This is a genomic window from Bacillus sp. FG16, assembly GCF_057809515.1.
Genome location: NZ_JBMDKC010000050.1, coordinates 1 through 42,364, shown reverse-complemented (window position 1 = coordinate 42,364; position 42,364 = coordinate 1). Strand labels below are relative to the sequence as shown.

The window sequence follows — 42,364 nt, the reverse complement described above, 5'->3', positions numbered from 1 at the left end:
CGGGAGCAACAGGAACAACAGGAGCAACAGGAGCAACGGGAGCAACAGGAACAACAGGAGCAACAGGAGCAACGGGAGCAACAGGAACAACAGGAACAACAGGAACAACGGGAGCAACAGGAACAACAGGAGCAACAGGAGCAACGGGAGCAACAGGAACAACGGGAGCAACAAGAGCAACGGGAGCAACAGGAGCAACGGGAGCAACAGGAGCAACGGGTGTAACGGGAATAACAGGAATAACAGGAATAACAGGAGCAACGGGTGTAACAGGAGCGACAGGAGCAACGGGAGCAACAGGAGCAACAGGAGCAACAGGAGCAACGGGGACAACAGGAATAACAGGAGCAACAGGAACAACGGGAGTAACGGGAGCAACAGGAGCAACGGGAGTAACAGGAGCGACAGGAACAATGGGAGCAACAGGAGCAACAGGAACAACAGGAACAACGGGAGCAACAGGAGCAACAGGAATAACAGGAGCAACGGGAGCAACAGGAGCGACAGGAGCAACGGGGACAACAGGAATAACAGGAGCAACGGGAGCAACAGGTCCTACTGGGGGGATTGGCCCTATAACAACAACTAATTTGTTATATTACACTTTTTCAGATGGAGAGAAACTCATATACACAGATGCAGACGGCATAGCTCAATATGGTACAACGAATATACTATCACCTAGTGAGGTCTCATATATAAATTTGTTTATCAATGGAATTTTGCAACCACAACCATTCTATGAAGTTAGTACTGGTAAACTAACTTTATTGGATAACCAACCACCATCGCAAGGTTCTTCAATTATTTTACAATTTATTATTATTAATTAAAAAAGACAGATTCTTAATGAAAAGGAATCTGTCTTTTTTGTTCTGAATTACATTCGTTAACATTAAGTGACGATAAATTCAATTGTAATTGGAATTCCGCCGTCTAATGCATCCCCACCAGGAATTGTAATAGCACCAGTAGGACCAGTAGTAACACTGGAGTTCACGCTTGGTTGAAGAATACCGTGTACATATAAGTTGTAATACGTGAAAGTCGGAAAAGCAGTTGCAGTAGTACCCGCATCGTTTAAACAGGCTGTGGCAGCAATTGCAAAAGCTGCACCTGTACCTGTGCCGACTCCTAGTGTAGATGTAAATCTTCTCGATGCCATAAATGGTTGAATGATAGGCAATTAATTTTCACTCCTTACAATATTTTATTAGAACGAAGTATAAAATAACTTGTCCACTATATAGTATGAGAGTTTTTTATAATAGAAACGGCTTTACCTTTATAGGGTGAGCCCAATTTTAGTAAAGAAATGTTCTTTACTTATATGAAAAAAATGATGTTGTTACTTGCGGAATATTTGTTAATCGTAAATTCGGTTTTTGTATTCCAATTAAAATGTGTATTTGAACCTAAGAGATAAACGTGGAAAAATAAAATAAACTCTTAAGTTTAGGTATTTAATCTAAGCAGTCAATTATTAAAAACATATAATTAATATGTGAGTCATGAACATAATTAAATAGTGTTTTCAAGTTTAATTATATTTCATGTTTCCTATTTTAAGTCAATATATAACACATACTCTTTCACAACTTTTTGATCCTTATAATAGGAAAAACTCAAATATAAAACAAGTAAGGAGGACATAAATGACAAATAATAATTGTTTTGGTCATAACCACTGCAATAATCCGATTGTTTTCACTCCAGAATGTTGTAACAATCCACAAACAGTTCCAATTACTAGTGAGCAATTAGGTAGATTAATTACTTTACTAAACTCTTTAATAGCGGCTATTGCAGCGTTTTTTGCAAATCCAAGTGATGCAAACAGATTAGCTTTACTCAATTTGTTTACTCAACTATTGAACTTACTAAATGAATTAGCACCTTCTCCAGAAGGGAATTATTTAAAACAATTAATTCAAAGTATTATCAACGTACTACAGTCTCCTAACCCAGATTTAAGCAAATTACTTTCCTTATTGCAACAATTCTACAGTGCTCTTGCACCATTCTTCTTCTCTTTAATTATTGACCCTGCAAGTTTACAACTTTTATTAAACTTATTAACTCAATTAATTGGTGCTACTCCAGGAGGCGGCCCAACAGGCCCAACAGGTCCAACAGGAGCGACTGGTGGCGGAGCAACGGGAGCAACGGGAGCAACGGGGGCAACAGGAGCAACGGGAGCAACGGGGGCAACAGGAGCAACAGGAGCAACAGGAGCAACAGGAGCAACAGGAGCGACAGGAGCAACAGGTCCAACTGGTGCAGGAGTAACAGGCCCAACAGGCCAAACTGGTGCAACTGGAGGAACAGGTCCAACAGGAGTATCAGGAGCAACAGGAGCAACAGGTCCAACTGGTGCAACAGGCCCAACTGGTGCAACAGGCCCAACTGGTGCAACGGGCTTAACAGGAGCAACTGGTGCAACTGGTGGCGGAGCTATCATTCCGTTTGCTTCCGGTACAACACCATCTGCGTTAGTTAATGCGTTAATAGCTAATACAGGAACTCTTCTTGGATTTGGATTTAGTCAGCCTGGTGTAGCTTTAACTGGTGGAACAAGTATCACATTAGCATTAGGTATAGGTGATTATGCATTTGTAGCACCGCGCGCAGGAACTATTACGTCATTAGCAGGTTTCTTTAGTGCAACAGCTGCATTAGCTCCATTATCACCTGTTCAAGTGCAGATACAAATATTAACTGCACCTGCAGCAAGTAATACGTTTACAGTACAAGGCGCACCTCTATTATTAACACCAGCATTTGCCGTAATAGCGATTGGTGCTACATCATCAGGGATCATAGCTGAAGCTATTCCAGTAGCAGCTGGGGATAAAGTATTATTATACGTTTCATTAACAGCAGCAAGTCCGATAGCTGCAGTTGCTGGATTTGTAAGTGCAGGTATTAACATCGTTTAATTTGTTACAATGTTTAGTAGGAAATTAAATAGGGGTTTGTATATAGTCCTTCCTAATAAATTTAGGAAGGACTATATTTTTTAGGGAAATAAGTAATAAATCAATTGAATAATTACTCTTTATTAAGTTCGTATAAAAAAGTATAATTTACCCTTTCTCATTTAAGGCATAAGTTATGTAACTTTAAAAATTTCCGATCAGCAAAAAAAGATGAATTCTTTTAAAAAAGAATTCATCCATAAAATAAACTATTTATTTTTATTACAGTTACATCCTTTTTTCTTTACATAGCCTTGTTCGGCTAAGTCTCTTTGTGATTGGGAATTGGAAGATTGAGAATTGGAAGATTGAGAGGATGCTGAAGAGCTACTATTTTTATTATAAGAGTAGTTTTTTCGATAGTTATAATTACTCATAGTACTATCACCTCCAATTTAATATATAAATATTATATGTATGTACACTATCAATTGTTACTATTATTAATAGAAAGAGAAGATACAATAAAAAAATCTCCTCGGTATTTTCCCAGGAGATAAATGATGATTATTTTGAAAATTCGCAAATTAATAACCCCAGTAAAGAGGGAAGTAATAAGAATCTTGGCAATACGGATTATGTTGTTGAGCGAGGGGCTGGGTTGGATAATTTTTCATTTCACGGTTTTGATTGCAGTTTGCCGGAGGACCAATTACAGTAGTTGATTGAATAGGGGAAACCGCTTGTTTCCATTGTTGTTCATTGAGGCAGTAAGTATGTGCCATCATATGAGCCGGAGTTAATCTTAAAATGTCAGAACCGAAAATAACTTCTGGCGCTGGAGCGTTGAAAATAGCTAATAAATGAGTATTATCTGCTGTAGCAATTTCATAGTGCCACCACGCTTGTGGAATATTGGCAACTTGCCCGGGTTTTATCGGTAAGTTTAATATTTGATTCGTAAATGGATTAAGTAAAGAAACAACAGCAGACCCTGAAATACAATAAACAAGTTCAGCTGCATTTTGATGAATATGTGGTTCTACAACATTTCCTGTACTTAAATAAATATCTAATAATGAAGTATTTTCTAAAGTATTTAATTGTTTAATACCAAGTACATTTATATAATTTTGGGCATCTTTCCGAAAAAAATTACTTTTATTTACATCATAAGTAAAATTGGTTGAGGGGGAGGTATAGTCTATGTTGGAAGTCAATTGTATTACCCGCCTTTCTATAGGTAAGTTAGGTTACAAAATTAGGATATGTGTCTAGTCTTTGTTTTGTGCTGTTGTCAGTAGATTAATAAATTCACTTATTCCATAAAGGATAAGGTGTTAATACCAAACTATATTCGTATTCCCATTCATACTTTGGATTGATGGAAAAAAGTAATGAAAATGTTAATTTAAAAGTACATCAATCATTTATAAGGAGTGAATGTTCATGTCATATAGTGAAATGATTAGAAATGAAGTGCTCAGCTGGGCGGGTGTTTCTGAAAAACCGCATCGATTTGGTGGTATTGAAATAAATTATGGCAAGAAAGAACTTGGCCATCTGCATGGTGATAAATTAGCTGATTTACCATTTCCGAAGTTAAAGCGAGATGAATTAGTGAACCGAGGATTGGTAAAACCACATCATATATTACCTGAATCAGGATGGATCAGTTATTATATAAAGAGTGAAGAGGATATTCCATTTGCAATTGAGTTATTTCGTATGCAATATGACCGAATTAAAAAGTAATGAAATATAGTAGGGTAATAAAAATTTATTTTTATGTCACATCCCTCCTTAATCGTTCGTCTTGTATGTAGAACGATGAGGAGGGATTTTATTATGAAGAAATTTGATGTAGCAATTGTTGGCGGTGGGCTTGCTGGATTAACAGCATCTATATATTTAGCGAAAGCTGGAAGGAAAGTGATTGTATTAGAAAAGTCCAGTCACTTCGGTGGCCGAGGGATGACTATAAATAAAAATGGAATCTGCATGAATCTTGGTGCACATGCTTTATATAGAGGCGGGGCAGCGTTTATAACTTTTAATGAGCTCGGTTTGAATCTTCCAGGTGGAATACCATCTACAAAAGCACATGGAATATGGAAAGGGGATATATTCACCATCCCAACAGATTTTCGCTCAATTTTATCAACACCACTACTTTCGTGGTCTGCAAAAGTACAATTCTCACGTCTTATGATTCGTTTAGGAAATTTAGATATAGGAGAAGTTCCGAAAATGAGTCTAACTACATGGGCAGAAAATGAAATAAAAGATCCAATGGTTCGCAATATATTTTATGCGTTATGTCGGACAACAACATATACGTTTGCTCCTACAATACAATTAGCATCATCTGTACTAAAGCAAATACAGCTTTCTATAAAAGAAGGAGTGCTTTATGTAGATGGGGGTTGGGAGACGATAATAACAAAATTAAGAGCTATAGCGAATGATGTCGGGGTGCAATTTTTGGCTAAAAAGCATGTTTTGGAAATAGAGCATTACGAAGATAAACAAAGAATACATTGTGTTGATGATGAGGCTTTTGAAGTAGGTACAGTCATCGTGACGACTCCGCCGAAAGAAGCTTGTAAAATAATAAAAGGTGCAGAAGGAACAAATTTGCATAGATGGAGTGAACAATCGGTACCGGTTACTGTTGCTGCATTAGATATTGGCTTGAGACAATTACCCAATCCTACACATCAATTTGTATTAGGATTAGATCAACCTATATTTTTCACAAATCAATCGAGAGCAGCTAAATTAAGTGAAGATGGATCAATTGCAGTGAGTCTAATTAAGTACCATAATCCTGTGCTAGAGATGAATCATATTCATGAAGATAAAGAACAGTTGGAAAGTACGATGGAGTTGTTACATCCAACTTGGAAAAGAGAAGTTGTTGCACAGCAATATTTACCGAAAATAACAGTAGTACATGATTTTCCTCATATTGACCGTGTTGAAAAACCGGGCCCTAATATACCTGAAATGCCAGGTGTTTATGTTGCAGGAGATTGGGCAGGGCATGATGAAATATTAGCTGATGCTGCGGTAGCAAGCGGGAAACGTGCAGCGTTACACATTTTAAAGCAATATGAAAGTGAGGGTGTTCATCATGGAAACGGAGCAGTTATATGAAGCGTATCAACCATTATTATTTTCGTTAGCATACAGAATTCTTGGGAGCGTTATGGATGCTGAGGATATCGTTCAGGATGTATTTATCTCGCTAAATAATATAGAAGATCCCCAATCTATAGAAAATATGAAAGCATATCTATGTAAGATGGCGACAAATCGTTCAATTGATAAATTACGATCGGCAGCGCATAAACGTAACGTGTATGTAGGGATGTGGTTACCAGAGCCACTTGTAGAAGAGAGTGATGAGCCATCAAATTCATTTGTAATGAAAGAATCCCTTTCCACCGCATATTTATTACTTTTACAACAACTATCTGAGGTAGAAAGGATTGTTTTCATATTAAGAGAGGTTTTCAGTTATGAATACGAAGAAATAGCTTCAATTGTTGATAAGAGTAGTGTGAACTGCAGGAAGATCTTTCAACGTGCACGAAAAAGCATTTTGGAGAAACCGAAGCAATCAAAATTAAGCACGGAGAAAATGGCTTCTTATGTTGAAAAGTTTGTATCATCATTACAGTGTGGGGATGCGGAAGGTATGTTAGAAGTATTAAAAACAGATGCTATACTCAAAGCTGATGGTGGTGGTAAAGTTACGACTGCGATTAATCCGATTTATTCTGCGGATCGAATTATACGTTTGTTCTTTGGGATTGCACAACGATTGACAGAAGAGTACACTGTTGATTTCAAAATGGTAAATGGTATACCAGGAGTTATAGTTACAATAAATAATAAAGTAACGTATGTTCTTTCGTTTGCATTTGAGGATGAGAAAATTTCAAATATTTATATGATGGTTAATCCTGAAAAACTTATGCATTTAAATGTAAAAATATAAAAAAGCGCATTTCTTCAGAAATGCGTTTTTTATTATTTTTCTAACATTTCAAGAGGTACATCTTTTTCGCCCGCTACCTCAAATTTAATTTCCCCGTCTTCTTCATAAATACGTGTAATAATCGGTATAGTAATCATTAATTTTTTATGCTGCTTTCGTTTTCGAGCAGCATCTAAGCTAATCACGTTCATTTGTAAGCATCCTTTCTTCTGGAAATATATAAACAAAGAAAATGCGTCCGAAAAGGGCGCTTAATTGAATTTGAAATACCGATTCATTTAAATGGGGTTTATATAATTTAATAACTGCAATTTTAATATGAAATAATATGAATGGAATAATTGCACGTAGAAATTAACTTTACCAAAAAACGAAACAATATGCTATAAAAAATTATAAATCTTTGTCATATAACAGGAAAAAGGTTTTTGTTTCGCATATAATAAAAAGTAGACGGGCAGCAAGAGCTTTTTCATCATATTGCTTGGAAAGGCGATGAAAAGAATGGATACAGTAGATTCATTATTATTGCAACTTGAACAATATGGAGAAGAGCATGATCGAAATAAAAAAACAAGGGAAGAAAAATTACGGAATGTTTCTCGTGAGATGGGGCAATTTTTATCAATTTTAGTAAAAGGGTGTAATGCAAAAAATATCTTGGAAATTGGAACTTCTAATGGTTATTCTACATTGTGGTTAGCTAATGCGGTAGAAGAAACAAATGGAAATGTAACAACTGTAGAGCTTTCTTCAGAACGAGTTGGAGAGGCACTTGTCAATTTTGAAAAGGCAAACCTGTTACAAAGAATCGATATTCATAATCAAGAAGCCGGGGCATTTTTAGATTCGCAATTAGATCATTCATTTGATTTTATTTTCCTAGATTCAGAGCGCACGCAATACATGTGGTGGTTTGAGCATATAAAACGTATGTTACAACCAAAAGGTTTTCTTGTTGTTGATAATGCAACTTCTCATGCGAGTGAATTAGATGAGTTTATAAAAATGATTGAAGAAGATGATACGTTTGAAACGGTGTTATTAGCGTTTCAAAAGGGAGCATTTGTAGCTCGCAAAAATAAATAGAAGTGAGTGTAATAGAATTATCACATTGAAAACAGGTGAATGTCAAAAGATTGAGTGTAGCACGATTGAAAGAACGTAAATTATTTAGGAAATATATGAAGAATCCGCCTTCAGCATGTTGTTCTCTAGGTCTTAAGTCTGAGGAAAATTATGTTGATTACAGGTATACTTATAGTAAGAAACAGGGAATGACTGCATAAACAGGCATTTCTAAAAAAGTCGATTTCAAGCAGTCAGAATGTATATGAAATACGATATAATTGATGAAATATAGTGCATATAAATTCGCACATATAAATAAAGGAGCGATTTTGTTGACTGAACTCGAGAAAAAAGAACCTGTATCCATTGTGAAAGATAATAATGTAGAAGTAGTAGTTGATACAGTTATAAAAGATGCAGAATTAGAGGAACTAAATAAAGAAGCGGATCTTTATGTACAAAAGTTAAATAGCGAGCAAAATACAGATTTATCAAAAGTATTGTCTCAGCTAGGAGATTTAGGGGATAAAGAGCAACAAGCAGCAGGACAAACGTTATCAGCTTTAAAACGCCCTGTAACAGCGATGATGAATGGGAAAAATGAAGAAATTCCAAATACATTGTTAGAATTACGAAAAGTGGTATCAGAGCTTGATCCCAATTCACTTAAAGCAAGTGGTATGAAGAAAATAATGTTTAAAGTATTCAAGAAAAATCCACTTGAAACATACGTGCATAAATACCAATCTATAGATAAACAAATCGAGGAAATTATTAGATCCCTTCTAATTGGTCGTGATAACTTACAAGAGGATACGGTTGGTCTTGAAATGTTAAAAGAACAATCGCACGATAAAATTCATGCTCTTGATAAACAAGTATACTTAGGGAAAAAGCTTGCTGGCATGCTTGAAGCTGAGAAACAAAACCCAGAGCGTCAAAGGGATATTCCGTTAATTAACGATGCATTAGAAAAGATACTTGTACGTACACGTAATATGCAGCAAGCGAAAAGTGTATTATTACAATCTATAGCTTCTGTAGACATCATTAAGAAAAATAACGAAAAATTAACAGAGGCAATACGTAATGCGATTACGATGACGCAAAACGTTGTAACAGTTTCAGCTGCTATTCAGCTTGCATTAACGAATCAACGTAAAACAATTGATGCCGTAAATGCGACGAATGAAGCAATTGAATCGATGGTATTAAGTAATTCTCAAGCGTTAAAACAAAATACAGAAGAAACGACGAAATTGCTTGAAAACCCTGCTATTAGCATGGATAAATTACGTGAATCATTCCAAAATGTGTTCGCTGCAATTGAAGCATCTGAAAAATCGTCAGAACGTATTATTGAGTCAAGTAAGAAGTTCGTTATTGAACTAGACACATTTAATGATGAGATGAAGCAGAAACTCATTCAGCGTCCAAGGAAATAACGGATTATTAGAGGAGGTGAACAAATGAGTTTCATTCAAACAGTACTATTACTACTCGGTACATTGCTTTTAATAGCATTTACTGTCGTTGTTTTAGTCGTATACTTCGGGCGGAAACTGTATTTTTCATGGACGAAGCCATATAAAAGAGCGCAAGATTCTCTAGATAAGATATCAAACAAATCAATACCGTTTCTACAAGAATTTACACAACATCCACTATTTTATCGCTGGATTCGCACCGAAGGAAAGAAAGAACAAAATACATTAAATACTCTATTTTGTGCATCAGGTCAACGTACGAGAGAACAAGTCTTCTCGATGTTACCGAAAGAAAAGCAGAAAAAAGTGCATGTAATGGCAAAAACTACGAAAAAGCTTACGAATGAAGATATTGATGTGGCTGCGATGAAAGTGAAAGATTTCTTAAGACAAGAAACGCAGCAAACTGTAAAACCGACAGACTTATCATTTTACAAATTGTATTTTTATGACCGTTATCCAGACGCATTAAATACAATTCAAGCGTATAAACGCTCAATAAATCCTTCATTACAAAGAACGGTTGATGATATTACAATTTCAGTATTAAATGCACTTCCGTACTACCAAGAGCAACGCATGTTTGAACAACAACATAAACTTGAAACGTTTTTAATGAAAGATTTAACGGCGATGTTATCGTTGGTAGTACAATTACCACCTTCACAAAGACCAGAGAAGGAAGAAGAACTGAAGATCTACTTGGAAAATTTCAAAAAAGAAATGGAAGTAGTAGAGCGAGATATTCGCGACTCGATTGATCACGATTTAAATGTGAAGATGAGGGCAGCGACTGAGAAGTTTAAGAATAAATAGAAGAGATCGCCTAAAAAGTTGAATGTTTCAGCTTTTAGGCGTTTTTTTTGTGAATTTAGAGAGTGCAATCTTTTGTGAAATTATATATACAAACGTTAATAAATGGTAAAATATAGAGTGTTTTTTTATACTTTGTGTAAACAATTATTATAAAAGGGGTATGATATTGTGCTATTTGAGTTAGTTATACTATTTGTAATTCTATTTATATTTCTTGGCTACCCTATTAGTAAAGCTTGGGATAGTTTCCAATCGAAGGAGGAGAATTCCTCAAGTATACTAAAGTTCGAGCCACAGGAAATATTATCACTGGGTTTGAGTTATTTTATCTTTGGTTTAGGTATTATGTGGAATGCAAATGATGTAAGAGCAGGAATACCATTACATAAATTTGAAAAGAACGGAATGATGTCTGATCAATATGCTTCTTTAGCCCATGACCACATTACGATAGTAGTTCTCTTAGTTATTTTAGGTGGAGTTTCGTATTGGAAATTAACAACAGGCTTAATAAAACTTTCACCAATATTTTATATTTTTTATAGTACTTTAATGATAGTAAACATTGTATATACATTCATCTATATTACCCATACAGGCTTTGCCTTTTATACGGAATTAGGAGGATTGAGATACATTCCAGTCTTTTGTATTCAAGTTGGAATGCTTGCCTTTAGTCTATTATTCTTAGCTAAATTAAGAAATACATTAGGTTATTTCATACAATCTCAGAATGAGAAAGATTATACGCAGAGCAACAGAATTATATTATTGCTGTATCGTATTTCTTTTGGATATCAAAAAATGGCTACAGTTTGGATGATAAGTTTATTTCCTGTCTTGTTAATTGTTCAATTTATTTTAATACTGTTTGGCCAAAAACCAGATAGTTTTATAAGAGTGTTTATGGAAACAAGTAGTTTTAATTATTCTAAGATTCCTGCCCCAAGTCCTCAAATTGTCTCCGGGGATGGGCATTATTTATGTACAGTTTCTGTGAAAGGCCATAAAAACATCGTTAAGCCATTACGAGCAGGAATTAGGCATGGGGAAAGAATTACAGTTAATCGACAGTTATTAATTGCGAACGCTTTTGAAAATGTAATTGAGGAGCGGGTACCAAAATGTCATAAAGTTATTCGTAATTTTTATGATAAATACGGTTATCCGATTAGTAAACATATTAATACGAAATGGTCGGCTGATTTTGTTTATATTTTAATGAAGCCACTAGAATGGTTCTTCTTATTTGTACTTTACACAGTAGATAAAAACCCTGAGAATAGAATTCATATTCAATATAGTGAACTACGAAAATAAAAGTAAGAGCCCGCATTCAAAAAAATGGGGGCTCTTACTTTTATTTTGCTTGAATAGTAGATTTACTAGAAGCCATACTTTCATTATGCAATCGATCAACTGCAGTTACGACATAGGTATACGTTTCTCCGGAAATAGCGGTTTTATCTACATAAATTTCTCCAAGTTTTGTTTTTCTTACAGTAGTAAGTAAATTTTTGGGATTTTGTATATCCACTTCATTTTTCCCATTCACGCGGTAAATAGCGTAATAAGCAGAATCATTATCTCTATTGTCAATGATACCGATTGCAATACCTTCATTTCTTGGAATGGCACCTTTTAAAGTCGGTTGTTTTGGTGGATCATGATCAATCCAAGGCATAGGCGGGATTAATGCAGGATGTTTATATATGTCTTTTGAGAGTCTATCTTTAACTCCAAGTGGATTGTTATTAATATCTTTTAAGCTAAAATGCATACTACCTTTTATTTCAGGATATAGCCGGTTTAATGCAATTTGTCTTGGATATTCTTCTGGATCAGACCAAGCAGGGACAGAGTTATTATTAATTTTATAGGCCGCTTGACCAATGTATAGGTGAATCGGTTTGTTATTTGTTTCTTTAACCCACCAATCTACTAATATGTCATATGCAGCTGGGGTGAAACCTATATTCCAATATATTTGCGGTGTAATGTAGTCAATATATCCTTTTTGTATCCACTCACGTGTGTCAGCATAAAGGTCATCATAGTTTCTTTGGCCTGCGGTTGTGTTAGAGCCAGTGGGATCGTCAGCTATATTTCTCCATACGCCGAACGGACTAATGCCAAACTTTACATATGATTTTTCTTGTTTTATAGCAGTATTTAAATCTTTTACAAGTTCATTTACATTGTTACGTCGCCAATCTTCTATATTTGTAAATCTACCGTTATTATATGTTTCGTACGTTTTCTGATCTGGAAATTCTTCACCGGCTACTTTATATGGATAAAAATAATCATCCATATGTAGCGCATCAATATCGTAATTTTGTACGATTTCTAAAGCACCTTCTGTTATAAATTTTTTCACTTCTGGAATACCGGGATTGTAATATAACTTTCCGCCATAAGGGACAACCCAATCGGGATGTTGCCTTGCAGGGTGATAGTTTGATAATCGATTTATATCGGTGTGATTCATCGTTATTCGGTATGGATTAATCCAAGCGTGGAATTCTATATTTCTTTTATGAGCTTCTTCAATCATAAATGCGAGCGGGTCATAACCAGGATCTTTTCCTTGTGTACCCGTAATGTATTCAGACCAAGGACCGTAATTTGAAGGATAGAAAGCATCAGCGGTTGGTTTAATTTGTACAACAACTGTATTCATACCAGTGCTTTTTACATTGTCTAATAACCTTATAAATTCTTGCTTCTGCTTTTCAATAGGTAAGCCGGTTTTTGAGGGCCAATCAATATTCAGAACTGATGCGATCCATACAGCACGTAATTCATGTTTTTTGTACGTAGTATTTACTTCAGCATAAGTAGAGTGAGGGGGAATGAAAGAGAAAGGGATGAACAAGATAACGATACAACATATCATTAATAAACGTTTAACGATCATTTATACGCCTCCCTATCATATGATTATTTAAAATAATATATGAGGCGAGGTTGACCTTGCAATAGAGAAAATTGCATATTGAAACATTAATTTAATAGGAAAAATATTTTTAATGAAATTTACTTTCATTATAACTAAATTCATTTACTACTTCATATGCTTGTTAGTAAAGTGAAACTTCCTTTCATTTGAAGGGTAATAAATTATAAGTATAGGAGGATTAATAAATGAAAGTTTTGTTCGTCTGTTCTGGAGGAATGTCCAGTGCAATTGTTGTAAACGCTTTAAAAAAAGAAGCGGAGAAAAATGGTGTGAACATGGAAGTGCATGCAATTGGAACGAATGAGGTAGAGGAAGAAGTAAAGAATGGCTGGGATGTCGTAATGGTGGCACCTCAAATAAGACACCGATTTGATTCTGTAAAAAAATTTGCAGAGGAGGAATCTATTCCGTGTGGTATCATTCCACCGCAAGCATACACGCCACTTGGAGGCCCGACTTTATTAAAAACTGTAAATGAATTAATCAGTTAGGGGGAAGCGTTATGAATAAGTTTGTCACGTTTCTTGATAAAAATTTATCTGGCCCGATGGCAAGGCTCTCTGAGCAGAGGCATCTACAAGCAATCCGTGATGGAGTTATTTCGGCGTTACCATTTATTATAGTAGGAAGCTTCTTTTTGATAGTAGCATTTCCACCACTGCCGAAAGATAGTTTCATATCAGTTTGGGCATTAAAGAATCAAACAAGTATATTGATACCATATCGTTTAACCATGTTTATTATGTCTTTATATATCGCATTTGGAATAGGATATAATTTAGCGAAAAGTTATAAATTAGATGCTTTATCAGGAGCACAGCTCGCGGTATGTTCACTACTTTTAACATTAACGCCTGAGTTAATTGATAAAAAAGGATTCATGCTTCCGATGACAAATCTCGGAGGTCATGGATTATTTGTGACGATGATTGTTTCTATTTTATCCGTAGAGATTTTAAGATTTTGTAAGAAGAAAAATGTAATGATTAAAATGCCAGAACAAGTACCGCCATCTGTATCGCGTTCATTTGAAGCACTTATACCTGCAGCATTCGTTATTATTATAATGAGTCTAGTAACTGTCGTTTTTAGCATTGATTTACACCATGTTGTTGATAAATTAGCAGCACCATTAGTAAAAGCTGGGGATAGTTACTTCGGTGTAATGATTCCAGTGTTTTTAATTACGTTTTTTTGGTCATTCGGAATCCATGGTGTGTCGGTTGTTGGAACTGTTGCTAGGCCATTATGGGAAGTATACCTAGGGAAAAATGGTGAAGCAGTTGCTAGTGGAGCAGATCAGTTTCCATTTATTTCACCAGAGCCGTTATATCAATGGTTTATATGGATTGGCGGTTCTGGTGCGACGTTAGGGCTTGTATTAGCTATGATTATATTTGGTCGATCGAAATATTCGAAAGCATTATCAAGAACTTGTATTGTTCCAGGTATTTTTAATATTAATGAACCAGTCATATTCGGATTACCGATTGTACTAAATCCAATTTTAATTATCCCATTTATCATTACACCACTGGTAACAGCAACTGTTGCATATTCAGCAACTGCGATGGGATTTGTAACACCAACGCATATTATGCCGCCATGGACACTACCTGCTCCAATTGGTGCATATTTAGCAACAGGTGGAGATTGGCGTGCGATTGTATTAGTTTTTATAAATATAGCAATATCGTTCCTTATTTATTTACCATTCTTTAAAATGTACGACAAAAATATGCTTGAAATTGAAAAAAATGGTGACGGGGAATCTGTTAATCCTTAATCTGCACGCTGTTATTTTGAGTGATAGACTTTTTGTCTATCACTTCTTTCACATTAAAACTAGAAAGGGGGAAATAGAATGAATATAAAATTTAGTTATAAAGGCGTATTTTTATTATTATTTGGAGTAATTTGTGCAAATTTACTTTTTGTCCCTTTATTAGGCATGCTAAATCTATCACAAATGCATAGTATATGGCTCGTTACAAGTATTGCGGCAAGCGTTTTGCTTACGGTAGTTGTTTCTTTCATTGATGGATCGTTTGCATCAAAAGCTCAGTTGTTTTTTAGATTTATATTGTTTTCGATTTGTTGTACGTTCGTTACTTACATGATTGTTTTTTAGTAAATAGGAGGTCATGCACGTTATGTATATTGCAGGGGTAATGTCTGGTACTTCATTAGATGGAATAGATGTAGCGCTCGTTCATATAGAAGGAAGTGGTGTAGATTCTAAAATCCAACTCATCCATTTTACTACTGTTCCATTTTGTAATGATATGAAAAATGAGATCCAACAAGCGTTATCAATTGAAACTTCGAATGTCCAACTTATATGTAGTTTAAATTTTAAACTTGGTTTATGCTTCGCCAATGCTGTAAAGGAAGTTTGTAAAGAGGCCAATTTTCCTTTGAGACAATTAGATTTAATAGGCTCTCACGGACAAACGATTTATCATCAGCCAAAGCAAGAAGGTAATATTCTTTCTTCAACTTTGCAAATTGGGGAACCAGCAGTAATAGCATATGAAACGAACACGACGGTTATCTCGAATTTCCGAACGATGGACATGGCGGCAGGGGGACAAGGTGCACCACTTGTACCATATTCAGAGATTATTTTATATCGGCATCAAACTAAAAATAGACTACTGCAAAATATTGGCGGGATTGGTAATGTTACAGTGGTTCCAAGTAAACGAAGTAATGAGAGTGTTATTGCTTTTGATACTGGACCAGGCAACATGGTAATCGATGAAGTATGTCAAAGATTATTTCATGTACCATATGATCAAAATGGTTGGATTGCAAAGCAGGGGGTAGTTGTAGATGAAATTTTAACATACTGTATGAACCATCCATTTTTGAACATGAAACCACCAAAATCAACAGGTAGAGAACAGTTTGGAGAAGCGTTTGTGACTGAATTATTGAATCGATTTAAAAAGCATAGTAAAGAAAATATATTGGCAACTGTCACGATGTTTACAGCATGTTCAATTGTTCATCATTATAAGGCGTTTATTTTGCCGTATTATGAAATTGATGAGGTGATTTTAGCTGGTGGTGGAAGTTATAATAATACACTTGTTGAAATGTTACGGAATGGATTAAGAGAAGAGAAATGTAGCATATGTATACAAGAAGATATTGGTCATTCTTCAGCAGCGAAAGAAGCAATTGCATTTGCTATTTTAGCAAACGAAACGTATCATCGTAATCCGAGTAATGTGCCGAGCGCAACAGGTGCTAAGAATTCCATAATTTTAGGGAATATAACATTCCCTCCATACGCAGATGAAAATGAGGCGAACATATGAAGTATATGATTGGAGTAGATGGCGGGGGAACGAAGACCGAGGCAATTGCATTTGATAAAGACGGAAATGAACTTGTAAGAGCTACCAGTGGTTTTGGAAACATATTAATAGATTTTGAAGAAGCTCTTGTGCATATTATGGAAGCAATTAATCAATGCCAGAAGAGTTTAATAAATGGGCATTGTATTTGTGTTTGTTTAGGATTAGCTGGTATAAGCGGAGCGAATACAAATGAATTAACATTACGTTTAAAAAAGAAATACGGAACAAAAATTGAAATTTTTAATGATGCAATGATTGCGCATGCAGCTGCTTTAAAAGGTAAGGATGGAATATTAACTATAGGTGGTACAGGGGCAATTTGTATCGGAAAGAAAGGAGAAGTGTATGAGTATAGCGGTGGATGGGGACATATTTTAGGTGATGAAGGGAGCGGATATTGGATTGCATTACAAGCTTTAAAGAAAATGGCAATTCAATTCGATCAAGGAATCAGTCTTTGTCCATTGAGTTTGAATATTCAAAGTCAGTTTCAACTGTTGACACCGTCTCATATAAAAAGCTTAGTATATACTTCTTCTAAAGATAAAATTGCAGCAATCGCGCCATTAGTTATTCAGGCAGCGAGAAATGGCAATGATGATGCGCATGAAATTATAATGCGAGCTGGAAAGGAATTAGCAAGAATTGCGGTAGATGTTTATAACAAGATGCAATTTAAGCGCTCAACTCCAATTGCAGTAAGTGGCAGTATATTGCGTTTAGTTCCTGAAATATTTGCTGTATTTAAGAAATGCTGTGAAGAAAGTATTAAAGAAATTGTATTTGTATCACAAGCAGAAATGGCAGTGAAAGGAACATATTATTTAATGAGGGATATATATTTTTAAAAATAGCGTATGAGAATTTTTGTATGATTTGTAAAAATATGATGTTAAAATGTATAAAGGGATGTATGTTAAAACGTACAATATACGTAGTAATTGAATATTGTATATGTAATCCCATGTAGAAAGTGAATGATTACATGATTAATAGTATGCAGTTTTTATATTTGGTGGCTTCTTATTTAATTGGAAACATCTTGACCGCTTATATAGTAACAAAATTGAGACATAACGTTGATATTAGGGGTGAAGGAAGCGGAAATCCTGGTGCAAGAAATATGGGGCGCGTATATGGAAAAGGGTATTTCATCGCTACATTTTTAGGTGATGCGATTAAAGGGGCAATCGTTGTTACTGTTGCAAAATATCTTTTTGAAGATCCTACATTCGTAATGTTAACATTATTGGCCGTTATTATTGGACATATTTACCCAGTTTTATTTAAAGGTAAGGGCGGTAAAGGTATTTCAACATTTATTGGAGGATTAATCGCATTTGATTATTTGATAGCGCTTACCCTCATAGGCATTTTTATTGTATTTTATTTAATATTTAAAGGATTTACGAAGCCAGGACTAATTACGATTGCTTGTTTACCAATTTGTATGATTCTTTATTCTTATTCTATTGTTACGACTATTTTAAGTGGAATGATTATTGTACTTATTCTATATGTAAATCGAGAATAAAATGAATGTTTAATAAGTGGGGATAATCTCCACTTATCATTTTTTATTAAATAGATAAAGGAGATAAGGCATGGGGTTAATTTATAAAGTTGCTGATCAAGATTGGGAATTTGAAAGTATACATAAATTGAATTATAAAACTTTTGTAGAAGAGATTCCGCAACATGAAGAAACGAAAGACCGGTTTCGTATAGATCGGTTTCATGAAGAAAATACATATTTAATTTGTTTAGATGAGGATAGATTAGTAGGTATGGTCGCGGTGCGGGGAAAACGACCATTCTCGTTAGATTATAAAATTTCAAATTTAGATATTTATTTGCAAGAGCATGGAGAAAAAGTGTATGAAATTCGTTTACTTTCAGTAGAACGTGAATATAGGAATGGAAGAGCGTTATTAGGATTAATTCGTTTTCTACATCGTTATTTACTTCTAAATGGATATGAATTGGCACTCATTTCTGCAACAACACGTGAACTAGCTTTATATGAGCAAATGGGATTCAAAGTTTTCCATACGTTAGTTGGTACAGAAGAAGCGGCCTTCCAGCCAATGTATGTTACCCCTGCTATGTTTGAAGAATCGAGTGTTGGAAGTATTATGACGAAAGAATACACGTTTTTACCTGGTCCAGTAGATATTGAAGAGAACGTTCGAAAGGCATTTTCTACGCGGCCTATTTCGCATCGCTCTAAGTCATTTCAAGTGATGATGGACAATGTGAAAAAACGGTTACTTTACATGACAAAAGCAAAACATGTACAGCTTATGTTAGGAACAGGGACGTTAGCAAATGATGCGATCGCTTTACAGTTACGTTCTTTAAAAGGGAAAGGACTAGTATTAACAAATGGGGAATTTGGTAATAGATTAGTTGGACATGCAAAACGAGCACAGTTACATTTTGATACTTATAAAAAGGAAATGGGAGATCCATTTATTTATACCGAATTAGAAGAAATCATGACAACTGGAAATTATGAATGGCTTTGGTTTGTTCATCATGAAACATCTACTGGAATGTTAAACGATTTAAACGAGCTAAACACTCTTTGTAACGAGAATCAAATGAAACTATGTGTAGATTGCATAAGCTCAATTGGAGCAATACCAATAGACTTGAAGGATGTGTATTTTGCAAGTGGTGTTAGCGGTAAAGCGATTAAATCATATACAGGAATTTCTTTCGTTTTTCATAACCACATTGTAAAAATAAACGAGGCTGTGCCGGCCTATATGGACATTGGTATGTATGAAGAAAATGAAAGCATTCCATACTCACAATCATGGAATTTAATTTATGCATTGCAAGAAGCGTTGAAGAGATTTGAAGATGAAAAGGTATTTGTAAAAATTAAAGAGACATACGAGTATATTGAAGAAGTTATTACTGATATGGGGTTAAAGCTTGTTTCACCTAAAGAACATGCCGCGAAAATTATATTTACAATTCAATTAAGCGAAGGTCAGTCTTCTAAAACGGTAGGTGATGCGTTAGCTTTACAAGGATATATTGTCCATTATGAATCAGCGTATTTACAAAAGAATAACTGGATCCAAATTGCATGCCTGAATCATTATAAAGAACGTGATATGAAGAGGATGTTAAATTGTTTGCAAATGTGTTTATTTCAGAGTGGGGTACATATATAAAGACTTTTTCTTTTCGTATAAAGGAGCTACGACTTACGAAAACTTAGGAATAGAACAGTGGAAGAGGTGTAAGTATGATAACTAGAAAACTACCATTACATATAGACGATATTAAAAAAGCTCACAAGATTCTAGATAGAAATGCTCGTAAAACGCCATTAGTAAAATCGTTTTACTTGACTAGTAAAACGGGCGGAGAAATTCATTTGAAATTAGAAAATATGCAATTAACGGGTTCTTTTAAATTTCGTGGCGCATTTAATAAAATGTCGCGGCTCACGGATCAAGAAAAAGAAAGAGGTGTAATTGCATGTTCAGCAGGTAATCATGCACAAGGAGTTGTATTATCTGCTCATTTACTCGGTATTAAGAGTAAAATTGTTATGCCAATTTCTGCACCTCAGGCAAAAGTTGAAGCAACAAAAGGATATGGATCTGAAGTGATTTTACATGGTGAAACCTTTGATGATGCAAAGGCAAAATGTGAAGAAATTATAAGGGAAACAGGTGAGACATACTTACATCCATATGATGATGTAGAGGTAATGGCTGGTCAAGGTACAATTGGATTAGATATTCTTGATGATATGTGGGATGTAGATACTGTCATTGTACCAATAGGTGGAGGCGGAATTATTTCTGGTATTTCTGTAGCATTAAAATCTTTTAATCCATCGATTAATATAATTGGTGTCCAAGCAGATAATGTTCATGGAATGAAGGCATCTTACGATAAAGGAGCAATCGTAGAACATTATGAGGCGCCTACTATTGCAGATGGTTGCGCTGTTAAAATACCAGGGGAATTAACATTTGAAATTGTAAAAGAATTAGTAGATGATATTGTAACTGTATCAGAAAAAGAACTTGAAGTAGCGATGAAAGATTTATTACAACGTGGGAAAGCTGTTGTAGAAGGTGCAGGTGCATTAGCAACTGCTGCACTTCTTGCAAGAAAAGTTGATAGTTATATAAAAGGAAAAAAAGTAGTAGCTGTTATATCCGGTGGGAACGTAGACTTACAGCGTATATCAAGTGTATGTGAGCACTTTTTTGTCGCTAATGAAGTGAAATAGTTTTATGAAAGAAGAGCTAAGAGAAATAATCTTAGCTCTTACTTTTTGTCTACCGTTTACTGTAAGTAGCAATAAATTTGCTGTTTAATGAATGGTTTTATTTAAGCGCCAATTTTTACACATATCTTGAATGTTACAATAATTATTTCGATATTGTCGAAACATAAGCAGAAATTTAATATAATAGTTTTAATGTGCTAATGAGCGGTGAGGAGGGCAGGTCATGAATAAAGAAGAACAGGTCATGAACGGTTTCAGGGAATTATATAATAAGCTGGTTTGGCTTAATAAAGATAAGATGGAAGAAGGTCTTAAAGGTTTTAAGTCTTCTGAAGTTCACTGCATTGAATATATTGAAAACAATGCAGATTCTAACGTGACACAACTCGCAGAGGCTTTTTATGTGACTCGCGGTGCTATAAGTAGAATGACTAAGAAGCTCATACAAAAAGGTTTTATTGAAAGCTACCAAAAGTCAGAAAATAAGAAAGAAATTTATTTTAGGCTTACGGAAGAAGGGAAAGAAATTTATAAAATCCATGAAAATCTGCACAAAGAGTTTCATGAGCGGGATAAAGCTGTATTTGAGCAAGTAACTAAAGAAGAATTCGACAGTATAATTAGTTTCGTGGAAAAGTATAGTAGACATTTGGATGCAGAAATAAAGAAACAAGGTATACATATTAAATCGTAATACATTTTAATAATGAAATGGCAGCCCTACTCTAATGCGAATAGGCTGCTTTTTTGTTATGTCATTTTTGTTGACCAATCAACAAAACGGAGTTATTATTTTGTTGACGAAGCAACAAAGTATTTTAAGGAGAGAAGTTAAATGTCTATATTTAGATCACAAAATGAAAGGGAAACTGAAAAAAGCATAGATAAACATGCTTTACTATTCGGACTTATTTCTGTATTTCTTTGTGGTATAGGTTTCAGTATCATCATGCCTGTAGTCCCATTCTTAGTACAGCCATATATAAGTAATCCGGAAGAACAAGCATTAGTTGTAACACTACTAACTTCCGTATATGCGGCTTGCGTGTTTTTAGCTGCCCCAGTACTCGGGGCTTTAAGCGATAAGTATGGCCGTCGTCCATTACTTTTAATATGCTTATTTGGTTCTGCAATTGGGTACTTAGTTTTTGGAATAGGAGGAGCTTTATGGGTACTATTTGCTGGACGCATAATAGAAGGAATAACAGGCGGGAGCATAAGTACTATCTTCGCATATTTTGCAGACATCATTCCAAAAGAGCAGAGAACGAAATACTTTGGATGGGTGAGTGCAGTTGTAGGTGCGGGAACTATCATTGGCCCAACCATTGGGGGGATACTTGCCAAATTTGGTGATACTGTACCTATGTATTTTGGTGCAATCATAACGTTAATAAATGTTGTATATGGGATCAAATATATGCCTGAGAGCCTTGAAAAAAATAATAGGTTGAAAGAGATTACTTTTGTAAGGTTAAATCCTTTTGCACAGCTAGCAAACATACTTTCCATGAAAAGTTTAAAATGGTTACTTGTCTCAGCGTTTTTACTTTGGATACCTAACGGATCTTTACAAGCAATTTTCACGCAATTTACAATGGATACTTTCAGTTGGAAACCTGCATTAATCGGACTTATGTTTTCAATTTTGGGCTTTCAAGACATCTTTTCACAAAGTTTTATCATGCCAAAGCTTTTGATCCAGCTTAGTGATAAACAAATAGCAATTCTTGGGATGGTTTCGGAGATTATAGGATACAGTTTTATTGCGGCATCAGCTTTGTTTTCACTCTATCCACTACTTATCGTTGGAATGCTGATGTATGGTTTTGGGGATTCAATTTTCGGGCCTTCATTCAACGGGATGCTTTCAAAGTCTGTTAGTTCTAGTGAACAAGGAAGGATTCAAGGTGGAAGCCAATCTATTCAAGCTTTAGCAAGAATGATTGGTCCTATTATTGGAGGGCAAATCTATGTATCGCTTGGTCATGCTGCACCTGCTTTTATGGGTGTGATCCTTATAGTCGCGGCAATAGCAGTTTTGTATAAGGGGACACATGCAACTATATAACAGATAGAAATAAGAACAAATAAAAGGGTGCCAGAACTTAGGAACAAGTGCTGACACCCTATTTGTTTACGGTTTGAGGACTAAGAGAAATTCTTTTACTGTTTAGGAATTTATTCTGCAATGCTCTCATGGTAAATGACTAGATAGTTTAATTATGCTTGTGCTGAAGTAAATAATGATTCCATCTTTACTTTGCTCTTCTCTCGAATTTCAGCATCTGCGGTATGATTATAGGGACAAAAATTATAAACCGAGAAGACAAATAGTCTCCCATTACGCTGAAGTATAATGGGGGAAGTTTCTTGTTGGGATTCTGAAAAATTTAGAAAAAACTTTCTCAACATTGTTTGAGAAAAGAGTGAAACGAATGTTCTAAATTTTATGATAAGATGAAAACAATAAAAAAAGAGCAAAAAGACCCACGGCGTTACAGTAGTGCGGTAACACAACTGTGACGTTTTACCCTAGCGAATGTAGGTAAAACTTTCCATGAATCAGCCTCAAGTATATCATACTTCAAATAGTTTTAAATCCATATGGAACGTTTTCTTGTTGAAAAAATCAGGGGCTGTGTCTTGTGTTCTATTTAGGAGGATACGGATGAGGGCTTTGATGAATGAACTGAATAACACGATTCAGTCAAAAAATATTAGTACAAGAAAGTTAGCGAAAGATACAGGTATTAGTAGAACAACAATTACAAATGGTCTGTCCTTTGTAACTGGAGAAATGAAATTTGATGTTTTTGAAAAATTGGTTCGTCATGTGTATAAAAGTTCCGTAGAACAAACAAGAAGGATTAAAGATTTTATTTTAAAATGTGGAACTAGCTTGAATGTAAGAAAAGCATTGAGTTATTGCCAGGTAGCAGGAGAATACGATCTTATAGATATGTTAATCGAAAAGTTCAAAGCGGAAACAGAAGATCCGGATTTCAAGAAGCTTCAAAAAGATGTACGTAAATATTTAAATGTATACAATCTATATAACCATCGGAATATGAATCGAAAAAAAGGACAAAGTCTTCTGGAAGAAATATATAAAACGCGTGTTTCATCAGATTTGGAATGTCAGGTATTATTAAATACATTACTAATGGCAGCAGAATATGATAAACAAAGGTATAGTGCTATGTCATCATATGCGGACGCGGCAGAAGCTTATGTCGCTAAGATGGATAACGGTTATATTAAAGATTGTTTACGCATGCAGCATATGGAACGAATTGCGTACACTCAGTTGCATGCCAATGAAATTGATAGCTGTAGAGCTACGTGCCATGCGATTATAAATTCCGAATTGAATTTTACAGTAGTAAAGGCTACAGCATATTGTTGTTTAGGTGAAAGTTATATTTTTGAGAATCCATTAATGGCAGAAAAATATATCTTGAAAGCTATTCAATGCCTTGAAGGTATAAGTTCACCGAAAGGAACTCAAAAATACAACTCTTTTAAAACGACTCTTGCCTTTTTATATATTGAGTTCGGATTTAATTTAGATAATATTGATTTTGATTTTATTAGTGATGGTGACCTTGCTTATTATGAGTGTTTATATGGTGATAAACAAAATGGTTATAGAATTTTTGAAAGGTTAAAAGATCAAGGTCTATCTGCTTTCCAAATGTACTATCTTTCTAGAATTGAAAATGATACAATTATCGCGAGGGAATCTTTAGAAAAATTTGAAAAAACGGGAAGTATAATATATGCGCAACTTCCGAAGCGCATTTTAATAACTGAAGGAGTGTTGTAAAATGAAAAAAATTTTAGTCACTACATTATGCGCACTTGCGTTATCAATTGGGGTTATCGGTGCTGGTGCAGATCAGACTAAAGATTTAGGTAAAGAAAAAGCTACTGTACATACTAAAGAAGTACAATTAATGATGGTCGATCCCGGTGGGATGTAATATAAATGAATAGTTAAAAAGACGCTACTTATAGTAGCGTCTTTCGTCTTTTATAGGCGTGTCACGTTTTTGGAGATTTCGGAAAAATTATACCGCTTGATACATATTTCACAAATTGGTAAGGATGAAGGGGAGGAAATAAGGTGAAAAAAGAGACGGCCAAACAAGAAACAAAACGCTTAATTAGGGAGTTGTTCGGAGCTGAAAAAGTAAGTTGTGATATGAATTATCTAATGGAGGAGTTGTATAAGCAAGGACAGATTACTCCGGAACAGTACAAACAAATTACAGCTATATTGCAACAAAAAAAGGAATAGCATCTGGCTAATCCTTTTTTACTTATTGCTGCTTTCTTTGTAGGAGTTGTCTTAATAAAACATTAGCAATTTCAGCTTGCTCATCCGTAATTTCTACCCCATCAGAATGAAGTCTGCCTTGATCTAAAAAGTCTTTTACATTAAAGTTAAGGCCGTTTGGATTTTCTGTTCTCCCTAAAATAAAGTCTGTAGTAGTATCAAATATGTCCGCCAGCTGTACAAGAACTTCAGCATTTGGTTTTCTTTTATTTGTCTCATATCCACTATACGTAGAATCATTTTTACCAATACGATCTGCGACTTCTTGCATTGTCCAACCACGTCTATTTCGTAAGAATTTTAATTGAGCTCCTATATCCATACTTTTTACCCCCGTTAAATTCTTTTTTATATTTTTCATCGATTTTATTTTTTATAAATTTTATAAAAATATATAAAACGTTTTTTATTTTTTTGTTGTTATCTATATATAAGATAACACTTTATTGGACAATTACACAATGGTAAATACACGCATATTGCAAGTAAAAGTAGGTAGGTGTTTATGAAAAAGTTGAAAAACCACTTTACTTACTTGCAAAACGCCAGTATAATAAAAATCATTAAAGGTTGTCTGGAGGTGGACATATGAAAAGGACTTGGTTAGCGGATTTACGTGGGAAAAAACGTATGTCGCAGGCGGCTCTAGCGGATAAGGTTAGTGTGACTCCTGGTCATATAGCAGATTTAGAGACTGGTAGACGCGATCCGGGTGGGAAATTAGCCTTGCAAATCGCAATTGTACTTGGGTTCCCTATGGAACATTTTTATTTACCCTCTTACTTGCAAAACGCCAGTAAAAAAGAAGTTAGACAATCGTTTGAACTGGGATTTCCACCAGAAGAAGAATTTTTTGAGCATTATCCTCATTACGTAGAAAAAACTGTAGGGGGCTGAGGAGTGTGGGGAAAAAGACATCCGGCTTATACATCCGTAACGAGTACTACGGTACAGAGAAAAAGGAAGTTCTATTTCAAGAAGTTTACGAAAAATATTTAGGTGTTAAAGTAACGGTCACAAGAAAGAAAAAAACAGAAGTAAAGGTAAGTTAAATTATTGAAAGGAGGTGATACACATGCAACGGTACGTGACTTATGCGACTCGGTTAGTAAAAGCAAAAGACGTAAAAGCTGTATGTTGCGAAAGTAAAAATTACTTCAAGAATGGCTCAGAAGAACAAGCGGTAAACATCATGTTAAAGCTAACAGAAAGGAGTGGACGTGTTGGCCAACATTAACGAGATTTTCGTGGAAGGTTTCCAATCACATACGAATAGTCATTTCAATTTAGGAAATGGGCTAAATGTAATTACTGGACCATCTGATAGTGGTAAAACATCCATAATACGAGCGGTTCGCTGGGTAGCATTTAACGAACCTCAAGGTGAGGCTTTTGTAAACGAATCAGTTGGACAGGCTACTGTAGTGATTCACATGGATAACGGCATTATTATTTCAAAGCACCGTAGAAAAGGAAAAACATCGTACAGAATCCAAACGGATCCAGGTGATGCAGGAAGTGTATTTGAGAAGTCAGAGGTACCGGAAGAAGTAAAACAATTGCTCGGTATCACAAAGCAAACATTTGGGGATTTTGTTACTGCTTTAAACTTTGCATTCCAGCTTGAAGCACCTTTCTTAATAAGTGAGACACCATCATCGGGTGCGAAAGTTCTAGGTAAGTTAGCAGGAACAGAAGCTGTCGATCTCGCGGTAAAAAGTGTTTCAAAAGATACATACGCAGCAAGGCAAGAGAGGTTACTAGCTGAAAAAGAAATTGAGAGATTAGCGGGTAACTTACTCGAGTACTTGGATGTGGATGATAAAGTACAGCAATTAAAAACAGCTGAAAGTTTGATGGAACATGCAGAAGAATTGCATAAAAAGAAAGAGGTACTGCAGCAACTACAAACTCAACAACAGATAGCGTTTGAAAAATTCCGTGTAGCGTTTGTTGAGTATGAAAGGCTTTCAAAAGTACCGGTTCTTATACAAATACTTGAACAAACAGAAAAAGACCAGCAGCGTCTGCAAACACTACTGGACTTACAAAAAAGATACGAGTCACTGTCCACCGCCAAGAAGACATTGACTGAAACATTAAAACAATTTGATGGATTAGTAGAAGTAAGTAACTTGTTACAAGATTCTACTAGATCCGAAGAAATATATTCTTTGCTTTCTATCTTATCACAAAACTATAAGAAGTATAGTCAAGTATTACAAGAAGCTCAATTACAGGTGGAGAGGTTAACTGTAATTGAAAACATTAATGTAGCTGTGATTGAAGAGGAAGTAAAGAAAACGGATGAGTTAAAGAAACTCTATGTACAACATAGCGTGGTTAAACAAGGCTACGAAAAAACAAGTAAGGATGTAGAAAGATTATCTGTACCTGGTAATGCGTCAGATCGACTACAAGAATGTGAAACAAGTATTACACAGCTAAGTCAAATGAGTGCGCTCTTACAAAAATACCAGAATATACAAAATTATTGCATGAGCTGGACAAGTCGTGTGGAACGTTTAAATGTTCCGAGAGAAGTGGTAATACAGATTGTAAATGCTGAGAACAATGTCACTCATTTAGCTGAATTAAAAGAGTTGTTACGAAACTATATGATCTGGCATCAAAGAGTACGTCATAGTACAAGCACATTGGAACTATATGAAAAGTACATTGAAAATTACACAAAGGAATTGGAAGAGACATGGAACGAGGCTGGTGGAGTTTGTCCGCTATGCGAATCGCCGATGTCTTTTGAACATTCTCGTTGAGGGGTGATTAGTGGTGATTGATACGGAAAAAATGAGCGATTTTTTACAAACAGCTGAGAGGCTGAATAATTCATTAATGGAAATTAATGAGATTATTGAAGCTTTTGACGATACATCTAATGTTTTAAAAGTCTCACTATTTCATAAAAAATTAAATGAGAATTTATTAGTAAGTGAATCAGAAAGTATAGGAGAAAAGACTATTGATTTTGCTATCCGACCAACTGTGTTGGCCTGTTTAAGAGATCAAAAGAAGTTTCTTGAATCAGAGCTACAAAATTTACTATCAAAACAACTTGAAGGGGGAAATAAGTAATGGAATTAAAACAACGTATTGAAATTGCAAAAGCAAATTTAAAGAAAGCAGAAACAGCAAAAATCCAAGCAGAGGCGGAAAAATCTTCAGCTGAAAAGCAATTAACGGAAATCGCTGAACAAATGGCGCAGTACGGGGTAACGCCTGAAACGATCCAGGAAGAAATCAATAAGCTTGATACATCAGTTAAAGAAAACCTGGAGCATGTAGAACGACTCATCCCGCAGGTATAAGGAGGCTATTTTTATGTACGAGCTTCTAAAAGCAAGAGCGGATATCCGTCAGGCAAGCGATAAATTGAAAATGAAAATCGGTCAACGTGATTTGTTAGTTAAGCAACAAAAAAGCGCAGAAGCAAGAAAAGCAAAAGCTGAGGAGCAACTAGGGGAGTTTGATTTAGTACAAATTCTTCTTCAAAAGACAAGTGATTATGCAAGGCAGCAAGCAAAACGTCGTATAGAAGAAATTGTTACGTCAGCCCTTACAGTTGTATTTGACAAAGACTACAGATTTGAAATTGAAATTGCCGTAAAAGGTAATCAACCAGTGGCAGAGTACTGGTTACAGTCTGAAGATGTAAGAACGCAATTAAAGCCACCTGATTATGATCGCGGCGGTGGTGTAGCGGACGTAGTTAGTCTAGCGCTCAGATTGGCCGTAGGGGAGATTAGTGGTGTAAGAGGCCCATTATTCTTAGATGAGGTTGGAAAGCACGTGAGTCAAGAATATGCTCCGAACGTGGCGTACTTCTTGAAGGAATACAGTACAAAATTTAAACGTCAAATCATTTTAATTACGCACAGTACTCACTTGGCTGAGATAGGTGACGTAGCACTTGGTGTGACTCAAAAACAAGGGAAAAGCATAGTAACTGCTTTATAGAAAGGGAGATATGGATATGTGTATGAAATGCGAAATTAAAAATGCATTAAAAGGTGCATTAGCTAATGCTGCAGGTTTAAAAATTACTGAGGAAGTTATCGGGAAAGCAAAGGAAGCTCAGTTAAAGGAATTACAAGCTGCGGATGAAGCTGAAAAAGCTATTAAAAAACAACTGCAAGCTGAATATAAAGCTGAGATTGCTCCTATTCGTGAGAAGTACGTAAAGCGAACTGAGGAACTATTAAAACCAGTTTTTGAATGTCATGACGCTGTTTGTATGGAAATTCAAAATACTTTAGGTATCAAAGAAGACGACGATGTATCAATTAATCTTGAAACAGGTGAAGTTACAAAAGAAGTTATTAAAGAAAAAGAATCAAGCAATCTTCACTAATGCGCCATATTGTTGATGGCGGCATTACCTTAGATACAACTTTACGAAGAGCACGAAAAAGCAGAGGTGAGAGTATGAAGTTTCTATATTTCGGTGATCCACATATAAGAGGTACCAATCCTCGTAACCGTAAGGATAACTACAAAGAGGCATTAATTGCAAAATTACGTGAGGTTTTTGCTTTAGCTAAATACAAAGGTGTGACAGCAATTATTCAACCTGGGGATACGTTTGATAGGCCTGAGGTTACAACAAGCGTGTTACTAGAATTCGCAAAGGTATTGAAAGAGAGTCCAGTTCCAATTTATACAACAGCTGGTAATCACGATATTTACGGTTATAATCTTGCAACGTATGAACGGACAAGCCTTAGAGTACTAGAGTTAATTGTCCCGCAGCTTACAGTCATTAATGATCCTGGGCAAGCTCATATGTTTCACCAAGACGGTAATCACGTCCAGTTAACATTTACACCGTACAGTAATCAAATTGATAAAGCTGGTTATGGTTATTCGCCAGAAGTTACTGAAGATTATGAGTCAACTAAAATACATGTAGCACACGGAATGCTACTAGATCACGATCCACCTTTTGAGCGGTACACAAAAGTACAAGATGTAAAAACAGCTGCGGATTTGGTTTTGTGTGGACATGACCATACAGGTTTCGGTATTTATAATCGTTCGGATGGAAAAGTGTTTGCGAATATCGGTAGTATCACACGTTTATCGGCTTCGGAAGCTGAGATTAATAGACCGATACAAGTACTTCTTATTGATGTAAAATCACCAGGAGTTTTTGACTTAGAACGGATCCCACTTCAAAGTGCAAAACATGGTGAAGAAGTACTTGATTGTAGCCGGATTGAAGCGGAGAAGAAGCGTGCCTACGCAATGGAGGAATTTGCTTCATTAATTCAAACAGAAACGGGAGAAGATGTGCTAGTTGATATTAATACGATTGTTGAAAGCATTGCCAAGACAGATTGTATTAATCCTGATGTAGTAGAAATAGCGTTAACGAAAATAGCGGAAGCAAAGGAGGGATTACGAACATGATTGTAAACAAACCGCAGTTTGATGAGAACGAACTAGGCGAAGGTACGGCGGTACAGGTCACAAGTGGTAACCCATTTGGACGCCCTAACTATAGCAATAATAAACATGATTGGAATGCTGTAGTAGTAGAGTTTTCACCGCTGATGATAAGCGTAGCTGGTTACAACAAAGAGGAACATGATCGAGTAGAAACGATGAACATAACAATTGACTCAATTGTTAAAGAGCACGTGACGCTTAAAAAGTTAGTAGTAGAACTACCAAAAATTCAATGTGAGGTGGGGCCAGCAAATGACTGAATTAAATAATGAAATTCTTAGTTTACAAGAGGAGCATGGGAAAGAAAAGCTACTTGCAGCGGTAACCAAGATTTTAGGCAAGAAAGTACCGACTGACTATGTTCGAGTATTAGATCCACTTGAATTACAAGCATCCTTACAACAAATTGATGCTGCAGTACAGGATGTTCTTGAAAAAGGTAAAGCACGTGAAGAAGCTTATGGGAAAAAAGCAGACCTAATTAAGCAAAAAGTGAAGCTGAAAACTGCAGTAGAGCTAAAAGAAGCAGAGGCATTTATGCAAATTCAAGGTGAAGGACGTAACCAATACGCTTATGTGAATGATCAAAAAGTGGCTCTCACGAATGATACGTTACGTGATGCGTACCGCCTGCATTACAGCAAAGAAGAACGTCAACAACTTACAGACGTAGAGCAAGAGTTAGCGTCCATTGATATCAAAATTTATCAAACAAAAGATGCTTGGGAAACAGCTAAAGAATCAGCGGATCTTGTAAAAGCAAAAGCTTATGTACAAGCGAATCTACTGAAGTTTTTGGCATAGGAGGTTGCTATGGATCCAAAACAAACAGCAATGAGAAATAAACAGCGTGAACGTCAGCAACGTGGGGATGATTTCCAAGCTGAAATCAGAAGAAGCTGGAGAGAAATTCCGAATGTATGGCGTATGAGAATTGCAGATGGTGCAGGTGCAACTCGTCCAGGTGACGAGATTGTAATAACACCTGAAGTAAATATATTAGCTGAAATGAAACGTACAGAGAGTCGTAGATTTTCACTAGATTATATGAGACCGAATCAGATTCTCGGGCTACGGGATTTTGATCAAATTATTGATAGAAATTTAGGTTTAGTGTTTATCAGTTTTCTAAATGATAGCAAAGGGCTTGACGAGGCTTATGCGTTCAGACTTATTACAGCTCTTATTCATATGAAAAAACGAAACGTGAACCATATAAAACTTGAAGAATTTCAAAGTCAGACGGTTCCCTGTTTACCACTTCCAAGACTTACATACCATGAACCTTCTTACGATCTATCGGAGGTGCTCACTTGCTACAAATCTTTGTAAAACACAACATCCGAATAAGAGGTGCTAGTACACCTCTTAAGGCGGCAATTACTAAGACGCTAACATTTGATAATCCAGCGTATTTGAAAGCAAAAAAACAACGTAGACCTACATGGGGTGTACAAGCAAAACTTGAATTGTTTGTACATGACAGAGGCGATATTGTTACGCCTCGAGGTTTCTTGTCAAAGCTAGAAGAGGTACTGAAAAACTTAGGTTACGACCCAAGTAAAGTTATTACCTCACAGATTTCATATGGCCGAGATGTTAGTTTCGGGGAATGGGATGACGGGTTTGTATTAAAAGAGGACCAGACACCGATGGTTGAAGCACTTATGCAAGAAAACGGAATAGGTGTAGCACCGGCTGGTTCAGGTAAAACCGTAATGGGCATGCGCTACATTTACGAAAAGAGTAAAGCAGCATTATGGCTTACGCATACAAAAGACTTAATGTATCAATCCGCAAAGCGAGCTAAGGCTACAATGCCTGATATCGGTCGTATCGGATTTTTCGGTGACGGCGTGCATGACTGGGGAGACGGTAAACTAATCGTTGCTACAGTACAAACCTTGCAGCGAAATCCACAAATAATCGATGCACTAAATGATTTTATCGGGACGGTAGTAGTGGATGAAGCCCATCACTTTCCAGCAATACAATTCATTGAAACGGCTGGGATGTTAACCGCTGAGAATATGATTGGTCTCACCGCAACACCTTCCCGAAAAGATGGGTTGGAAATTTACATGTACAACGGTGTAGGTCCAAAAGTGTACGAGATTAGCAGAGACGGAATGTATGAAGCTGGGAGATTGATAAAACCGGAAGTGAAATTTGTATATACCGAGTTCAATTACGAGACGGCAAGTAACCGTAACGAGATTGATAGTGTAGATGCTGGTGGAGAAGATCTCGATTATACAGACCTAATTCGTCACCTTATTTCAGATAAGAAACGTGCGAAGCTAATCGCTGAAAGTATCGTAGAACATTATCCATTAGGACCTGCGATAGTTATTACGGAATCTGTCCGGTACTGTTTTGTCTTACAACAACTCGTACAAAAATTATTGAAAGAACGTTACGGAGATACGTATTACGGGAAACAGATTAATACCGCTGTAGTACACGGAAGTATTAGTCGCTACACCTGGAGAAAAGCAAAAAGTGAGAAACATGCACAGCAGCTTATCAATAGTGGTCATGCGGTAGATAAAAAGCAAGGTAAGTACGGTTGGCAGGTAAAGGTTGCTCAGTATTCAGAAAAAGAAATTCGTGAATGGCAAGTAACAAAACAACAACGTAAAGACATTTTAGAAGCTTGCGACCGAAAAGAAGTAGATATTTTGTTTGCCACTCAGTTAGCGCGTGAAGGACTGGACCTGCAGCATTTAGTAGTTGGTCACATGGTAATGCCGAAACGTGGTGACTCCCGTGAGAGTAATAGTGGTTCATCAGTAGAGCAAGAAATTGGGCGTATTATGCGTCCAGATCGGAACAATCCGGATAAAGAAGCATACTGGTTCGATTACGTTGACTACAATGTTGGAGTATTTAAGGACCAATATCACAGCCGTAGGAAAGTATACAGCAGAATCGGGCTAACGGTACCAAGAAAGCCGAAAACAGAACGCGATACAGTGGCTGACTTCTTAAATGATATGCCTTGGTGAAAGGGGTGATGACGATGGAAAAGTACGAATATGTGGGTGCGCTTTATGAAATCACAGAACTAATTGCTTCAGCGAAAGAGGTGAAGTAAGTGGGTTTGAAAGAAACAGGTCAAAAAATCGTTAAAAAAGTGATAAGGGTGTTTGCAAGAGGATCCGGTAAAAGTCTATCTCTTCAACGAGGAATCCCGATAATGGTTAAGGTTCCGGAATACGATTCGAAAGATTACAAGTTTTCGTATAACAGAAAAGTAACTTATCGAAAAAAGAAAAGCCAAGCAAAACGAAAAGCATGGAAAAAACATGGCCTACAGGGGCGCGGGAGGAAAAAATAATGACACAAGAAACAAATCAAAATGAAGTAGTGATACAAAATAACACGGTGGCGAAAAGAAACGATGGCAGCAATTATATTTCAGCAATTTTAGAAGAAACAAAGCAGGGATTCGTTGAAGCGAATAACGGTCTTGATATGGATTTCGTCCGTATGGGCGAGTGGTTAACGGTTAACAAGAAAGGGAATTTCGTAGAAAAAGATGATGAAAATGTAATGTACGGCGACAATATTGATGTAGTAATCGGATACGGTGAGCAACGTTGGTCTGTATGGGGGAAACAAGATTCTCCTGAAGATGGTCAGTTGATCGTGGCGGAAAAAACAAAAGAAGATGCGGAAGTTGTATTCAATCAATGGCTAGCTGAAAACCCTCAAGCAGAAGAACGTTATGAATTAGATGATATTCAACTTCGCTATATGGCGTCAGTTGTTCCAGTATCAACGTTAAGCCCAGAAGACTTCCCTCGTATCTACTTAATGAGCTTTAGCCCAACAGACACAATTATTTTCGGGCGTTTTGCGATGAATGTGTATACAGGGAAATATAAAGCTCTAGGTATTCCGTCTAAATTAGGTGTCAATAAAATTGTTACACGCTTAGTAACAACAGAACGTAAAAGTCGTACAAACGCTAGTAACCAGTGGATCGGTATCGACTTCCAGCCTGTAGGTGTATTTAAACCAGAAGATTACGGAATTAACGTAGAAGAAACAGAACAAGCAGAAAAAGCTTCAGAATAATTAAGGAGGGCGTCTACAAATGGCAAAAAAGAAAGACAAAACAAGTGAGTATCAATATGTAGACGCATGGTACAGCAATCAGAACGGTAGAAGCATTCCGTGGAAACGAATCCCTTCCTCTGAAGTGAAGCAATTCCAAACGGGAGAGGCATTCAATTTCAATTGCTTTGCTACAGTTCAACGATTTGCGAACGACACAAAAGTAAAGGGGGAGGCATTTATTGCTCCCCTATATTTTGACCTTGACCATGCGGAAGACCCATCAGTCAGCCAAAAGGATGCAATAAAGCTGGTGGAATTTTTTACGAAAGAAATGGACATTCGTGAATCGGATATGTGGATTTACTTTTCTGGATCAAAAGGATTCCACATCTTAATAAGCTCCGATGCGCTCGGTATTGAACCGAGAAACGACCTTCATAAAATCTTCAAACATATGGCTGGGTACTTAGTACATAGACTAGGACTCACGTCACTAGACCTTGTGGTGTATACAGAAAAGCGGATGATTCGTTTACCGAACAGTATGCATCAAAAAACAAACCTATTTAAAACAGAAATTAGTGTAAATGAGTTAAACAAATTAACACTGGAAGAAATTAAAGATTTAGCGAAATCACCAAGACATGCTGACGATTTACCGTATACGGCAGAAGAACGTAAAAAGGCAATGAAATACAGACCTCGTACAGGGTATTTACTAATAAATAAGACAGAAGAATATGAACAAGCTGCAGCAACGAGTGCTCGTAAGTATGCGAAAGAAGAATTCCAGTTTAAGAAAGATAAACCACCGGCATGTGTAGTTGATATTTTAAATGGTGGATGGAAAAAAGACGGTGACCGAAACCAGGCAACAGTACAGCTTGCATGTTATTTCAAAGATGCTGGTTACACGAGAGAAGAAACAATGAAAGAGCTGGAAGACTGGGTGCTTAAATTTACATCTGAGGATAACGAGTATGGTAAGCAACAACGTGTTGCAAATACGAGAAGTGTGATCGATGCGGTATACAGCGGTGATAATACATACAAATTTGGTTGTGCGTTTATTCGTTCGCTACATGGCGAAAAGAAACCAGGAAGCAAAGAATATGAACGTGTAGCATGTGCTGGTGATATGTGTCACTGCATTAAGAAGAACGCTGAGGAAGAAGAAAATGCAAAGTTACTTCATCTAGCAGAGACAGGCAATGCGGATCTTACTGGAAAGCTTGTAAAAACACGTGTCATGGTTGCAGGGAAAAAGCATACGCCTTACATCATTCCAAAAAACATTGAGTACCATTGCTGGGGCAGAGAAAGTTGTAAAAAGGTACATTGCCCTCTATACGACATCCATACACATACAGGATATAAAGACCTGGGCGTAAGTGATCGGGAAGTTATTCAAATGACAGGTGTAGGTGACGATAATATAAAAGGCATTTTACGAGAAATATCAGGCATTCCAAATTGTCCGAAATACAATACCGATATTTTAGAAAACATGAACGTTGAAGAGTTGCTTGTAATCCCGATGGCTGAAGAAGATGACGAAAAGCAAGAGCAGCATAAAGGGAATTATGTACTACGAAAAGTGTACGCCGTAAATGGACTAAACGTAAGTGAGAATAAGTACTACGAATTAACAGGTTATGTATACCCACATCCAAAGAATCAGGAGTCAACACTACTTGTAAAGAGTGCGGTACCGCTTCAGGATGTGGTTGAAAGTTTTGAGCTAAATGAACAAGTGAAAGAAGATTTAGCAACATTTCAGCCGGCTGATTATACGGCAGAATCGATTGAACAAAAATTAGGAGCTATTTGTAACGATTTAACGTACAACGTAACACACATTGTAGAACGTGACGAAACGCTACTTGCAGTATTGCTAACACTTCATAGTGTTTTACGTTTTAAAGTACCGTGGGATTTAAATCCGTTACGTGGTTGGGTGGAATTAAAAATAGTAGGTGACACAGGTACTGGTAAGTCTGCGCTCATTGAAAAAGTAATGAAATATGCAGGACTTGGAACACGAGTGAATGCAGAAAGTACGTCTCGTACAGGTCTAACGTACAAGATGGAACAGTCAGGTGCTCAAGGTGCATGGTACATCGTTTGGGGTGCGTGGCCGTTAGCTGATAAAGAAATGATTTGGATTGATGAAGATACAGGTATTACGAAAGATGATTATGGTGAAATGACACTCGCTCGTTCTGACGGAAAGCTGGAAGTAAAACGAGCTGTAACAGCTGAAACACCTTGTAGAGTACGTGCCATCATGTCAGGGAACGTACCGAAAGGGAAACGACTCGCTGATTACTCTCAAGGCGCAGAAAGTTTAAAAGATATTTTCAATAACGAGGATATACGTCGTTTTGACTTTGCAGTTTTTATGAGAGCGAGTGATGTGGATCCTGAGTTGTACAACCAAACGCTTGCTACGTATCCATCGATTATACAGAAGGATACTTTGAAAAATAACATCTTATATGCTTGGTCACGTAAGCCGGAGGACGTGCTATTTACAGACGGTACGATTGATAAAGTACTGGAGGTTGCGACAGACCTTGCGAAAGTATATGGAAATGCGAATGACATACCACTTGTTTCTCCTTCAGATCAGCGGAATAAAGTGGCTCGTTTAGCAGTAGCACTTGCAGCACTTACACATTCAGTTGATGAATCAGGTGAAAGAATTCAAGTTTGGCCGGGACACGTTGAGTTTATTGGGGAGTATTTAAAAGCTTTATACAATGCTCCAGGTTGCGGCTTAAATTACTATGCTCGTTTAGCAATAAAAGAGGAAGAAATGACAGAAGAAAGATACCAGAAGTTTACGGCAGATCTTAAGAAAATCGATACGTTAACAGGCGAAATGAAATTCTACGAGTTTATCAAACTGTTCGCTCAGCAGAAATATTTACGACTTGGTGATGTTGAGGCAATGCTGTCTATCGATAAAGAAGAAGCGAAAGCAATCGTAAATCAATTAGCGAAAATGAGGATGATCCTTTTAACAAGTGGTGGCTATCGAAAAACGCCACGCTTTAATGCATACATTGCGTATTGCATGAAGAAAGGACTCTTTGACCATATACAAGATGAGTACTACTAATTATATGGACAAGCACTACAAATATGACTGGAAGTGAAAATATGAAGCTCGGAAGTTTATTTGGAAGACCTAAAACATTAGCAAGTAGTAAAAAACAGATACCGGTAAAAGAATCAAAGTTAGCGGTAGAGATGGAAAAAAAGAAAAAGCCGGGACAATTCGATATTGTTTGGCCAAAAGTGGAACCGCAGCAAGTGAAAGATTATAAAGCGATTCTTACAGTCTCAGAGTTAAAGAAATACTTAGAACGTTGTATACAAACAGGTAAAGTAGGATTCGACTGGGAGACTGCAGCAAGTAAAGAAATTAGAGTGCATTATAAAAAGGCGTTTGAAGATATAGAAGAAGCACGTACTACAGGAATTATCGATGATAAAGAAGCGGAAAGCCGAAGTGAGAGCTTAGAAAAAGCGTATTTAAAGACACCATTGGATCCGTGGAAAGGTGAAATTTGTACGGTATCGCTGTCAGCGGCAGCACACGAGTCAAGAGTTGTTCCAATCTCACATAAAGTTGGCCAAGTATTTGAACCAAGTATGGATAGAGATGAAGCTAGGAAATTGGTTCTAGATTTGCTTGATGAATACCTATTTAAAAATGAAAAGATATTAAAGATTGCGGTCAATTTTTCTTTTGAAACGAAATATGCAGCAAAGTACGGTAAATACATTTTAGGAAAAGTGGCAGATCCATTGATTATGTGGGTACGGTGTTTACAAATCGCAGCACCTCAAAAGATTAATAACCCGAAAAAACCTACAAGCGGATGGGGTTTAAAACCAGCTACGAAACACATTTTTGGTGTAACGATGAACGACGTTTCAGCCCTATTAAAGAAATACAGGGTCAATTTCTTTGACGAAATTGATGCGAGTAAAGGTGAAGGGCTGCTTTACTCAGCTGAAGACTCGGATTATGCTGTGCAGCATTACGAATATTGGTCTCAAATTGCAGCTCAAATTCCACGATATGAGGAATGGCTCCATAAGATTGAAATGCCATTCACACGTGTTATCGGCCTTATGGAATATTGGGGAATGAATTGGGATCCAAACCTTGCAACGCAAAAGAAACAAGAAGCGGAAATTATGCAAGAGCAAGCGGCTGAACGTATTAAACAAATCGCGAAAGAAACGTTCAATATTGATATAAATACCGGTAAATCAGGTAAGACAAACGAAGTGAAAAGTTTAATGTTTGATTACTTAAAAATACCGGTAGCAAAGTATGGAAAAACAGGTGCGAGTCTTGATCAAGAGGCGCTTATCGATATGGCATTTATGCTTGAAAACAAGCTGAACGATATCGACGAGGAAAAATACCTCGGTGTTTCATTACCTGAAAATTGGGGAAATATCGATCCGGAAAAGGATCCTACTTTAGATAAGCTAGAACGCGGAGCAATTCGTATCGCAAAACGTGAATCACATCCTTATAAGGAACAAGCGTTGGAGGTTATCGATCAGCTGAAGAAAATCCAAAAATACACGACATTACTTTCTTCGCACATCATAGGACGTGAAAAGTACTTGAACTTTATGAGTGGACGGATTCATGCAGGGTACAGTCCATTCACAGAAACAGGACGCTTAAACAGCTTTAATCCGAACGGACAAAACGTACCGAGACCAGATAATGATGAGTTTAAGATAAGAAACTTCTTTGTACCTAAACCAGGAAAGATATTATTCTTCATTGACTTCTCAGGGTTCGAACTTCGCTTAATGGCATGGAAATCAGGCGATGAGGTAATGACGGAGCTATTTAATACAGGCGGGGATATGCATCGTAGAACAGCTTCTGTAATGACTGGGAAGCCTGAAGATGAAGTTGTAAAGAAAGAACGTACAGATGCCAAGGCGGGCAACTTCGGTATTTCTTATGGCGGTACGGAACACGCATTGCAGTTCACATTTAAAACGAAATACTTAATTCGTAAAACATTAGATGAATGTGCACAGATTGTAAATGCCGTTAAAACAGCATATAAACGCATACCTGAGTATCAGCGCAAAATTGTATTAGAAGCACGTGAGCAAGGCTATGTACAAACAATCTATGGGTATATGAGATTACTACCTGGCATTAATAGTGCGAATAGAAGAGATCGTGGCTCAGCTGAGAGACAAGCAGCAAATACACCGGTACAAGGTAGCGCCGCTGACATTATGAAGAAAGTACAAAATGAAATTTATGAATCTATTGGTAAACAAGAAGGCGTACTTGCTCATGGTAGTGCCGATATGATTGCACAAATTCACGATGAAATTATTTTTGAAATAGATGATGATCCGGAAATTGTAGTTGCAGTAGAAAAACAAATTAAACAAGTTATGGAGCAACCTCCAGTACCAGGATTTCCAGTTCCGATTGAGGCAGAAGGAAGTGTAGGTTATCGATGGGGCGAGAAAATGAGTGTTGAGTCCTGGCTTAAACAAAGGGAGGAATAGCATGTGGGAAGAGGAGAGGGACCGCGTAAATCGATGTTTACAAAGCGTCACGCAACAGCATTACCACGTGTAAAGCCAGCGAGAATTGTAGGAAGTATTGCTGGAGAACCGTACAACATGGTTTGGGTAGTAAGTTCATTAAGAAAAGATAAAAAGATTGGTGTGTTAGACCCAGCACCACAGGATCCGTACGCAGAATTACTATTCAGCAGTTGCTTTAAAAAATGGAGGGAAGATGATGAACGCCTTGAACCGCCAACAACGCCGGGCGAATGAACGTGAGAGAAAGAAAACAAGGGAGCGGCAAAGTTTTCACAGGGGTGAAGTGCAGCAAGTATCCCTTTTATCGTATAAAGATGGCCGAACATTAGCATTACGTGCAGTAAAAGAAGTATTAGGTTTGGGGGCAGTACGTTTAGAACGTGTACAGAAGAGGTTGGAAGAACTAGAAAACGAGAATTTCAATAAACTATTTTTAGAGCATTTAAGAAAATAAAAAGCTGTAGGAAGGATGTGCGATTGTGGGTGGTAGACAGCAAGGAAAGGGGTACGAAAATCGGAAAAGTGATCGGAAGATGGAAAGATTAAAGCGTGAAATGGTTAAGCAAAAAAGGAAAGTAGCCAAAGGTGAGCCACGAAAGGCGGTAGTGTATTTGGACAATTCGGAGCAACAGTTAAAAGATGTAATGCAAGAAAATCGTGATTTGCAGTTAGCAGTTGATTTATACAAATCACAAGTGAAAGTGAAAGATAATTACGCAAAGCGTGTATTGAAAGAAAATAACGAATTACGGAAGCAGATTAAAAGTTTACGTAAAAAGTCTATTTCATTATTTGTTTCTTATATGGTGGTAGCGGCCATTGTTAACTTTGTGATTACTAGATAAGAAGGGGGCGATTGAGATGACTGTAGTGAAAGATAACGAGTTCTGGAAAAAAGTGTATTACTACATGGAAAAACATGATTGCTATAAGGATGAGGCTGTAAAGATCGTGGAGGCTCAGTTCAATAATAAGAATGAGAAAAGAGTAAAAATTATTGAAGCTGTAAAAGAAAAGTTGATTTGTGCAGGAATACCTGAAAAGGACTCTTTAAAATTCGCAGAAACTGCACCTTTTGTTAATTCCTTAACTGGTGCCAGTGTAGAAAGAATGGTGAGAAGTTTTATAGATTTGTTTAAAAAAGGGGAGCGTGCAAAACAATGAACATCATTCATTTATTCCAGCTTCAAAAAGATCTTGATAACAAGATTGCGGAAAAACGTAGTTTGCAAAACGTGTCTTTGTTTCAAGAAAAGAAATTATCATTTCGTGACGAGTTAAGTGAGTTACTTCATGTGTGGCGTGGTCATAAGTTTTGGAGCGAAAATAACAAGCCGATTACAAAAGGTGTACTACAATCCATTGCTAGAGGAATTTGTGGACGCGTTACATTTTGCATTATCGATTGGATTAGAACGTGAATGGAATAAATATATCGATGCCTTTGTAGTACGTAATAGCAAAGGAGATACAAAAACAGAAATTATCGATGTGTTTAACGATTTATATGAAAACAAATTATGGACTGCGGCACACTACATGACCTTGATGAATGACTTGGCGTACTTAGGTGCGGCGCTTGGATTTTCAGCTATTGAGATATACAACGCGTATATCGAAAAAAATAAAATCAATCATGATCGTCAGGCATCCAGGTACTAAAAGGAGGCGGAATGGTGGCAAGATATACGTTGTGGAAGAAAGAAGAAGTGGCGTATTTGGAACAGTATTGGGGAATATACAGTATCAAGCATATGGCAAAAAAGTTTGGACGTTCGGTGGATGCTGTAAAAATAAAGGCACAACGCTTAGGTTTAGGTGACGCAAGACTACATTTTGACGGTATTACTATTTTACAGCTCTCTGAGGTTATAGGTGTCGATTATAACTGTATAAAAAGCTGGGGCAAACGTTTCGGATTTCCTATCATATAAATGCTAGTTTAAATGTACACATTAACACTTGAATAATCATGTACATTTT

Annotated in this window: 49 protein-coding genes and 2 pseudogenes; 45 read left to right on the top strand and 6 right to left on the bottom strand. The window is 36.6% G+C overall.

The window, feature by feature from the left end; genetic code table 11:
• Positions 1-833, top strand: an 833-nt coding sequence (locus tag ACODS7_RS18520; RefSeq protein ID WP_488827261.1) for a DUF4183 domain-containing protein, incomplete at its 5' end; no start/stop codon positions are given.
• 62 nt (positions 834-895) lie between these two features.
• Here the strand turns inward: ACODS7_RS18520 and ACODS7_RS18515 are convergent.
• Positions 896-1,186 carry a DUF4183 domain-containing protein gene (locus ACODS7_RS18515; protein ID WP_488827259.1) on the bottom strand — a complete coding sequence of 97 codons (291 nt, stop codon included), beginning with the start codon at positions 1,184-1,186 and terminating at the stop codon, positions 896-898.
• Between the two features lie 469 nt (positions 1,187-1,655).
• Between ACODS7_RS18515 and ACODS7_RS18510 the strand changes: the two genes are divergently transcribed.
• Positions 1,656-2,939 (top strand): exosporium glycoprotein BclB-related protein, encoded by a 1,284-nt coding sequence (locus ACODS7_RS18510; RefSeq protein ID WP_243168708.1) that lies wholly within the window; start codon positions 1,656-1,658, stop codon positions 2,937-2,939.
• Between the two features lie 566 nt (positions 2,940-3,505).
• On the opposite strand, the gene ACODS7_RS18505 is transcribed toward ACODS7_RS18510, so the two are convergent.
• A complete protein-coding gene (locus ACODS7_RS18505) occupies positions 3,506-4,138 on the bottom strand; it encodes a cupin domain-containing protein (RefSeq protein ID WP_029442293.1) in 633 nt (210 codons plus the stop codon).
• A gap of 229 nt (positions 4,139-4,367) precedes the next feature.
• Between ACODS7_RS18505 and ACODS7_RS18500 the strand changes: the two genes are divergently transcribed.
• From ACODS7_RS18500 to ACODS7_RS18490, 3 genes are all read left to right on the top strand, one after another.
• On the top strand, positions 4,368-4,673 hold the full coding sequence (locus ACODS7_RS18500; protein WP_016081649.1) for a luciferase domain-containing protein: 306 nt from the start codon (positions 4,368-4,370) through the stop codon (positions 4,671-4,673).
• 93 nt (positions 4,674-4,766) lie between these two features.
• Positions 4,767-6,077 (top strand): phytoene desaturase family protein, encoded by a 1,311-nt coding sequence (locus ACODS7_RS18495; protein ID WP_243168707.1) that lies wholly within the window; start codon positions 4,767-4,769, stop codon positions 6,075-6,077.
• On the top strand, positions 6,055-6,924 hold the full coding sequence (locus ACODS7_RS18490; protein WP_029442295.1) for a sigma-70 family RNA polymerase sigma factor: 870 nt from the start codon (positions 6,055-6,057) through the stop codon (positions 6,922-6,924). The genes ACODS7_RS18495 and ACODS7_RS18490 overlap by 23 nt, the downstream gene beginning before the upstream one ends.
• Before the next feature lie 32 nt (positions 6,925-6,956).
• Here ACODS7_RS18490 and ACODS7_RS18485 read toward each other — a convergent pair whose 3' ends face one another.
• Positions 6,957-7,115 carry a hypothetical protein gene (locus ACODS7_RS18485; protein ID WP_001100984.1) on the bottom strand — a complete coding sequence of 53 codons (159 nt, stop codon included), beginning with the start codon at positions 7,113-7,115 and terminating at the stop codon, positions 6,957-6,959.
• A gap of 304 nt (positions 7,116-7,419) precedes the next feature.
• On the opposite strand from ACODS7_RS18485, the gene ACODS7_RS18480 reads away from it, so the two are divergent.
• The 4 genes from ACODS7_RS18480 (at position 7,420) to ACODS7_RS18465 (ending at position 11,618) form a co-directional block, all read left to right on the top strand.
• Entirely contained in the window at positions 7,420-8,013 is a 594-nt protein-coding gene (locus ACODS7_RS18480) for an O-methyltransferase (RefSeq protein WP_002094007.1), read from the top strand.
• A 314-nt stretch (positions 8,014-8,327) separates the two neighbouring features.
• Positions 8,328-9,440 (top strand): toxic anion resistance protein, encoded by a 1,113-nt coding sequence (locus tag ACODS7_RS18475; RefSeq protein ID WP_000137396.1) that lies wholly within the window; start codon positions 8,328-8,330, stop codon positions 9,438-9,440.
• Between the two features lie 24 nt (positions 9,441-9,464).
• Entirely contained in the window at positions 9,465-10,298 is an 834-nt protein-coding gene (locus ACODS7_RS18470) for a DUF3974 domain-containing protein (protein ID WP_000008372.1), read from the top strand.
• 168 nt (positions 10,299-10,466) lie between these two features.
• Entirely contained in the window at positions 10,467-11,618 is a 1,152-nt protein-coding gene (locus ACODS7_RS18465; protein WP_029442296.1) for a DUF6688 domain-containing protein, read from the top strand.
• Between the two features lie 40 nt (positions 11,619-11,658).
• Here the strand turns inward: ACODS7_RS18465 and ACODS7_RS18460 are convergent, their stop codons facing one another.
• A complete protein-coding gene (locus tag ACODS7_RS18460; protein WP_029442297.1) occupies positions 11,659-13,218 on the bottom strand; it encodes a glycoside hydrolase family 10-like protein in 1,560 nt (519 codons plus the stop codon).
• 227 nt (positions 13,219-13,445) lie between these two features.
• Here ACODS7_RS18460 and ACODS7_RS18455 point away from each other — a divergent pair, with 227 nt between their 5' ends.
• The 10 genes from ACODS7_RS18455 (at position 13,446) to ACODS7_RS18410 (ending at position 22,963) form a co-directional block, all read left to right on the top strand.
• Positions 13,446-13,751, top strand: a complete 306-nt coding sequence (locus ACODS7_RS18455; protein ID WP_000865907.1) for a PTS sugar transporter subunit IIB — start codon at positions 13,446-13,448, stop codon at positions 13,749-13,751.
• 11 nt (positions 13,752-13,762) lie between these two features.
• Complete coding sequence (locus tag ACODS7_RS18450; protein WP_243168706.1) at positions 13,763-15,046, top strand: PTS sugar transporter subunit IIC; 1,284 nt, start codon at positions 13,763-13,765, stop codon at positions 15,044-15,046.
• A gap of 78 nt (positions 15,047-15,124) precedes the next feature.
• The gene (locus tag ACODS7_RS18445) at positions 15,125-15,391 is read left to right on the top strand and encodes a hypothetical protein (protein WP_001021962.1); all 267 of its coding nucleotides are present in this window, start codon (positions 15,125-15,127) and stop codon (positions 15,389-15,391) included.
• A 22-nt stretch (positions 15,392-15,413) separates the two neighbouring features.
• Positions 15,414-16,586 (top strand): anhydro-N-acetylmuramic acid kinase AnmK, encoded by a 1,173-nt coding sequence (gene anmK / locus ACODS7_RS18440; RefSeq protein ID WP_029442298.1) that lies wholly within the window; start codon positions 15,414-15,416, stop codon positions 16,584-16,586.
• Positions 16,583-17,476: a BadF/BadG/BcrA/BcrD ATPase family protein gene (locus tag ACODS7_RS18435; protein ID WP_029442299.1), complete on the top strand. Its 894-nt coding sequence runs from the start codon at positions 16,583-16,585 to the stop codon at positions 17,474-17,476. The genes anmK and ACODS7_RS18435 overlap by 4 nt, the downstream gene beginning before the upstream one ends.
• A 137-nt stretch (positions 17,477-17,613) precedes the next feature.
• Entirely contained in the window at positions 17,614-18,162 is a 549-nt protein-coding gene (gene plsY, locus ACODS7_RS18430) for a glycerol-3-phosphate 1-O-acyltransferase PlsY (protein ID WP_000610879.1), read from the top strand.
• 70 nt (positions 18,163-18,232) lie between these two features.
• On the top strand, positions 18,233-19,816 hold the full coding sequence (locus ACODS7_RS18425; RefSeq protein ID WP_029442300.1) for an aminotransferase class V-fold PLP-dependent enzyme: 1,584 nt from the start codon (positions 18,233-18,235) through the stop codon (positions 19,814-19,816).
• 74 nt (positions 19,817-19,890) lie between these two features.
• Positions 19,891-20,892 (top strand): bifunctional threonine ammonia-lyase/L-serine ammonia-lyase TdcB, encoded by a 1,002-nt coding sequence (tdcB, locus tag ACODS7_RS18420; protein ID WP_243168705.1) that lies wholly within the window; start codon positions 19,891-19,893, stop codon positions 20,890-20,892.
• A gap of 223 nt (positions 20,893-21,115) precedes the next feature.
• The gene (locus tag ACODS7_RS18415; protein WP_016077732.1) at positions 21,116-21,586 is read left to right on the top strand and encodes a MarR family transcriptional regulator; all 471 of its coding nucleotides are present in this window, start codon (positions 21,116-21,118) and stop codon (positions 21,584-21,586) included.
• A 141-nt stretch (positions 21,587-21,727) separates the two neighbouring features.
• A complete protein-coding gene (locus tag ACODS7_RS18410; RefSeq protein WP_029442303.1) occupies positions 21,728-22,963 on the top strand; it encodes an MFS transporter in 1,236 nt (411 codons plus the stop codon).
• A gap of 152 nt (positions 22,964-23,115) precedes the next feature.
• Here ACODS7_RS18410 and ACODS7_RS18405 read toward each other — a convergent pair.
• Positions 23,116-23,184, bottom strand: a pseudogene (locus ACODS7_RS18405) (YkvA family protein); the annotation flags it as partial.
• 379 nt (positions 23,185-23,563) lie between these two features.
• Between ACODS7_RS18405 and ACODS7_RS18400 the strand changes: the two are divergent.
• The 3 genes from ACODS7_RS18400 (at position 23,564) to ACODS7_RS18390 (ending at position 25,195) form a co-directional block, all read left to right on the top strand.
• Positions 23,564-24,721 (top strand): AimR family lysis-lysogeny pheromone receptor, encoded by a 1,158-nt coding sequence (locus ACODS7_RS18400; protein WP_243168704.1) that lies wholly within the window; start codon positions 23,564-23,566, stop codon positions 24,719-24,721.
• 1 nt (position 24,722) lies between these two features.
• Positions 24,723-24,878 (top strand): hypothetical protein, encoded by a 156-nt coding sequence (locus tag ACODS7_RS18395; protein WP_000723157.1) that lies wholly within the window; start codon positions 24,723-24,725, stop codon positions 24,876-24,878.
• A 143-nt stretch (positions 24,879-25,021) separates the two neighbouring features.
• Positions 25,022-25,195 (top strand): hypothetical protein, encoded by a 174-nt coding sequence (locus tag ACODS7_RS18390; RefSeq protein WP_000712297.1) that lies wholly within the window; start codon positions 25,022-25,024, stop codon positions 25,193-25,195.
• A gap of 22 nt (positions 25,196-25,217) precedes the next feature.
• Here ACODS7_RS18390 and ACODS7_RS18385 read toward each other — a convergent pair whose 3' ends face one another.
• Positions 25,218-25,556 (bottom strand): helix-turn-helix domain-containing protein, encoded by a 339-nt coding sequence (locus ACODS7_RS18385; RefSeq protein WP_098430480.1) that lies wholly within the window; start codon positions 25,554-25,556, stop codon positions 25,218-25,220.
• 266 nt (positions 25,557-25,822) lie between these two features.
• Between ACODS7_RS18385 and ACODS7_RS18380 the strand changes: the two genes are divergently transcribed.
• The 23 genes and pseudogenes from ACODS7_RS18380 (at position 25,823) to ACODS7_RS18270 (ending at position 42,315) form a co-directional block, all read left to right on the top strand.
• Positions 25,823-26,131 (top strand): helix-turn-helix transcriptional regulator, encoded by a 309-nt coding sequence (locus ACODS7_RS18380; RefSeq protein WP_243168703.1) that lies wholly within the window; start codon positions 25,823-25,825, stop codon positions 26,129-26,131.
• Between the two features lie 5 nt (positions 26,132-26,136).
• Positions 26,137-26,286, top strand: a complete 150-nt coding sequence (locus ACODS7_RS18375) for a hypothetical protein (RefSeq protein WP_243168702.1) — start codon at positions 26,137-26,139, stop codon at positions 26,284-26,286.
• A gap of 23 nt (positions 26,287-26,309) precedes the next feature.
• Entirely contained in the window at positions 26,310-26,471 is a 162-nt protein-coding gene (locus ACODS7_RS18370) for a hypothetical protein (protein ID WP_172452005.1), read from the top strand.
• A complete protein-coding gene (locus ACODS7_RS18365) occupies positions 26,455-28,011 on the top strand; it encodes an AAA family ATPase (protein WP_243168701.1) in 1,557 nt (518 codons plus the stop codon). Before ACODS7_RS18370 ends, ACODS7_RS18365 begins: the two co-directional genes overlap by 17 nt.
• Positions 28,012-28,024: 13 nt before the next feature.
• A complete protein-coding gene (locus ACODS7_RS18360) occupies positions 28,025-28,327 on the top strand; it encodes a hypothetical protein (protein ID WP_042597767.1) in 303 nt (100 codons plus the stop codon).
• Positions 28,327-28,560 (top strand): hypothetical protein, encoded by a 234-nt coding sequence (locus ACODS7_RS18355; protein ID WP_000421150.1) that lies wholly within the window; start codon positions 28,327-28,329, stop codon positions 28,558-28,560. Before ACODS7_RS18360 ends, ACODS7_RS18355 begins: the two co-directional genes overlap by 1 nt.
• A 13-nt stretch (positions 28,561-28,573) precedes the next feature.
• Positions 28,574-29,209 carry a chromosome segregation ATPase gene (locus ACODS7_RS18350; RefSeq protein ID WP_000273132.1) on the top strand — a complete coding sequence of 212 codons (636 nt, stop codon included), beginning with the start codon at positions 28,574-28,576 and terminating at the stop codon, positions 29,207-29,209.
• Between the two features lie 16 nt (positions 29,210-29,225).
• Entirely contained in the window at positions 29,226-29,603 is a 378-nt protein-coding gene (locus ACODS7_RS18345; protein WP_243168700.1) for a hypothetical protein, read from the top strand.
• Positions 29,603-30,661: a metallophosphoesterase family protein gene (locus tag ACODS7_RS18340; protein ID WP_243168699.1), complete on the top strand. Its 1,059-nt coding sequence runs from the start codon at positions 29,603-29,605 to the stop codon at positions 30,659-30,661. The genes ACODS7_RS18345 and ACODS7_RS18340 overlap by 1 nt, the downstream gene beginning before the upstream one ends.
• A complete protein-coding gene (locus ACODS7_RS18335; protein WP_243168698.1) occupies positions 30,658-30,960 on the top strand; it encodes a hypothetical protein in 303 nt (100 codons plus the stop codon). Before ACODS7_RS18340 ends, ACODS7_RS18335 begins: the two co-directional genes overlap by 4 nt.
• Entirely contained in the window at positions 30,953-31,504 is a 552-nt protein-coding gene (locus ACODS7_RS18330; RefSeq protein ID WP_243168697.1) for a hypothetical protein, read from the top strand. Before ACODS7_RS18335 ends, ACODS7_RS18330 begins: the two co-directional genes overlap by 8 nt.
• Positions 31,505-31,513: 9 nt before the next feature.
• Positions 31,514-32,032, top strand: a complete 519-nt coding sequence (locus tag ACODS7_RS18325) for a M48 family metalloprotease (RefSeq protein ID WP_000371313.1) — start codon at positions 31,514-31,516, stop codon at positions 32,030-32,032.
• Between the two features lie 83 nt (positions 32,033-32,115).
• Positions 32,116-33,708: a DEAD/DEAH box helicase gene (locus ACODS7_RS18320; RefSeq protein WP_243168711.1), complete on the top strand. Its 1,593-nt coding sequence runs from the start codon at positions 32,116-32,118 to the stop codon at positions 33,706-33,708.
• A gap of 89 nt (positions 33,709-33,797) precedes the next feature.
• Positions 33,798-34,040, top strand: coding sequence for a hypothetical protein (locus ACODS7_RS18315; protein ID WP_243168696.1), 243 nt, complete (start codon positions 33,798-33,800; stop codon positions 34,038-34,040).
• A complete protein-coding gene (locus tag ACODS7_RS18310) occupies positions 34,040-34,783 on the top strand; it encodes a hypothetical protein (RefSeq protein WP_243168695.1) in 744 nt (247 codons plus the stop codon). Before ACODS7_RS18315 ends, ACODS7_RS18310 begins: the two co-directional genes overlap by 1 nt.
• Positions 34,784-34,802: 19 nt before the next feature.
• Positions 34,803-37,889 carry a DNA primase small subunit domain-containing protein gene (locus ACODS7_RS18305; RefSeq protein WP_098368718.1) on the top strand — a complete coding sequence of 1,029 codons (3,087 nt, stop codon included), beginning with the start codon at positions 34,803-34,805 and terminating at the stop codon, positions 37,887-37,889.
• A gap of 23 nt (positions 37,890-37,912) precedes the next feature.
• Entirely contained in the window at positions 37,913-40,339 is a 2,427-nt protein-coding gene (locus ACODS7_RS18300) for a bifunctional 3'-5' exonuclease/DNA polymerase (protein ID WP_308448044.1), read from the top strand.
• Positions 40,340-40,342: 3 nt separating this feature from the next.
• A complete protein-coding gene (locus tag ACODS7_RS18295; protein ID WP_243168693.1) occupies positions 40,343-40,615 on the top strand; it encodes a hypothetical protein in 273 nt (90 codons plus the stop codon).
• Complete coding sequence (locus ACODS7_RS18290) at positions 40,578-40,835, top strand: hypothetical protein (protein WP_243168692.1); 258 nt, start codon at positions 40,578-40,580, stop codon at positions 40,833-40,835. The genes ACODS7_RS18295 and ACODS7_RS18290 overlap by 38 nt, the downstream gene beginning before the upstream one ends.
• Before the next feature lie 25 nt (positions 40,836-40,860).
• Complete coding sequence (locus ACODS7_RS18285) at positions 40,861-41,226, top strand: hypothetical protein (protein WP_243168691.1); 366 nt, start codon at positions 40,861-40,863, stop codon at positions 41,224-41,226.
• Between the two features lie 16 nt (positions 41,227-41,242).
• Positions 41,243-41,545 (top strand): hypothetical protein, encoded by a 303-nt coding sequence (locus ACODS7_RS18280; protein WP_243168690.1) that lies wholly within the window; start codon positions 41,243-41,245, stop codon positions 41,543-41,545.
• Positions 41,542-42,043: pseudogene (locus tag ACODS7_RS18275) on the top strand (dUTP diphosphatase). The gene ACODS7_RS18280 and the pseudogene ACODS7_RS18275 overlap by 4 nt, the downstream one beginning before the upstream one ends.
• Before the next feature lie 14 nt (positions 42,044-42,057).
• Positions 42,058-42,315 (top strand): hypothetical protein, encoded by a 258-nt coding sequence (locus tag ACODS7_RS18270; RefSeq protein WP_243168687.1) that lies wholly within the window; start codon positions 42,058-42,060, stop codon positions 42,313-42,315.
• Positions 42,316-42,364 lie beyond the last annotated feature (49 nt).

What these genes read in the sequence shown, in the direction of transcription:
- ACODS7_RS18305 (WP_098368718.1), top strand. Translation starts at nt 34,803, where the DNA reads ATGGCAAAAAAGAAAGACAAAACAAGTGAGTATCAATATGTAGACGCA.
- ACODS7_RS18280 (WP_243168690.1), top strand. Translation starts at nt 41,243, where the DNA reads ATGACTGTAGTGAAAGATAACGAGTTCTGGAAAAAAGTGTATTACTAC.
- ACODS7_RS18370 (WP_172452005.1), top strand. Translation starts at nt 26,310, where the DNA reads ATGCAACGGTACGTGACTTATGCGACTCGGTTAGTAAAAGCAAAAGAC.
- plsY (WP_000610879.1), top strand. Translation starts at nt 17,614, where the DNA reads ATGATTAATAGTATGCAGTTTTTATATTTGGTGGCTTCTTATTTAATT.
- ACODS7_RS18480 (WP_002094007.1), top strand. Translation starts at nt 7,420, where the DNA reads ATGAAAAGAATGGATACAGTAGATTCATTATTATTGCAACTTGAACAA.
- ACODS7_RS18415 (WP_016077732.1), top strand. Translation starts at nt 21,116, where the DNA reads ATGAATAAAGAAGAACAGGTCATGAACGGTTTCAGGGAATTATATAAT.
- ACODS7_RS18455 (WP_000865907.1), top strand. Translation starts at nt 13,446, where the DNA reads ATGAAAGTTTTGTTCGTCTGTTCTGGAGGAATGTCCAGTGCAATTGTT.
- ACODS7_RS18470 (WP_000008372.1), top strand. Translation starts at nt 9,465, where the DNA reads ATGAGTTTCATTCAAACAGTACTATTACTACTCGGTACATTGCTTTTA.
- ACODS7_RS18385 (WP_098430480.1), bottom strand. Translation starts at nt 25,556, where the DNA reads ATGGATATAGGAGCTCAATTAAAATTCTTACGAAATAGACGTGGTTGG.
- tdcB (WP_243168705.1), top strand. Translation starts at nt 19,891, where the DNA reads ATGATAACTAGAAAACTACCATTACATATAGACGATATTAAAAAAGCT.
- ACODS7_RS18340 (WP_243168699.1), top strand. Translation starts at nt 29,603, where the DNA reads ATGCGCCATATTGTTGATGGCGGCATTACCTTAGATACAACTTTACGA.
- ACODS7_RS18425 (WP_029442300.1), top strand. Translation starts at nt 18,233, where the DNA reads ATGGGGTTAATTTATAAAGTTGCTGATCAAGATTGGGAATTTGAAAGT.
- ACODS7_RS18460 (WP_029442297.1), bottom strand. Translation starts at nt 13,218, where the DNA reads ATGATCGTTAAACGTTTATTAATGATATGTTGTATCGTTATCTTGTTC.
- ACODS7_RS18435 (WP_029442299.1), top strand. Translation starts at nt 16,583, where the DNA reads ATGAAGTATATGATTGGAGTAGATGGCGGGGGAACGAAGACCGAGGCA.
- ACODS7_RS18500 (WP_016081649.1), top strand. Translation starts at nt 4,368, where the DNA reads ATGTCATATAGTGAAATGATTAGAAATGAAGTGCTCAGCTGGGCGGGT.
- ACODS7_RS18330 (WP_243168697.1), top strand. Translation starts at nt 30,953, where the DNA reads ATGACTGAATTAAATAATGAAATTCTTAGTTTACAAGAGGAGCATGGG.
- ACODS7_RS18445 (WP_001021962.1), top strand. Translation starts at nt 15,125, where the DNA reads ATGAATATAAAATTTAGTTATAAAGGCGTATTTTTATTATTATTTGGA.
- ACODS7_RS18510 (WP_243168708.1), top strand. Translation starts at nt 1,656, where the DNA reads ATGACAAATAATAATTGTTTTGGTCATAACCACTGCAATAATCCGATT.
- ACODS7_RS18495 (WP_243168707.1), top strand. Translation starts at nt 4,767, where the DNA reads ATGAAGAAATTTGATGTAGCAATTGTTGGCGGTGGGCTTGCTGGATTA.
- ACODS7_RS18335 (WP_243168698.1), top strand. Translation starts at nt 30,658, where the DNA reads ATGATTGTAAACAAACCGCAGTTTGATGAGAACGAACTAGGCGAAGGT.
- ACODS7_RS18450 (WP_243168706.1), top strand. Translation starts at nt 13,763, where the DNA reads ATGAATAAGTTTGTCACGTTTCTTGATAAAAATTTATCTGGCCCGATG.
- ACODS7_RS18395 (WP_000723157.1), top strand. Translation starts at nt 24,723, where the DNA reads ATGAAAAAAATTTTAGTCACTACATTATGCGCACTTGCGTTATCAATT.
- ACODS7_RS18350 (WP_000273132.1), top strand. Translation starts at nt 28,574, where the DNA reads ATGTACGAGCTTCTAAAAGCAAGAGCGGATATCCGTCAGGCAAGCGAT.
- ACODS7_RS18400 (WP_243168704.1), top strand. Translation starts at nt 23,564, where the DNA reads ATGAGGGCTTTGATGAATGAACTGAATAACACGATTCAGTCAAAAAAT.
- ACODS7_RS18325 (WP_000371313.1), top strand. Translation starts at nt 31,514, where the DNA reads ATGGATCCAAAACAAACAGCAATGAGAAATAAACAGCGTGAACGTCAG.
- ACODS7_RS18490 (WP_029442295.1), top strand. Translation starts at nt 6,055, where the DNA reads ATGGAAACGGAGCAGTTATATGAAGCGTATCAACCATTATTATTTTCG.
- ACODS7_RS18380 (WP_243168703.1), top strand. Translation starts at nt 25,823, where the DNA reads ATGAAAAGGACTTGGTTAGCGGATTTACGTGGGAAAAAACGTATGTCG.
- ACODS7_RS18300 (WP_308448044.1), top strand. Translation starts at nt 37,913, where the DNA reads ATGACTGGAAGTGAAAATATGAAGCTCGGAAGTTTATTTGGAAGACCT.
- ACODS7_RS18310 (WP_243168695.1), top strand. Translation starts at nt 34,040, where the DNA reads ATGACACAAGAAACAAATCAAAATGAAGTAGTGATACAAAATAACACG.
- ACODS7_RS18345 (WP_243168700.1), top strand. Translation starts at nt 29,226, where the DNA reads ATGTGTATGAAATGCGAAATTAAAAATGCATTAAAAGGTGCATTAGCT.
- ACODS7_RS18290 (WP_243168692.1), top strand. Translation starts at nt 40,578, where the DNA reads ATGAACGCCTTGAACCGCCAACAACGCCGGGCGAATGAACGTGAGAGA.
- ACODS7_RS18355 (WP_000421150.1), top strand. Translation starts at nt 28,327, where the DNA reads ATGGAATTAAAACAACGTATTGAAATTGCAAAAGCAAATTTAAAGAAA.
- ACODS7_RS18410 (WP_029442303.1), top strand. Translation starts at nt 21,728, where the DNA reads ATGTCTATATTTAGATCACAAAATGAAAGGGAAACTGAAAAAAGCATA.
- ACODS7_RS18485 (WP_001100984.1), bottom strand. Translation starts at nt 7,115, where the DNA reads ATGAACGTGATTAGCTTAGATGCTGCTCGAAAACGAAAGCAGCATAAA.
- anmK (WP_029442298.1), top strand. Translation starts at nt 15,414, where the DNA reads ATGTATATTGCAGGGGTAATGTCTGGTACTTCATTAGATGGAATAGAT.